The sequence below is a fragment of the Pseudomonas yangonensis genome (genome assembly GCF_009932725.1).
Lineage (GTDB): Bacteria > Pseudomonadota > Gammaproteobacteria > Pseudomonadales > Pseudomonadaceae > Aquipseudomonas > Aquipseudomonas yangonensis.
Genome location: NZ_BLJU01000002.1, coordinates 113,560 through 168,728 on the forward strand (window position 1 = coordinate 113,560; position 55,169 = coordinate 168,728).

Consider the following 55,169-nt stretch of genomic DNA (forward strand, 5'->3'; position numbering starts at 1 on the left):
CTGCAGCAGCTGCAGGAGGCCGCCGCCGAAGTCGGCCGGCTGTTCCCGCTGTCGCTGGGCGCTGAAGGCAGCTGCACGGTTGGTGGCAATCTGGCGACCAATGCCGGCGGCACCGCGGTGCTGCGCTACGGCAACATGCGTGACCTGACGCTGGGGCTGGAAGTGGTGCTGCCCGACGGGCGCATCTGGGACGGCTTGCGTGGGTTGCGCAAGGACAATACCGGCTACGATCTCAAGCATCTGTTCATCGGCAGCGAAGGCACCCTGGGCATCATTACCGCTGCCGTGCTCAAGCTGTTCCCGGCCGTGCGCAGCCTGACCACCGCCTGGGTGGCGCTGCCCAGCCCGCAGGCGGCCGTCGAGATGATCGGGCAGATGCGCGGGCTGTGCGGCGACCGCCTGACCGGCTTCGAGCTGATGTCGCGGCAAAGTGTCGAGTTCGTCCTGCGCCATGTCGCCGGTGTCAGCGACCCGTTCGCCGAATCGCATCCCTGGTACGTGCTGATCGAGCTGAGCGACACCCAGCCCAATGCGCCCCTGAACGAACTGCTCGAGCAGGGCCTCGGCGCCGCCTTGGAGCTGGGCGTGGCGCTGGATGCCGTGGTCGCCGCCAGCGACGCGCAGGTGCGCGCCTTGTGGGCGCTGCGCGAAGGCATCTCGGAGGCGCAGAACCACGAGGGGCCGAGCCTCAAGCACGACATCAGCGTGCCGGTCAGCCGTATCCCCGACTTCATCGAACGTACCGATGCCGCACTGCAGCAAGCCTTCCCCGGTGTGCGCATCGTCACCTACGGCCACGTTGGCGACGGCAACCTGCATTACAACATCAGCAAGCCAGCCGGCGCCGAGGATGGGGCGTTCAAGGCGCAGGCCGAAGCGATCATGCGCGTGATCTACGACCAGACTCTGCGCTATGCCGGCAGCATCAGCGCCGAACATGGCCTCGGCCAGTCCAAGCGCCTGGCCGCGCAGCATTACAAGGCGCCACTGGAGCTGGAGTTGATGACCCGCGTCAAGCAGGCGCTGGATCCGGCCGGACTGATGAATCCGGGCAAATTGCTGTAAATCGCATGTTTGAGACAGGAGGTTCCATGAGCAAACCCAAGGTGTTGCAGGTCGGCCCGCTGAGCGAGCGCTTCAACCGCGAGCTGGCCGAGCAATACGAGGTCAGCGCGCTATGGCAACAGGCCGAGCCGCTGGCTTTCCTGCGTGAGCACGGCGAGCAGTTCATCTACATGGTGTCCTCGGCGCGGTTCGGCTGTACGGCCGACCAGCTTGCGCTGCTGCCGAACCTGCGCGCCATCTGCAGTTTCGGTGTCGGCTACGATCCCTATCCGCTGGATCTGCTGCGCGATCGCGGCATCGTGCTCAGCACCACGCCGGACGTGCTCAACGATTGCGTCGCCGACCTGGCCATGGGCCTGATGATCGACAGCGCGCGGCGCCTGTCCGAGGCCGATCGATTCGTGCGCAGCGGTGCCTGGAGCAGCACCACGGGGTTCCCGCTGGCGCGCCGGGTCAGCGGCAAGCGCCTGGGTATCGTTGGTCTCGGGCGCATCGGCGAGGCGGTGGCACTGCGTGCCTCGGGTTTCTCCATGCCGGTGCGTTACCACAATCGCCGTGCGGTCGAGGGCAGTCCTTACCAGCATGAGCCGGATCTGCTGGCGCTGGCGCGCTGGGCGGACTTCCTGGTGCTGACCTGCCCGGGCGGCAAGGCCACCCACCACCTGATCAACGCCGAGGTGCTCGAAGCGCTGGGCCCGGATGGTTTTCTGATCAACGTGGCACGTGGCTCGGTGGTCGATGAGGCCGCGCTGATCTCGGCGTTGCAGCAGAAGGTGATTGGCGGCGCCGGGCTGGACGTCTTCGAGCGCGAACCCCAGGTGCCGACGGTGCTGCGCGAACTGGACAACGTGGTGCTGTTGCCGCATGTCGGCAGCGCCAGTGTCGAGACGCGCCAGCAGATGGCCGATCTGGTGCTGGACAACCTGCGCGCCTTCATCGCTACCGGCAAGCTGCTGACCCCATTGTAGAGCGGGGCAACCCACCAACCCTAGGGCGGTTTACACCCGCCCTAGGGTTCTGTTCACCACTGAATATGTCGGGTAGCACGCGCTGTCTGGCCTATCGTTACATCGCCACAAGCGCTGTAATCGTTCCCAACTCACCTGCAGCATCCCCGGCGCACCACAAGTGCGCCGTTTTTTTCTCTCATGCGCTGATGTCGGTGCCTGTAAACTGTGGTGTTTTCCGCAGGCAAGGGGCCATCCACCGTGCAGTCGGTCATTTCCATTTCGCAATTGAACAAGATCTATGCGTCCGGGCATCCGGCCCTGCAAGGCATCGATCTGGATATTCGCCAGGGCGAGATCTTCGCCTTGCTCGGGCCCAACGGCGCCGGCAAGACCACCCTGATCAGCATCATCTGCGGCATCGTCAATCCGGGCGAGGGCAGGGTACTGGTCGGCGGCAAGGACATCGTCCGTGACTACCGCGCTGCCCGCTCGCAGATCGGCCTGGTGCCGCAGGAGCTGGTCAGCGACGTGTTCGAAACCGTCTGGGCGACGGTCAAGTTCAGCCGTGGCCTGTTCGGCAAGAAGCCCGATCCGGCCTACCTCGAGCAACTGCTCAAGGACCTGTCGCTGTGGGACAAACGCAACGCCAAGATCATGGAGCTGTCCGGCGGCATGAAGCGCCGGGTGATGATCGCCAAGGCGCTGTCGCACGAGCCGCAGATTCTCTTCCTCGACGAACCCACAGCCGGTGTCGACGTGGAGCTGCGCCGCGACATGTGGAACATGGTCCGGCGCCTGCGTGAGCGTGGCGTGACCATCATCCTCACCACCCACTACATCGAAGAGGCCGAGGAAATGGCCGATCGCATCGGGGTGATCAGCAAGGGGCGGATCATTCTGGTGGAAGACAAGCAGGTGCTGATGCACAAGCTGGGCAAGAAGCAGTTGACCCTGCAGTTGCAGCAGCCGCTGTCCTGCGTGCCGGCCGAGCTGGCGCGCTATGGCCTGGAGCTGGCCGATCAGGGCCATGCCCTGGTGTTCACCTTCGATGCCCAGCACGAGAACACCGGCATCGCCGAACTGCTGCGTGATCTGGCTCAACACGGCATCGACTTCAAGGATTTGCAGTCGAGCCAGAGTTCGCTGGAGGAGATTTTCGTGTCACTGCTGGAGGAGTCGCGCGCATGAACCTGTACGCCATCAAGGCCATCTACCTGTTCGAGCTGGCGCGCACCTGGCGCACCCTGCTGCAGAGCATCGCCACCCCCGTGATCAGCACCTCGCTGTACTTCGTGGTGTTCGGTTCGGCCATCGGTTCGAGCATGACCCAGGTGCAGGGCGTGAGCTACGGCGCTTTCATCATCCCGGGCCTGATCATGCTGGCGCTGCTGACCGAGAGCATTTCCAACGCCTCGTTCGGCATCTACATGCCCAAATACTCGGGAAGCATCTACGAGATCCTCTCGGCGCCGGTTTCCTATCTGGAGATTCTGATCGGTTATGTCGGCGCGGCAGCGACCAAGTCGGTGATTCTTGGCGTTGTCATTCTGCTCACGGCAAGGCTGTTCGTCGATTTCGAAATCCAGCATCCCATCTGGATGGCGGCGTTTCTGGTGCTGACGGCGCTGACCTTCAGCCTGTTCGGCTTCATCATCGGCGTCTGGGCCGATGGCTGGGAAAAGCTGCAGATCGTCCCGGCGCTGATCGTCACGCCGCTGACCTTCCTCGGCGGCGCCTTCTACTCGATCAGCATGCTGCCGCCCGCCTGGCAGACGGTGACCCTGTTCAATCCGGTGGTGTACCTGATCAGCGCCTTCCGCTGGAGCTTCTATGGGGTATCCGACGTCAATGTCGGCTTCAGCCTGGCCATGGTGTTGGGCTTTCTGCTGCTGTGCATCGCGCTGGTGGGCTGGATCTTCAAGACCGGTTACCGCCTCAAGAGCTGAGCCTCCGCATAGCAGCATTCGCGGCTGAAGCCGCTCCTACATTGGTCGCGTATGCCTCTGACTGTAGGAGCGGCTTCAGCCGCGAAGCGCGTGAGCGAAGGGGCGCATGAGCGCCCCTTGTTCGTTTACAGCCTGTAGAGCAGGTGCAAACCGCCAATGAATAGGTGGTGGCACGGAACCGTGGGAGGCGCTTCAGCGGCGATTGATGTCGAGCCGTCGCGGCTAAAGCCCCTCCCACAGAATCAGCCTTCGTCACTTCACCCGCAATTCACAGTCGAAGGTTTCCGCCGGCGGCACGTTTGGCTCCCACGGCTGCTGGTAGGTCAGCAGCAGGCGGCCCTCGCCGGCTTCGCGAGCGGTGAAGCGCCAGGTTGAAATACCGCCAGCGCCCACCACACCGGCGTCTTCCGGGTTGCTGTAGACCTCGGGGCCGAGGCTTTGCAGCACGTTCGCCGCGCCATCACGGACCTCCCAGCGAAAGCCGGTGGTGGGGTTGCTGGGCAGGCTGAGGATCAGCTGCTGACCCTTGTTCAGCGTCAGCGGGCATTGCCGATCCTTCTTCAGCTCCAGCGTGCCGGATTGATGAGCACAAGCCGTGAGCAAGGCCAGGGCGGGCAGGGTAAGCAGGCGCAAGGTGGCGTACATGACGAACTCCAGTCGACGAAACCTGGCCCAGCATAGCCGCATCGGCTTGTCGGTGGCGACCGTCGAGGCGCGCGGTTTGCTGTAGGAGCGAGCTTTGCTCGCGAAGCGTTCAGGTTCGCCGACATTCGCGAGCAGAGCTCGCTCCTACATTGGGCCTGTTTAGTCGAACAGCACTTTCGCCACATCGCCATAGCGCTTGGCGAAGTGCACGGTCAGGCCTTCCTTGAGATAGTCCGGCAACTCCTCGTAACTGCCGCGGTTGGCCTCCGGCAGGATCAGCTCGAAGATCTTCTGCCGGCGCGCCGCGATCACCTTCTCGCGCACGCCGCCGATGGGCAGCACCTGGCCGGTGAGGGTCAGCTCGCCGGTCATGGCTACGCCCTTCTTCGGCGCCTGGTTGCGTGCGAGCGAAAGCAGGGCGCTGGCCATGGTGATGCCGGCGCTGGGGCCGTCCTTGGGCGTGGCGCCTTCCGGCACGTGCAGGTGGACGAAGGCCTGGTCGAAGAAGCTCGGGTCGCCGCCGAACTGCTTGAGGTGCGAGCTGACGTAGCTGTAGGCGATCTCCGCCGACTCCTTCATCACCTCACCGAGCTGGCCGGTAAGCTTGAAACCGCGGTTGAGCGTGTGGATGCGCGTCGCCTCGATCGGCAGGGTGGCGCCGCCCATGCTGGTCCAGGCCAGGCCGGTGATGACGCCGACGCCGGCCAGCACCCGCTCGTTGCGGAACACCGGCATGCCGAGGGTTTCTTCCAGATCCTTGGTGCCGATGCGGATTTTCGCTTCGGGATCTTCCAGCAATTTGACCACCGACTTGCGCACCAGCTTGCCCAGCTGCTTCTCCAGCTGGCGTACGCCGGCCTCGCGGGCATAGCCTTCGATCACCGCGCGCAGCGCCGCATCGCTGATGGACAGGCGCGCCTTAGGCACGCCGGCCTTTTCCAGCTGCTTGGGCCACAGATGACGCTTGGCGATGGCCAGCTTTTCCTCAGTGATGTAGCCGGAAAGGCGGATCACTTCCATGCGGTCGAGCAGCGGGCCGGGGATGGAGTCGAGCGTGTTGGCGGTGCAGACGAACAGCACTTTGGACAGGTCCAGGCGCAAGTCCAGATAATGGTCGAGGAATTCGACGTTCTGCTCCGGATCGAGGGTTTCCAGCAGCGCCGAGGCCGGGTCGCCCTGGTAGCTGGTGCCCATCTTGTCGATCTCGTCGAGCATGATCACCGGGTTCATCACCTCGGCTTCCTTCAGTGCCTGCACCAGCTTGCCGGGCATGGCGCCAATGTAGGTACGGCGGTGACCCTTGATTTCCGCCTCGTCACGCATGCCGCCGACCGAGAAGCGATAGAACGGCCGGCCGAGGGATTCGGCGATGGACTTGCCGATGCTGGTCTTGCCCACCCCGGGCGGGCCGACCAGCAGCACGATGGAGCCGGCGATCTCGCCCTTGAAGGCGCCAACGGCCAAGAACTCGGTGATGCGCTGCTTGATGTCGTCCATGCCGGCGTGGTGCTTGTCCAGCACCTTGCGCGCGCGGCCGAGGTCGAGCTTGTCCTGGCCGTGAATGCCCCAGGGCAGGGCGGTAGCCCAGTCCAGGTAGTTGCGCGTGACGGCGTACTCCGGCGAGCCGGTCTCGAGGATCGACAGCTTGTTCAGCTCCTCGTCGATGCGCTTTTGCGCAGGCGCAGATAGGGTTTTGCCCTCGAGGCGGGCGAGGAATTCCTCGCGGTCGGCGCTCTTGTCGTCCTTGCTGATGCCCAGCTCCTGCTGGATCAGCTTGAGCTGCTCCTTGAGGAAGAATTCGCGCTGGCGCTCGCCGATCTGCTTGTTCACCTCGGCGGACAGCTCCTTCTGCAGGCGGCCGACTTCGACCTCCTTGCGCAGCAGCGGCAGCACCTTCTCCATGCGCTTGAGCATGGGCACGGTATCGAGCACTTCCTGCAATTCGTGGCCTGGCGCGGTGGTCAGCGCGGCGGCGAAGTCGGTGAGCGGCGACGGATCGTTGGGGCTGAAGCGGTTGAGGTAGTTCTTCAGCTCCTCGCTGTACAGCGGGTTGAGCGGCAGCAGTTCCTTGATCGCATTGATCAGCGCCATGCCGTAGGCCTTGACCTCGTCACGCGGGTCGTTGGGGGCCTGTGGGTATTCGACTTCGGCCAGATACGGGCCGCGGCGGCTTAGCCAGCCACGGATGCGTACGCGGGTCAGACCCTGAGCGACGAACTGCAGCTTGCCGCCTTCCTCGCTGACATGGTGCACGCGCACCAGGGTGCCGTGCTCGGGCAGGCTGTCCAGATCGAACTCGCCGTGCTCGTCCGGCGGGGTGTCGACGAAGAACACCGCCATGCACTTGTGCTCGGTATTGCCGACGCGCGTCAGGGTGCGGCCCCAGGGCTGCTGATTGACGATCACGGGCAACACCTGCGCCGGGAAGAAAGGGCGGTTGTGGATGGGGATGATGTAGAGCTTGTCCGGGAACTGCTGCGCGGGCAGTACCAGGCCAGTACTGCTGGCTTGGACGTGAACTTCGACAGCTTCCGGCGTGTTGTCCTGATCGTTCATGGAGCACCTTTGCGTGTACGTTGGAAGCTACATGGGGCGACCTGGGGATTTTTTCAACGCTTCACACAAGGTGGTTGCGCACTGATATCTCAAGTTGGCTAGGCGACTCGATGGCGGTCAGCTGGGGTTGGATTCAGGTTGCTATAGGTGCAACCGTTTCGCTGATAGGTGGTTGCGGCGTTTTTGTCGGGAAAGGAGTAAAGTGCAACCCTTGTTCCGTGCCGCCAGTTTTTAGCGATGCTGCAAGCCCGTGTGATTCGCCTGGATGAACAGGCTCATGAACATGCCCACGATCATCATCAGTTGGTGATGTCCCTGGTGGGCCGCGCCGAATTCGAGGTCGGCGGTCGCGGTGGGGAGGTCTGCCGGATGCGTGCGTGTCTGGTGCCGGGTGACGCCGCTCACCAGTTCGCCGGCATGGGCGACAACCGCATGCTGATTCTCGATCTGGACGAGCAGGACACCCCCAGCGAAGACCTGGAGCTGCTCCATCGTCTGTTCGAAACGCCGCGTTATCCCGCCCTCGATGTGGATTTCCAGCACCTGCTGACCTATGCCGGCGCCGAGCTGGAGCGCTATGGCAGCGATTCGATACTGGCGCGTTCTCTCGGTGGTGTCCTGCTGCGCGCCCTGCACCTGCGCCTGTTCGGCGAGCAGCGTCGGCAGCCACAGGGCACGCTGGATCTGCAGCGTCTGGACGACTACATCGGCGAGCATCTGGCGCGGCGCATCAGTGTCGCCGAACTGGCGCACGAGATGTGCCTCAGCCCCAGCCACTTCCACGCTCAGTTCAAGGACAGTGTCGGGCTCACGCCGCACCAGTATCTGCTCAAGACCCGCCTAGACCGCGCCGCGCGCATGCTGCGCGAGAGCAACCTGCCATTGGTGCGCATCGCCGAGGAATGCGGCTTTTCCAGCCAGAGCGCCCTGACTACGGCCATGCGCCGCTACATGGGGCTGACCCCGAAGCGCCTGCGCAGCGCCTGAGCGGAAGTCGAGTAGGGTGGGCTTCAGCCCACCAGTCGCGTAGCCCGGATGCAATCCGGGGGCAAAAACTTCCGGATTGCATCCGGGCTACGGTGTTCAGGCGTAGTTCTGCGGGCTCAGTTTGCGTTCGATCAGCTCGATCAGAATGTGCAGGGTCTTGATGTGCAGTTCCTGCACGCGGTCGGCGAAATCGCCGCCGGGGGCGCAGATGCACACGTCGGCCAGGCTTTCCAGCAGCGAGCCGGGCTTGCCGGTCAGGGCGATCACCTTCACGCCCAAGGTCTTGGCGGCTTCGGCGGCCTTGACCACGTTGGGGCTCTTGCCGCTGGTACTGATGGCGATCAGCACGTCACCTTCATGGCCGTGCGACTCGATATAACGCGAGAAGATGAAGTCGTAGCCGAAATCGTTGGCCACGCAGCTGATGTGGCTGGGGTCGCTGATCGATACGGCGGCGATGCCCGGGCGGTTCTTGCGATAGCGTCCGGTCAGTTCCTCGGCGAAGTGCATGGCGTCGCACATCGAGCCGCCGTTGCCGCAGGAAAAGGCCTTGCCCTTGTTCTCGAAGCTCTCGACCAGCAGTTCGGCGGCCTTCTGGATATTGCCCAGGGTCTGTTCGTTGGCGAGAAAGGCCTCCAGCGCGCGCTGGGCCTCCAGCAGGCTGTTGCGGATATGTTCGATCATCGCGTCAGAACCTCAGGGGAGTTCAGGGCTGGAATAGAAAGCCGTCAACACTTTCACCAGGTGATCTAAGTCGTGGCTGCCGGCCAGTTCACGGATCGAGTGCATGGCGAAGGTGGGCAGGCCGATGTCGACCGTCCGCACGCCGAGCTGGCTGGCAGTGATCGGGCCGATGGTGGAGCCGCAGCCCATGTCGCTGCGCACCACGAAGCTCTGCACCGGCACTTCGTTCTCCAGGCACAGGTGGCGGAAGAAGCCGGCGGTTTCGCTGTTGGTGGCGTAGCGCTGGTTGCTGTTGATCTTGATCACCGGGCCGGCGTTGAGCTTGGGTCCGTGGTTGCCGTCGTGCTTGTCGGCATAGTTGGGGTGCACGCCGTGGGCGTTGTCCGCCGAGACCAGCAGCGAGCGCTGGATGGTGCGGACGAAATCGTCGCCACCCGGCAGCACGCGGCGCAGCACCTGCTCGAGGAAGGGCCCGTCGGCACCGCAGGCCGAACAGGAGCCCACTTCTTCATGGTCGGTGCAGACCAGCACACAGGTTTCATCATCGTCCGAGTCGATCAGCGCCTGCAGGCCGGCGTAGCAGGACAGCAGGTTATCCAGGCGCGCGCTGGCGATGAAGTCCTGATTGAGGCCGACGATGGCGGCGCTCTGGGTGTCGTAGAAGCTCAGCTCGTAATCCAGTACCGCGTCCGGGTTGAAGTCGTGCTCCATGGCCAACTGCTCGGCGAGCAGGGCGCGGAAGTCGGCGGTTTCGCTGCTGGCGAGCTGGGCCAGGATCGGCGGCAGTTCGTTCTGCGGGTTGATCGCCCAACCCTGATTGGCCTCACGGTTGAGGTGGATGGCCAGGCTGGGGATCACGGCGATGGGTTGGTAGAAGTCGATCAGCTGGCTCTCGACCTTGCCGTCGCGGCGATAGGTCACGCGGCCGGCCAGCGACAGGTCACGGTCGAACCAGGGCGCGAGCAGGGCGCCGCCATAGACTTCCACGCCGAGCTGGAAATAGCCCTGGCGCTGCAGTTCGGGGCTGGGTTTGACGCGCAGGCACGGGCTGTCGGTATGCGCGCCGACCAGGCGAATGCCCCCCTCTACCGCGGGGCGCTTGCCCAGCTTGAAGGCGATGATCGAGGAGTCGTTGCGGGTTACGTAGTAGCGACCGCCGGCCTCAACGTGCCAGGGCGCGCGTTCGTCGAGGTGACGATAACCGGCGGCTTCCAGGCGCATGGCCAGGCTGGTGGTAGCGTGGAAAGGGGTCGGCGAGGCGTTGAGAAAATCGAGCAGGCCTTGGATCAGTTCTTCGCGCATAGGGACTCCGGGCAACGATGGCGCGAGTGTAACCAATTTGCATCGCCCTGTGCCGGCCGTGCACTCGTTTGGGGCGATAGTTGCAGGCTATCTAGCGCGGAGTTCAAGCTTGTTATCGTTGCGCTACCACTGAGAACAGATGCCAGTGCTTGGTATGGCCGCGAGCCGTGCTCCCCTGGCGGTCAATTTCCTCAAAGTGGATCAGCTCCCAACCGGCAAAGAGGTTTTCTACGGATTGTCTGTCGAAAATGCTTAAGTCGCCGCTCGCCCAGTCGTCGTTAGGGCCGAAGAAATTGCCAGAGAAAAGCCCGTCACGCTTCAGGGCGCAGCATATGCGTTGCCAGACGCGGGGAAACTCCTCAGGAAGACAGAATGGTAAGGCGAAGGCACTGTTGATCAGGTCAGCTGGTGGTAATTCGCAGTCTTCGAATTGTTCGCAGAGCGTCGTCAGTCTTGATGCCTGATCCACTTGTATCTGCTGGTACAGGCGAGCAATAGCTTGTTCTTCGCGATCAATGGCAAGTACCTCCCAGCCTCGACGCAGCAGCTCCAAAGTATCGCGTCCGGCTCCGCAGCCTAGATCTATGGCAAATCCCGCTGTGTTACGGCTTTTCTCCAAAGCCATCAGAAGCATTGGCCAGGCAGGAGCACCTTGCGTGCGATCGTAGTACAGCTTGTCAGTCATCTCTTGGGCTCAAAACGGCGCCGGGCACTCGAAGCGCATGCGTTCGCCTGTTTGCGGGTGGGTGAGGGCGAGCATGCTGGCGTGCAGGCACAAGCGCTCATGGGCGGCCAGCGCCTGCTTGTGGGCGTAGAGACGGTCGCCCAGCAGCGGGTGGCCGATGGACAGCATATGCACGCGCAACTGGTGCGAACGGCCGGTGATGGGGGTGAGCTCGACCCGGCACCAGTCGCCGCAGCGTTCGATGATGCGCCAGTGGGTCAGGGCGTGTTTGCCCAGTTCGTGATCGACCACGTGGCGCGGCTTGGTCGGCGGGTCGTAGCGCAGCGGTAGGTCGATGCTGCCGCTGTCTGCCTCGGGCTGGCCCCAGCACAGCGCGGTGTAGGCCTTCTCGGTCTCACGGTCGTGGAACTGGCGGGACAGCTCGCGGTGGCTGTCGGCATCGCGGGCCAGGACAATGATGCCGGAGGTTTCCCAGTCCAGCCGATGCACGATGCGCGCCTCGGGGTAGCCGTTTTCCTGCAGGCGGGTGACCAGGCAGTCCTTGTTGTCATCGGCGCGGCCAGGCACCGAGAGCAGCAGGGTGGGCTTGTTGATCACCAGCAGGGCGACGTCCTGGTGGAGAATTTCGATCTGGCTTAGCGGCATGGGGCGTTCGCAACGGTCTGGTAGGAGCGAGCTCTGCTCGCGAAAAATGCAGGTTACCGATATTCGCGAGCAGAGCTCGCTCCTACAGGCTATCGGTGACTACAAACGAACACGGCGGCCGAAGCCGCCGTGCGTGTGGCCAGAATCGATCAGCGATCCGGCAGGGTAATGTTCAGCTCCAGGATCGAGCAGCTGCCCTGGTTCTCCAGCGCGACCTGAACCTGATCCGATTCGATGGCCACGTACTTGCGGATCACTTCCACCAGCTCCTGCTGCAGGGCAGGCAGGTAGTCCGGCTGGCTGCGCTGGCCACGTTCGTGGGCAACGATGATCTGCAGGCGCTCTTTGGCGATGGATGCGGTGGTTTCCTTCTTGCGCGAACGCAAGAAGTCAAAAATATTCATTCTCGACCTCCAAATAGGCGCTGCAGGAAGCCCTGCTTCTTCACATCCAGGAAGCGATGCGGCACGTCCTTGCCGAGCAGACGGTCGACTGCGTCGCTATAGGCCTGGCCGGCGTCGCTCTGGTCATCGAGGATGACCGGGATGCCCTGGTTGGACGCCTTGAGCACGGCCTGGGATTCGGGGATCACGCCGAGCAGGCGGATGGCGAGGATTTCCTCGACGTCTTCGACGCCGAGCATCTCGCCCTTGGTAACGCGCTCGGGGTTGTAGCGGGTCAGCAGCAGGTGCTCCTTGATCGGCTCCTCGCCTTTCTCGGCGCGGCGCGATTTGCTCGCCAGCAGGCCGAGCATGCGGTCGGAGTCACGTACCGAGGACACTTCCGGGTTGGTCACGACGATGGCTTCGTCGGCGAAGTACATCGCCAGGTGAGCACCTTTTTCGATACCGGCTGGCGAGTCGCAGACCACGTATTCGAAATTCTGCGACAGCTCGTTGATGACCTTCTCGACGCCTTCGAGGGTCAGCGCGTCCTTGTCACGGGTCTGGCTGGCGGCCAGCACGTAGAGGTTTTCGAGACGCTTGTCCTTGATCAGGGCCTGGGTCAGGGTGGCTTCGCCATTGACCACGTTGACGAAGTCGTACACCACGCGGCGTTCGCAGCCCATGATCAGGTCGAGGTTACGCAGGCCGACGTCGAAGTCGACGATGACGGTCTTGTGTCCGCGCAAGGCGAGGCCGGTACCGATGGCAGCGCTGGTGGTGGTTTTACCGACGCCACCCTTGCCGGAAGTGACTACGAGGATCTTGGCCAAGGTGATTCACCCCAAAAAATGAATAAAACGCGGGAATCCGTCAGCCATTCGAGGCTTCCAGATGCCTTTTTTGTGTCCGTAAAAAGTGGCCGCAGTATCCGTTAAAGGCGGGTGATGTTCAACACGTCACCCGACAGGCTGACGTGCACCGCATCGCCCCAGAGCGGGTCGCGGCGCAGGTCTTCGGCGACCTTGTAATGGCCGGCGATCGACAACATTTCGGCGCCCATTTGCTGACAGAAAATCCGTGCCTTGGTGTTGCCCTTGATCCCGGCCAGGGCGCGGCCACGCATGGGCGCGTAAACATGGATGTTGCCATCGGCGAGAAGTTCCGCCCCGGCACTGACCGGTGCCAGCACGATCAGATCGCCGCCCTGGGCGTAGACCTGTTGGCCGCCGCGTACCGGGGTGGTGACGATACGGCTGGGTTTGTGCTCGGGTTCGGCCGGCTTTTCCTCGACCTTCTTCGGCGCCGGGTCGATGGGGCGCTCGCGAGCGCCGGAGGGTGGCAGTACCGGCAGATCCATGGCTTCGGCGGCGGCGATGTCGCCCTCGCGCGAGGCGCGAATGGCCAGCGTGCGCAGACCGTGGCGGCGGCAGACCGCCATCAGCTCGGCCAGGTCCAGTTCGCCTTCGCCTTCCGGCAGTTTGTCCAGGGCCAGTACCAGCGGCGTATTGCTGAAAAAGGCGGGGGCCTGGGCAACTTTTTCCGTCAGTTGCGCGTCGAGGCGTTCCAGGTCGTTGTGCGCCAGTTCCATCACGGTGATGGCGAGCATGCTGCCCTTGAGCTGGAACACGGGATCTTGGGCGAGGAGGTCGGCTTGGCTCATGGTGATGCGATGGGCCTTCTGGCGAGTCGAAAGATGCCCGGACTTATAACGACATAGCCCGCATGCCGCAAGCCGCCTGAGCAGACGCGGCCGACCGGAGGCGATGCAGCGGTCGGCACGGGTTGGCCGTCGCGACCTGCACCGCGCGCAGTGAAGCCGCCGAGTGGCCGGGAAAACTGCGTTAGAATGCGCGGCTTTGTATGTGATCGGAAACGCCTCATGGATCGCCCCCGCTTTCGCGCCTATTTCCTTCATCCGCGCTTCTGGCCGCTGTGGCTGGGGTTCGGGCTGCTGTGGCTGGTGGTGCAGCTGCCTTATAGCCTGCAATTGAAGTTGGGGAGGGCGCTGGGCTGGCTGATGTATCGCAGCGCGAGCTCGCGCCGGCAGATTGCCGCACGCAATCTGGAGCTGTGCTTCCCCGGCAAGAGCGTTGCCGAGCGCGAGCGTCTGCTCAAGGAGAACTTCGCTTCCACCGGCATCGCCTTCTTCGAGATGGCCATGAGCTGGTGGTGGCCCAAGGCGCGCCTGGCAAAGCTGGCGCATGTCGAAGGCCTCGAACATCTGCAGCAGGCGCAGGCCGAAGGGCAGGGCGTGATCCTCATGGCGGTGCACTTCACCACCCTGGAGATCGGCGCGGCGCTGCTCGGTCAGTTGCACACCATCGACGGCATGTACCGCGAGCACGACAACCCGTTGTTCGACTACATCCAGCGACGTGGCCGCGAGCGCCACAACCTCGACGCCACCGCCATCGAGCGTGAGGACATTCGCGCCATGCTCAAGGTGCTGCGTGCCGGTCGCGCCATCTGGTACGCGCCGGACCAGGACTATGGCCGCAAGCAGAGCATCTTCGTGCCCTTGTTCGGCATCCAGGCGGCGACGGTCACCGCCACCACCAAGTTCGCTCGTCTGGGCAAGGCGCGCGTGGTGCCTTTCACCCAGCAGCGTCTGGCCGACGGCAACGGTTATCGTCTGGTGATCCATGCGCCGCTCGAAGGCTTCCCCGGCGAGAGCGAAGAAGCCGATTGCCTGCGCATCAACCAGTGGATCGAGCGGGTCGTCAGCGCCTGCCCGGAGCAGTACCTGTGGGCGCATCGGCGTTTCAAGACGCGTCCCGAGGGGGAGCCGAAGCTGTACGGTAAGCGCAAGTAGCGCATCTATACTGCAACGAAAAACAGGACCATTCGATGACAGTGATTGCCCGCCCCGATGCGCCCGTTACCGGGCTGATCCTCTCTGGTGGCGGGGCACGGGCGGCCTATCAGGTCGGTGTGCTGGCGGCCATCGCCGATCTGTTGCCGGACACCTCGCACAATCCCTTTCCGGTGATAGTCGGCACCTCGGCCGGGGCGATCAATGCCGTTGGCCTGGCCTGTGGCGCGCTGCAGTTCGGCGAGGCGGTGCGGCGCCTGACCTCGGTCTGGCAGGGTTTTCACACGCACATGGTGTACCGCAGCGACTGGCCGGGCGTGCTGCGTCAGGCGGCGCGTTTCATCGGGCACAGTTTGCTCGGCCTGGGCCGTGACGTTCCGGTGGCCCTGCTCGACAGCTCGCCGTTGCGCGAGCTGCTGGAGCGCGAGCTGGATTTTTCCGGCATCGCGGCGGCGGTCCGACATCGTCAACTACGGGCTGTCGCGGTGACGGCCTTCGGCTACGAAAGCGGGCAGGCCGTGACCTTCTACCAGGGCCGCGCCACCATCGATCCCTGGTTTCGTCATCGCCGTGTGGGCGTGCCGACACGTCTGCAGCTTCACCATCTGCTCGCCAGCGCCTCGATTCCGCTGATCTTCCCGCCGGTGAAGATCAACCGCGAATACTTCGGTGACGGCGCGGTGCGCCAGGCGGCGCCGATCAGCCCGGCGCTGCATCTGGGCGCCAGCCGCGTGCTGGTGATAGGCGTGAGCGGCAATGCCCAGCTCGAAGCCAATGCCGCGCTGCCGCGCGTGGCGAGTACGCGGCCGCCGAGTCTGGCGCAGATCGGCGGACACATGCTCAACAGCACTTTTATCGACAATCTGGAAACGGATATCGAACTGCTCGAGCGCCTCAATCAGATGAGTGCGCTGGTGCCACCGGATCGCCGTCCGCGTGGCCTGGGGCTCAATCCGGTGGAGGTGCTGGTGATCGCGCCGAGCCAGCCGCTGGATCAGATCGCCGCCCGCCATCAGCGTGAGTTGCCCAGGGCGCTGCGTCTGTTCCTGCGTGGTCCGGGAGCGACCAAGGCCGGTGGTGCCGGCGTGCTCAGCTATCTGCTGTTCGAGCCCGGTTACTGCAGCGAGCTGATCGAGCTGGGGTATCAGGATGCGATGACGCGCAAGGCCGACCTCTGTCGTTTTCTCGGCTTGACCGAGGTCGTCCAGCACGCCTGATTCAGCTCAGGCCAGTACGCCATCGCGAAAATCACGCAGGGCCTGCTCGATTTCCTCGCGACTGTTCATCACGAACGGCCCGTACTGCACGATGGGCTCGTTCAGCGGGGTACCGGCGATCAGCAGCGCTCGCGCGCCATGACTGCTGGCCAGGTGCAGTTCGCCTTGATCCGACAGTCGCACCAGGCGTCCGGCACTGACGGGTTGTGCACCGACCTCGGGCAGTTCGAGCAGGCCTTCGTAGACATAGAGCATGACCCGCTGACCGTCGGCCAGGCGCGGCGCCACCTGGCTGCCTGCCGGCAGATGCAGGTCGAACAGTTGCGGCTCGGTATGCGGGCGCTGCACGGCGCCGGCCTGACGAATTTGGCCATCGTCGAACTCGCCGGCGATCACCATCACCTCGACGCCGGACGCCGTATTGATGCGTGGAATGTCGGTGGCGGGGATATCGCGGTAACCCGCTTCGCCCAGCTTGTCCTTGGCCGGCAGGTTGAGCCAGAGCTGGAAGCCGCGCATGGCGCCGGACTCCTGCTCGGGCATCTCGCTGTGGATGATGCCGCGCGCGGCGGTCATCCACTGCACGCCGCCGCTGCCGAGCAGGCCGACATTGCCCAGATGATCCTCATGACGCATGCGCCCTTCGAGCATGTAGGTGATGGTCTCGAAGCCGCGATGCGGATGCGGCGGGAAGCCGGCGATGTAATCGTCGGGGTTGTCGGTGGAAAACTCGTCGAGCATCAGGAAAGGGTCGAAACGCTCCAGCCCTGGCCCGCCGATCACGCGGTTGAGGCGCACGCCGGCGCCGTCGGAGGCAGGTTGGCCAGGCTGAATGCTGATGACGCGGCGATGTGAAGTCATGACGGGCTCCTTGATAGCGAGGAATGACGCCATGCTAGACGCATCGAATCGATGTTTTGGTGGAAAATTCTCGCGCCATGCATCGAATTATTCGATGCATGGCGCATCTCAGTCGGCGATCCGCAGCTTGCGCGACTCCGTGTAGAAGTAGCGCAGTTTCTCGTACTCGAAGGGCGAGTTGAGTTGGCCGTAGCGAAAGCCCGTGTTGGCGCGGGTATCGATGATTCTCAGGGTGGTGATACCCGGGTTGCTGCGCCCGACCTCGGCTACGTCGAGGTAGTTGACGGCGTTCTCCAGGCTGAAGTCGGCCACCAGCCCGCCCGTGTCGCGCAGGTTCGATGGGCCGAGCAGCGGCAGCATCAGATAGGGGCCGGCAGGCACGCCGTAGTAGCCCAGTGTCTGGCCGAAGTCTTCGTTGAATCTTGGCAGGCCCATTTTCGTCGCCGGGTCCCAGATACCACCGACACCGAGAATGGTGTTGAACAGCAAGCGCGCCGTGGTGTTCATCGCCCGCTTGCCCTTGAGCTGCAGCACGCTGTTGGCCAGCGTGGGGATTTCACCAAGGTTGTTGAAAAAGTTGTGCACGCCGGTCTGCACCAGGTCGGGCGTGACATAGCGGTAGCCGTCGACCACCGGCAGGAACACCCACTGATCGAAACGGTAGTTGAAGTGGTAGACGCGGCGGTTCCACGACTCCAGCGGGTCATAGACCTGCAGGGCGTCGCTGGAGGCGCGCTCGAACTCCTGCTGATCCAGCCCCGGGTTGAACTGCAGGTTCTGCAGCGGGTTGGTGAAGCCGTCAGGGTCGACCTGGTTCTCGGCCAGTGCCTGCCCGCTGGTCAGCAGCAGGGCGATGATCAGAGTACTGTGCTTAACCACGGAAGAACTCCAGCATGGCGTCGGCATTGACGCGATAGTTGAGGTTGCCGCAGTGCCCGCCGCGCGGGTAGAGGGTCAGGCGGTCGCCAAAGGTGCGGCGCAGGAAGCCGATATCGCCCTGGCCGAGAATCAGGTCATCGGCGTTGTGCATCACCGCGACCTTGTCGCTGCCCCTGAGGTAGTCCTCCAGTGCATACAGGCTGCTCTTGTCGATCAGCTGGTTGAGGCTGCCGCCGTCATAGCGCGCGCGCCACATGGGCATCAGTTGCTCGGCGATGTAGCAATCGAAGTCGCAACGCAGAGCCATCTGGAAGAAGGGCGTGAGGCTGGTGCTCTCGGTGATCCGATAATCGCGCGGGGTGATCAGGCCGCGGCGGTTGAGCAGGTCCGAGGTGAAGACGATGTCGGCGGAGGAGAAGCGGAACGAGGTGCCGATGAGCATGGCCATCTGTTCGTCCGAGAGGCGCTCGGTGGATTGCTGGAAGTCGTAGAGCATCGCCTCGTTGATATCCAGATAGCCCTTGTCGTTGAAGTAACGCGTCAGCTTGCCCAGCACCAGGTCGTAGAAGTTGGTGCTGTTGTCGATGCCCTGCACCTTGGTCTGCACCAGCTTGTCCAGGTTGCTGACGGAGGTGTAGAGGTTGACCGGCGGGTTGAGCAGCAGTACGCGCTTGAAATCGAAGGCGCGGCGGGTCTCGTCGATCTGGCTGACGAAGGCGGCATGCAGCGCGCCGAGGCTGTAACCGGTGAGCAGGAATTCGCTGACTTCCAGCCTTGGATGCTGCGCCCGCACCGCCTGCATGACGCGGTACAGGTCGTCGGCATCATCCGGACTATAGCCAGGCGTGGCGAAGCGTGAGGCGGCAGCCATGAAGTCGTAGCTGGTCGGCGAGGACAGCTGCACGACATGGAAACCGGCGCCGTAGAACAGCTTCTTCAGGTATTCGTTGGTGCCGTTTGCGTAGTGCGCGCCTGTACCGGCGATGATGAAGATCAGCGGCGCACGGCCTTTCTGTTCGGCCAGGCGGTAGCGCAGCTTGGTCACTGGCCAGAAATTGTCCAGCAATTCGAATTCGCGGTCAGGACGCAGGCGTACCGAGTAGTCGCGCTGCCTGATATCGCCATCAGCCGGCAGCTCCGGGCGCAGCTCGGGCGGCGTGGTCGCGATGGTCGCCTCGAACGGGTTGGCCAGCGGATAGCCGTAGCTTTCGGCATCCACATCGGCGGCCCCCGCCGAGGCACAGAAGACCAGGCCGCCGAGCAAGGCGGCGAGACGGGCAAGGCTGGGCATGTGCTAAGTCCCTTTGAATCAGAGAGCGTCTGGATTGAACAGCTGGCTTATGACAGCAGCAAGAGGGGCAAAGTGCCAGACTATCCTGACTTATCGTGGGGAACTTGAGTAGCAGAGCTATGTGGCCAGGCGTATCGGCCGCGGCGCTGGCTGTTCAGTCAGGCCTGATGGTGCAGCCAGGCGTGCTTGGGTCGCTCCGGTGCAGGCTGACGATTACGTTCGAAACGCTGCCAGATCTTCTCGTGGAAGTAGAAACCCACCGAGTTGCACAGCGGCTCGATAGCCGCCACCAGGCTGCTGGCTGCAACGCTGCCGGTCAGCACGTAAGTGACACCGAAGGCAATGCAGAAGTGCATGATAGTGAAGGTCAGGGTCTTGAGCATGATGCACCTCGTTGAGAATCATTTCGTCTTGCGTGAAAGGCTAGTCCTGTTCGTTCGGCTCGGGAAATGTGGCGTTTGCATGGCTTCGATAGGCATGTCTAATTAACTTTATTTTCATATAAGCTTTTTTCTATGTTTGTTCGGGAAGGACATCAATGATTTGGCGCACGGCTGCCGATGCACTGGTGCTGGTACATCTGGGCTTCATTCTGTTTGTACTGTTCGGCGGCTTGCTGTTGCTGCGCTGGCCGCGGTTGCTCTGGCTGCACGTGCCGGCGGTGGCCTGGGGCATCGCGGTGGAATGTTTGCACCTGGGGTGCCCGCTGACACCCTGGGAAAATCAGTTGCGCCGCGCGGCGGGGCAGGCGGGCTACGAAGGCGGCTTCATCGAGCATTACCTGATACCGCTGATCTACCCGGCCGGGCTCACGCCGCAGATTCAACTCTGGCTGGGCGCCATCGTTGTGCTGGTCAATCTCACCGTCTATGCCTGGCTAATCTGGCGTTGGCGCGCTGTGGCACGGGCATGATTTGCCTTGCCTATTCATAAGCCTGATGAAGGCTCGGTCGCTTTATTTCCTTCGCTACACTGCCGCCAATGCAACCAAACACTGAAGGCAGGCTGCTATGCAAAACCGCATGATGATCACTGGCGCGGGCTCCGGCCTGGGACGCGAAATTGCCCTGCGTTGGGCGCGCGAAGGCTGGCGCCTGGCACTGGCCGATGTCAACGAAGCCGGCCTGGCAGAAACCCTGAAAATGGTGCGCGAGGCGGGTGGTGACGGGTTCACCCGGCGCTGCGACGTGCGCGACTACAGCCAGCTGACCGCCCTGGCGCAGGCCTGTGAAGAGCAGTTCGACGGTATCGATGTCATCGTCAACAATGCCGGCGTCGCCTCCGGTGGTTTTTTCAGCGAACTGTCGCTGGAGGACTGGGACTGGCAGATCTCGATCAATCTGATGGGGGTGGTCAAGGGCTGCAAGGCATTCCTGCCGCTGCTGGAAAAGAGCAAGGGCAAGATCGTCAATATCGCCTCCATGGCCGCGTTGATGCAGGGCCCGGGCATGAGCAACTACAACGTGGCCAAGGCCGGCGTAGTGGCCTTGTCGGAAAGCCTGCTGGGGGAGCTGCGCCAACTGGAGATCGGCGTGCATGTGGTCTGTCCGTCCTTCTTCCAGACCAACCTGCTGGATTCCTTCCGTGGTCCGACCCCGGCGATGAAGGCCCAGGTGGGCAAATTGCTGGAAAGCTCGCCGATCAGCGCGGCGGACATCGCCGACTATATCCATGATGAAATGGCCAAGGGCAGCTTCATGATCCTGCCGCACGAAATGGGCCGCATGGCCTGGGCGATCAAGCAGAAGAACCCGCAGGCGCTGTACGACGAGATGGCCAGCATGGCCGAGAAAATGCGCGGCAAGGCAAAATCCGCCAGCTGACCGATAGGTCAGTTATTCATGTCTGCAGGCTTGCCTGGCGTGGCCTGCAGGGGTAGGGTGGCCGCCCCGGCCTGCCTGCCGTCATGACCATGGAATATCTGTGAAACCAGTCCCTCGGGCCCTGCTACTAGTGGCCCTGGTGCTGGCGGCGATCAATTTGCGCCCCGGCATCACTTCCCTCGCGCCTTTGATCGAACGCATCGCTGCGGAGTTGTCCCTGAGCCGCAGTTTCATCAGCCTGACCACCGCCCTGCCGGTACTGTGCATGGGGCTGTTGGCGCCATTGGCGCCGCGCCTGGCCGTGCGCTGGGGGCTCGAACGCACCATCGTGCTCTGCCTCGGGCTGATCGGCCTGGCGCTGCTGGCGCGTCTGGCCGCGCATCAGAGTGCAGTGCTGATCGGTAGCGCCATTGCGCTGGGCGCCGCGATTGCCGTAGCCGGCCCTTTGCTGTCGGGCTTCATCAAACGCCATTTCGCCAGCCAGATGGGGCGCGTGGTCGGCTGGTACTCCCTGGGCATGGCCATCGGCGGTGCCGGCGGTGCGGTGCTCACGGCGCCGGCCACCGCACTGTTCGGCGATGCCTGGCACCTGGGCCTGGCGGTGTGGGCCGCGCCAGCGTTGCTCGGCGTGATGCTCTGGTTGTGGTTGCCCAATCAGGTGGGCGCTGCCGAGGCGCAGGAGCGCGCCGGCCTGCCCTGGCGGCAGCCACGCGCCTGGCTGATCAGTTGCTTCTTCGCCATTCAGGCGGGGCTGTTCTATGCCATCGCGACCTGGGCCGTGGCGCGCTACCACGAAGCCGGGCTGAGTGTGCTGCGCAGTAACTCGCTGCTCAGCCTGGCCATGCTGATGGGGCTGCCCAGCTCCTTCCTGCTGCCCTGGCTGGCGCAGCGCTACAACGCCCGTTACCCGCTGCTGCTGGCTTGCGGCGCGGTTACCTGCGGTTGTCTGGCGCTGGTCACCTTCATGCCGCGTTTCGTTCCGGAGCTCTGGGCGCTGATCCTGGGCTTTTCGCTGGGCGGCTCCTTCGCCCTGTCGCTGGTATTGCCGCTGTACGAAGCCGGCTCGCCGATGGCGGTCAGCCGCTGGACGGCGATGATGCTCTTCACCGGGTACTGCCTCGGCTGCCTGACGCCGATTCTGACCGGCCTGGCGCGCGACCTGTCCGGCAGCTATCGCCTGCCGTTCGCGGTACTGACAGGGTTGGCATTGCTAATGACGCTGGTGGCCTGGATGCTGGGGCGCAGCCGACGGCAGACGCGTTGAGGAATTCGCACCAGTTCCTTTCTTGCCCGGGTGTGCTGTGTTAGAAGGCTTTCTGCTTTTTCAGGAGTGCCGGTGTGGAATCCGAATCCATCGTCTATGGCTGCATTCGCGACTGGCCCTCGGATGATCCCGAGCTGCGTCGTCTGCGCCGTGAAACCAACCGTGGCGTATTGGCCGAATTGCCGTCGGGAGATCTCTGGCCCTTTCTTGGGCGCGAGATGTTCTCGTTCTGCGAGTTGCCGGGGGCGGGGCTTTACCAGACCCAGGTCATCCACTTCGGTGCCAGCTACGGCGCAGTGGAGTATGAATGGAACCTGTGGATCGAAGCATTCGAGGCGCTACTCAAGCGCCTTTACTGGGCCAGTGCCGTGGTTCATCTGGAAACCGAACTCAATGGCATGCATACCTTTCGCTGGGAATCCGATAACGGCTTTCACAGCCCGCAGGAAGGCGCGCTGCGTGTGCGCTGCGCCTGGGAGCGAGAGGGTGCCCTGCGTGTTTAGGCAGCCGTGATGCTCAGCTACCTGTGGTTTCTGCTGGCGGCGCTGTTCGAGATCGCTGGCTGTTACGCGTTCTGGATGTGGTTGCGGCTGGATCGCAGCGCCTGGTGGATAGCGCCTGGGCTGCTGAGTCTCGCGCTCTTCGCCCTGATCCTCACCCGGGTCGAGGCCTCCTTTGCCGGGCGCGCCTATGCCGCCTACGGTGGCGTATACATCGTCGCTTCGCTGGCCTGGCTGGCACTGATCGAAAAGACCCGACCGATGCTCAGCGACTGGCTGGGTGCTGCACTGTGCCTGGCAGGTGCAGCGGTCGTCCTGCTGGGGCCTCGGCTACATTCCTCCTGAATGGCTTATAAGCAGTAGAAGTAAAAAGTTCCGCTGTCATCAAATCTTTATATATCAGCAACTGCGCTGAAATAACCCCTCGCCAAGATTCCCCCAGCACGAACGAGCCCAGCTCGGGTGTTTTCAACACTAAAAGTCCAACAGGGGAATTTCTCGATGATCCGTAAGCACTTCGCCGGTTTCGTAGCCAGCGCCCTGGCTCTGGCCGTCTCCGCCCAGGCTTTCGCCGGTACCGTCACCACTGACGGCGCCGATATCGTGATCAAGACCAAAGGTGGTCTGGAAGTCGGTACTACTGACAAGCAGTTCGGTTTCAAAATCGGTGGCCGTCTGCAGGCGGATTACAGCACTTTCGACGGCATCTACACCGTCAACGGTGATAACGCCGACGCTGCCTACTTCCGCCGCGCCTTCCTGGAGCTGTCGGGCTATGTCTACAAGGATTGGGCTTACACCTTCAGCTACGATTTCTCTCACAACGCCGGCAGCTCCGATGATGGCTACTTCGACGAAGCTTCCATCGCCTATAACGGTTTCGCGCCGGTTTCCATCAAGGTAGGTCGCTTCGACCCCGAGTTTGGTTTGGAAAAAGCTACCAGCTCCAAGTGGGTTACCGCTCAGGAGCGTACCGCTGCCTATGATCTGGTCGATTGGGCCAACGCCCACCAGAACGGCCTGGGCATCCAGGTTTCCGGCACCGCGGGTGATTCCCTGTACGGCTCCTTTGGCTTGAGCGCCAAGGACCAGAACGACGTCGACGGTGAGAACACCAAGCAGTTCAACGTACGTGGCGTTTTCGCTCCGATGCACGAAGCCGGCAATGTCCTGCACCTGGGCGTGAACTATGCCCGACGTGATCTTTCCGATACCGCTTTCGACGGTCGTATCCGCAGCCGTCTGGGCATGCGTGGCGTGAGCACCGCTGGTGGTAACGATGCCGGTACCAACGGTAACCGCCTGGTTCTGGGGGGCATCAACGTCTCGCCGGCTGGTTCCTACGATAACGACAGCGCCTTCGGTGTCGAGGCCGCGTTCGCTATGGGTCCGTTCTCGGTTCAGGGCGAATACATCAAGCGCGACATGGAAGCTGATAGCGCTGCCTTCGACGATATCAAAGGTAAGGGTTACTACGCTCAAGTGGCTTACACCCTGACCGGTGAAGCGCGTGGCTACAAACTCGGCAAGTTCGACAGCATCAAGCCCAACAACAAGCAAGTTGGTGCCTGGGAGCTGTTCTACCGCTATGACAATCTGTCGGTAGACGACGACAACGGTGCTCGCGCCGCTATCAGCGACATCGAAGCCAAGGTTCACAACCTGGGTGTCAACTGGTACGTCAACGACGCCGTCAAGATCAGCGGTGTCTACGTCAAGGCCAAGGTCGACAACTCCACCAACGCCAATGGCGACGACGACGGCGACGGCATGGTATTCCGTGCTCAGTACGCGTTCTAAGTTATACCTGATAGCTCCTTTTGAACCCCGCCTTGTGCGGGGTTTTTTTCTGCCTGATGGCTGTGCCCGGAAGTCTGAAGGGGCTGCCCCGTTTCGCTGGATATGCTGTTGATCAGGAGGCCCCGGTGGTTCGGGGCCTGAAGCGAGTAACAGTCAAGGCTGCTTCTGGAAACGCTGCATGGCCTCTTCAATCAGCTTGCGGGCCTCGGCGGCGTTGCCATAACCCCCCAACTCGACCTTTTTGCGGCCTTCCGGGAGTTGCTTGTAGACGCGGAAGAATGCCTCGATACGTTGGCGCTCGATCAGCGGCAGATCCTCGACATCGCGAATCTTGTCGTAGGTCGGGTCGACATCGCTGCTGGGGACGCCGATGATCTTTTCATCCGCCTCGCCACTGTCGATCATTCTCAGCACTGCGACAGGGCGGAACTTGATCAGAACCCCCGGGTGCAGCGCTTCGCGGGTAAGTACCAGCGCATCGAGCGGGTCATTGTCGCCACCCAAGGTGCGTGGCAGCGAACCGTAGTTGGCAGGGTAGGCTACCGGCATCGACTGGAAGCGGTCGACGAAGACCAAGCCCTCCTCGTTTATCTCGTATTTGGTGATACTGCCGGCGGGAATTTCCACCGCCATGTGTACTTCGTTCGGCGCGTCCTTGGGCTGTGCGGCATGGAAGGGATGGACGATGCCCGGGGCGGCGAACGAGCAGGGGGCCGCGAGGCCGATAGCGATGCCGAGGGCGAGCAGGGATTTACGCATGATGACTCCGTTGGGTTGATGGTTGATAAACCGGCAGTCATCTTGCTGAGGCCGTGTTAGAGATATATTGCAGTCTGGCTTCTGGGATTCAGTTCATGCCCGTCACCATCATCGACTCGCTTCATTCATTGCAGGCAGACGTCTGGGACGCTCTGCTGGTGCAGGCGCAACCATTCTTGCGTCATGCCTTTCTCAGCGCACTGGAAGACAGCGGCAGCGTCGGCGACCGCACTGGCTGGCTGCCTTCGCACCGACTCTGGTGCGATGAGCAGGGACAGGTGCAGGCGGCATTGCCGGCTTATGTGAAGCAGCACTCCTACGGAGAATACGTATTCGATCACGCTTGGGCCGATGCCTGCCGCCGCGCGGGTATTGCCTATTACCCCAAGCTGCTGGGCGCCGTGCCGTTCTCTCCGGTGAGTGGGGCACGTTTGCTTGGTGATGCCGCGGCGGCTGCCAAGCTGCTCGACACGCTGGCAGCTGAATTGAGCGGGGAGGGCCTGTCCAGCCTGCATATCAATTTCACCAGTCCGGCCTGCGATGCCGTGATGGCGCAGCGGCAGGGCTGGTTGGAGCGCCTTGGTTGTCAGTTTCACTGGCACAACCGCGGTTATCGGGACTTTCAGGATTTTCTCGATGCGCTCAGCTCACGCAAACGCAAGCAGATGCGCAAGGAACGAGAACAGGTCGCGGGGCAGGGCATCGAATTCTCCTGGCACCCTGGCCACGAGTTGAGCGAGGTGGACTGGGATTTCGTCTACCACTGCTACGCCAATACCTACCATGTGCGCGGCCAGGCGCCCTACCTGACGCGGGAGTTCTTCAGCCTGCTGGCCGAGCGCATGCCGGAAATGATCCGCGTGGTATTCGCCCGGCAGCATGGGCGGCCGCTGGCCATGGCCTTCAGCCTGGTCGATGGCGATACCTTTTACGGTCGCTACTGGGGCTGCCTGGCCGAGTTCGACCGCCTGCATTTCGAAACCTGCTTCTATCAGGGTATGGAATTGGCCATCGCCGAAGGTCTTGGACGCTTCGACGCCGGGGCCCAGGGTGAGCACAAACTGATCCGCGGTTTCGAGCCGGTGATTACTCGTTCATGGCATTATCTCTGCCACCCGGGGCTGCATGCCGCGGTCGTCGAGTTTCTCGAGCAGGAGCGCTCTGGCGTGCGAGGCTATGCTGAGCAGGCGCGCAGCTATCTGCCTTTTCGCCAGTCTGGCGAAGCCTGATCGAACGATCAGATTACCGACCGCGAGCCGAAACGGTTGTTTGCCGGAAGTTCCCTGTGTCGGAGATTTCTGTAAAAACTCCAGAGCTTTCAGCAAGAAGCCCGTTCACCTCTGCCACTAAATTCCGCCCTTCACTTTCGTTACGACCTTTTTGTCTGCGCCGATTGCTCAGGCCAGCGTTGCTGGGCTGGACCGATCACCGCGGTTCCTGCAATGGAAGTAGGGTGGTAACGCGATTCGGTGGCCGCAGGCGCAAGCCAGGGAGGTCAGGGAAGGTGCTCACGCACATGCCGATGCGATGACGAAGTGGTGAAGGTTTCATTGCACCGGTATCTGTCCCTGATCGTGCTCGCCAGGCATCGGCGTGACGAGAAAGAGAAACCGGAGCCCCGCATCCGCAAACACGGGTGCACTTTGCCAAGCTGGGCACGGTGCCCGAGAACAACAAACGAGAGGGGAGCCCCCCAAAAATGACAGCTAGTACTCCAATGCTCGTCACCTTCGTGGTGTACATCGCAGCCATGGTGCTGATCGGCTTGATCGCCTATCTGCGCACCAAGAACCTTTCCGACTACATTCTCGGTGGCCGTAGCCTCGGTAGCTTCGTTACCGCGCTGTCCGCCGGTGCTTCCGACATGAGTGGCTGGCTGCTGATGGGCCTGCCGGGCGCAATCTTCGTCGCCGGCATCTCCGAAAGCTGGATTGCCATCGGTCTGGTGGCTGGTGCCTACCTCAACTGGTTGTTCGTCGCCGGCCGCCTGCGCGTGCAGACCGAGCACAATGGCAACGCCCTGACCCTGCCTGACTACTTCACCAATCGCTTCGAAGACAACAGCCGCATCCTGCGCATCTTCTCGGCCTTGGTGATCCTGGTGTTCTTCACCATCTACTGCGCGTCCGGCGTGGTGGCCGGTGCCCGTCTGTTCGAGAGCACCTTCGGCATGTCCTATGAGACCGCGCTGTGGGCCGGCGCCGCTGCGACCATCGCCTATACCTTCATCGGTGGCTTCCTGGCTGTGAGCTGGACCGACACCGTGCAGGCCACGTTGATGATCTTCGCGCTGATTCTGACTCCGGTCGTGGTGATGACCGCCACCGGCGGTTTCGATCCGGCCATGGCTGCCATCGAAGCGGTCGATGCCACCAACTTCGATATGCTCAAGGGCGCTACCTTCATCGGCGTGATCTCGCTGATGGCGTGGGGCCTGGGTTATTTCGGCCAGCCGCACATTCTGGCGCGCTTCATGGCTGCCGATTCGGTCAAGTCGATCCCGGCGGCTCGCCGCATCTCCATGACCTGGATGATTCTGACCCTGGCCGGCGCGGTGGCCGTGGGCTTCTTCGGCATCGCCTACTTTTCGGCTCATCCGGAAGTCGCCGGCCCGGTCGGCGAGAACCCGGAGCGTGTGTTCATCGAACTGGCCAAGCTGCTGTTCAACCCCTGGATCGCCGGTATTCTGCTGTCGGCCATCCTGGCCGCGGTGATGAGCACCCTGAGCTGCCAACTGCTGGTGTGCTCCAGTGCGCTGACCGAGGACTTCTACAAGGCCTTCCTGCGCAAGGGTGCTTCGCAGACCGAGCTGGTCTGGGTCGGCCGCGCCATGGTGCTGCTGGTCGCACTCATCGCCATCGCCCTGGCGGCCAATCCGGACAATCGCGTACTTGGCCTGGTGTCTTACGCCTGGGCCGGTTTCGGCGCCGCTTTCGGTCCGGTGGTCATCCTGTCCCTGCTGTGGAAGGGGATGACCCGCAACGGCGCGCTGGCCGGCATGCTGGTTGGTGCGGCCACCGTGATCGTATGGAAGAACTGGATCGGTCTGGGCCTGTACGAGATCATTCCTGGCTTCATCCTCGCCACCCTGGCCATCGTGATCTTCAGCCGTATCGGTCAGGCACCCAGCCAGTCGATGCTCAATCGTTTCGACAAGGCCGAGAGCGAATACAAGTCGGTGTAACCCTGTCGGCTTGACCAAAAAAGGCGGTGACTGCTCGGCAGTCATCGCCTTTTTTTCGTTTACGGCTCTAAGATATGCTCACCTTTTTCGACGGATGCATACATGACCAGCAATGACCCGCTTCACGGCCTGACCCTGCAGGCGATACTTACCGCTCTGGTCGAACGCATCGGTTGGGAGGGACTGGCCCGTCAGGTCGATGTGGGCTGTTTCAAGCATGAGCCGAGCATCAAGTCGAGCCTGACCTTTCTGCGCAAGACCCCTTGGGCGCGGGCCAAGGTCGAGCAACTCTACCTGCAGCAATTCAAGTCCTGATCGCGCGGATCAGTTGATCTCCAGCCCCAGTGCCTGCAAGGCCTGCCGGTAGCTGTTGCCGGCCATGCGCAGGCCGTTGTTATGGTTGGCGCCGTCGATCAGCAGCAGCTGCTTGGGTTCGCTGGCCGCCTCGAACAGTGCTTCGCTGAAGCGTGAGGGCACATAGCGGTCGTCACGCCCATGAGCGATCAATACCGGAATCCCGACCTCGCCGATCTTGCTCAGCGAATCGAACTCCTGCGACAACAGCCAGCGTACCGGCAGCGAGGTGTTGGTCACCGCCGCGGCCACATCGCCCAGATTGGTGAAGCTGGATTCGACGATCAGGCCTGCTGCCTGTGCTCGATCTTCGTCAGCCAGTTCGTGCGCCAGGTTGACCGCCACCGCGCCGCCGAGCGAATGACCGTAGATGAAGCGTTTGTCGGCTTCGGGCTGCAGACGAGCCAGATGCTCCCAGGCAATCAGCGCATCCTGATAGACGCTGCGCTCGGAGGGCAGGGTCCCACGGCTCTGGCCAAAGCCGCGGTAGTCCACCGCCAGGACCGAAAAGCCCATGGCGTGCAACTGTTCGATGCGAAACAGCTGGCCGGTCAGATTCCAGCGTGAACCATGCAGATAGAGCAGTGCCGGGGCGTCCTGGCGTGCCGCCGGCCACCACCAGGCATGCAGGCTTTCATCGGCGCTCAGCTCCGGCGATTGCAGTTGCACGTCCTCGATGCCGGTGGGCAGGCCACTGAACCAGCGGGCGGTGCCGGGCTCGATGCGGAACACCAGTTCGCGCTCGGTCTGCTCCAGCTTGGCGCAGCCGATCGGCAGCAATACCGCCAGGCATACCAGGAACAGCAGGCTCAGGCGACGACGGCGTAGCAGGGCGAACCAGGAGGAGCGCATCGGCAGTACTCATGAACGACAATTAATGATGCTGCCATGGACTGCATATCCGATGCAGGGTTTCCCCAGGCGCTGGCCGCTGTGGTTACCGGGTATTACCGCCTGCTGATCTGCACCGGACTGAGCGCTGTATCGCAGAGCGTGGCGCTACCCGGTTCGAGATAGGGCGCCAGTATCGGCGCCATGCCCTTGAGCACCTGTACCGGCAATGCCGAGGTGAAGGTGAAACGCTCGGCATCACGCCCCGGCACGAATGCGGTGAGGGTGCCGTAGTGCCGCGGGCCGAGGAAGAATACGAATGTGGCCGTGCGGTTCATCGCCCTGGAGCTGATCACCCGCCCCCCCGCGCCCACGCTTTCGATGCGGTTGTCACCGGTACCGGTCTTGCCGCCGAGCGTCAGGCTTTGGCCGTCCTGCAGCTGGAAGGTACCTTGCAGGCGCCGGGCGGTGCCGCCTTCGACGACCTGGGAAAGGGCATTGCGCAGCGCCGCGGCGACCTCGGACTGCATCACCCGTTTGCCCCCATGAATATCGCGCTCGACCCGTGTTTCGTAAGGCGTGCCGGCGGCGAAATGCAGTTCGTCGATGCGCAGTACCGGCTGCCGGATGCCGTCGTTCTGGATGATGCCCATCAGTTCGGCCAGCGCTGCCGGCCGGTCACCGGAGCTGCCCAGCGCGGTAGCCAATGAGGGAACCAGATGCTGGAAGGGATAGCCGAGGTTCTTCCAGCGGCGGTGGATGTCGGAGAAGGCCTCGACCTCCAGCATGATGCGGATGCGGCTGTCACGAGCGCTCTTGTGTCGGCTACGGAACAGCCAGCCGTAGACTTCCTGGCGTTCGTCGATGCTGGCGGCCACGGCGTCGCTGAAACTCGCCTGCGGGTTGTCGATCAGGTAACCCAGCAGCCACAGCTCCAGCGGATGCACGCGTGCGATATAGCCCTGATCCGGCAGGCTGTAGGCGCCGGGGCCGTAATTCTTGTACAGGCGGGCGATCCGCTTGTCGGTGAGCTTTTCCTGCGGCAGTTGCGCCCGCAGGAACGCGGCGAAGGTGGCCTCGTCGGCCTGCGGCAGCAGGTAGCGGTGCACGGCGCCCAGGCGTACCGGCGTCTGACGCAGGCCGCTGATGAAGGTCTCCAGACGCTGCTGCTCTGCCTGACCCTGATACTTGCGCCAGAAACGCAGCAGGAAGGTGCGCCCCTCGCGGTCAGCGAAGCGCTGCAGGTACTCCTGGCGGCGCGGGTCCTTGTCGTCCTTGAGCAGTTCGGCGCTGCTTTGGTAGGTGCTGTAGCGCACCAGGTCGCGCATCAGGCGGACGAAGGGCAGATTGATCGATTCGCGCAACGACTCGCGCAGGGTCGGGTTGCGGCCGTTGTCCTCGCGACGGAAGTTGCCGAAGGTGTGCAATCCGCCGCCGGTGAAGAAACGCTCATTCGGGCTGGCGGAGTAGCGCCGCTCCAGTGCGTCTTCCAGCATGCTGGCCAGGTCGGCTTCGGGGTTGGCTTGCAGGTAGCCCACGGCCCAGCGGCTGAGGTAGTCCTGCTCGGCGATGTCCACCTGGCGCAGCTCGGCCGGGCTTTTGCCGGCATGGCGCTGATGCAACTCGGCGATGATTTCCAGATAGGTGGCCAGCACCCGCAGTTTGGCGGTGGAACCGAGCTCCAGCTTGCTGCCCTCGTTGATGTCGAAAGGCTGGTCGGTGCTGTCGGTCTGTACGCGCACCCGGCTGCCGGTCGGGGTGCGCTCGAACAGGGTGAAGCTGTAGCGCACCTCCGCGGTTTTCTCGGGCGATAGCAGGCGCTCGCCGAACAGACCGATCTTGCCGGCGAAGTCCGGATCGGCCAGGTTCTGCAGATAAGTGCTGGTCTGTTGCTGCAGGTCGCGCTGCAGCGTGCTGCGTGCGGAGAGGTCGAGACGATCCAGGTCGTAAAGTGGCATGCCCAGCAGATTGGACAGGCGTGAGCGTGCCACGCTGATGCCTTTGTCGCTCTCCACCGCGCGCAGGTTGGGTTCCTGCTGCCAGTCGCGGTATTGCAGTTTCTGCGCGAGAGCCGCATCGCGCAGGTCGGCATCGATCAGGCCTCCGCTGGCGAGCAGGCGGATATGGCTTTCGGTCAGGGCCTCCATGTCGTGCCGCCCTTGCGCGAGGTAATAGGAGGGACGGCGCTGGGCGATCATCAATGACAACATCTGTCGCAGTGCCAGGCCGCGCTCGGCGAGGCTGGCATCCGGCGAACGGCGTGGATCGAGCAGGGCATTGCTGCGCTCGAAGTCCGCGCCATACCAGATGCGCAGACCGTCGGCCAGACCGTGAACCTCGCCATGGCCGGGTGCGGCGGACAGCGGCACGCTGTTGAGGTAGTCGCGCACGATGCGCTGGCGTGCTTCTAGCGTCTGTGGCCCTTGCTGGTAGGCGCGGACACTGGCGGAGATCATCTGCCGCAGCTTTTCTCCGGCAGACAGGGTCAGCCCGTCAGGAGAGTGGCGGTATTTCTCCAGCTGAGTAGCGAGGGTGCTGCCGCCAGCGGACTGATCCTGCACGTCGAGCATCTTGCCAAGTTGCGACAGCGCTGCCATGGCGAAGCGTGGCCAGTCCACGGCCGGGTTGGCCAAAGGTTGCGACGGGTCGAGCAGATGCCGGTTCTCGATGAACAGCAGGCTGTTGACCACCAGTGGCGGGATGCTGGCAAAGTCGGCGTAGCCTTGCTGAGGGTAGCGAAACTCGTAGAAGGGTGTTCCACGGCAGTCGCTGATGCTCAGACCGCTCTGGCTCTTCTCGGTAAAGGGTGGAAACAGCCCGCGGCGGCTGTAGGCCATCAGCTCGTCGGAGAAGCGCGACTGCTCGGTAATCTGGTAATCGCGTTGCTGCAGGCGCTCCAGCATCAGCGGCAGGTAGGCGTAGCCCTGGCGCTTGTCGAAGGGCCCGTCGGTCGGGTAGATGATTCGTTCGCTGGGGCCGGGTTCGACCTGGTAGGTGAGGCTCGCGGCATAGCGGCTCAGTTCGCGCGACTGAAAATGTGCGCTGCGCGATTCGAACACCGCCAGCGCGGTGGCAGCCAGTACCAGCGATACCAGCAGCAGATACAGGGTAAGGCGCCAGTGACGGCCTGCCGAAGCCGGCTTTCGCTGAGCCCTGGCATCGACCGAGGCGGCCAGCTCACGCTGCTGCGTATTCACTTGCCATGATGCGCCCATAAATCACCGGCCTGGTCTGTCAGCATCATATAAGCCGCGAGATTGCCTCTTGCCGGATGCTGACCCTCGGTCGGCCGGGCTGCGGTCGTCTCGTCTGTCTCATTACCAGCTTAGACGCTGGCGCGGTGTCTGGCTGGCGGTTTTTGCGGGTTGTACCGGGTTTACCTCGATTGAGGTCAGGCCTGCTAGACTCGCGGGATGCATCGATACAGGTGATCAGCATGCAGCGCGACCATCGTGAACAGCTTCAGCAAAGCTGGCAGGCCAACGCCGACGCCTGGGCTGCCGCTGTGCGCGAACAGCGCATCGAAAGCCGGCGGTTGGTCACCGATGCCGCCATCCTTCAGGCCGTACTGGCGCTGCAACCCAAGCGCGTGCTGGATATCGGTTGTGGTGAGGGCTGGCTGTGCCGTGGTCTGGCCGAACATGGCATAGAGCCGGTCGGGGTGGATGCCTCCGCACCCCTGATCGAAGCGGCTCGAGCAGCGTGCGATGGGCGTAGCCAGTATCGCGTCTGTGGCTATGCCGAGCTGGAAGAGCACGCCGAGCAACTTGGGCGTTTCGAGGTGCTGGTGTGCAATTTCGCGCTACTCGAAGAGCCGCTGCAGCCGGTTTTGCGTAGCTTGCACACCTTGCTGGCGCCTGGTGGCAGTCTGCTGATCCAGACCCTCCACCCCTGGCGCGCCAGCCACGGCGAGCCCTATCAGGACGGTTGGCGGGTCGAGGATTTCGTCGGTTTCGGCGAGGGCTTTCAGGCGCCGATGCCGTGGTTCTTCCGTACCCTGCAATCCTGGCTCACGCTGATAGGTGAAACCGGCTGGCGGCTCGAATGGCTGCAGGAACCGCTGCATCCCGAGAGCGTTCAACCGGTTTCCCTTCTACTGCTGCTCAAACCGGTCTGACCATGCAGCTGCTGCTCAACCTCGACGTTCCCGATCTTCCGGCTGCGGTGACCTTTTATCAGCAGGCATTTGGGCTGACAGTCGGGCGTGAGCTGTTCGACGGTACGGTCGTCGAGATGCTCGGTGCAGCCGTACCGCTCTATCTGCTGCACAAAGCAGCCGCCACCCGTCCTTGTCCACAGGCAGACCTGCAGCGTCACTACGGCCGGCACTGGATGCCGCTGCACCTGGACCTGGTGGTCGCTGATCTGGATCTGGCGCTGGCTCGGGCGCTCGGTGCGGGGGCGCAGCAGGAAGGTGAAATCCGTGAATATGACTGGGGGCGCCTGGTCACGCTGAGTGATCCCTTTGGCCACGGGCTGTGTCTGGTGCAGTGGCGTGGCGAGGGATATGACCTGGTCGCAACCCATGGGAGAGCTATCGATGCGCAGAATTGAATTGGCCGGTAGAGAGGTACCGGTGATCGGCCAGGGAACCTGGCGCATGGGCGAGGACGGTCGCCAGCGCTCACGAGAGGTCGCGGCGCTACGTGAGGGCCTGGACCTGGGGCTGAGCCTGATCGACACCGCCGAGATGTATGGTGAGGGCGGGGCAGAGCAGGTGGTGGGCGAGGCCATCGCCGGGCGCCGGGACGAGGTGTTTCTGGTCAGCAAGGTGTATCCGCACAACGCCAGTCTGGACGGGGTCCAGGCGGCCTGTGAGCGCAGCCTCAAGCGCATGGGTTGCGAGCGTATCGACCTGTACCTGTTGCACTGGCGCGGCCGCTACCCGCTGGCGGAGACCGTCGAAGGCTTCGAGCGACTGCGCGAGCAAGGCAAGATCGCCGCCTGGGGCGTCTCCAACTTCGATCTGGACGATCTGCTGGAACTGGACCAGCCGGCATGCCAGACCAATCAGGTGCTGTACAACCTGGAGGCACGAGGCATCGAGTATGACCTGCTACCCTGGCAGCAGCGCGCCGGCATGCCGCTGATGGCCTACTGCCCACTGAGCCAGGCGGGGGCCTTGCTGCATGAGCCGGCGCTGCGGCAGGTGGCTGAGCGGCATGGGGCTACGCCAGCGCAGATCGCGCTGGCCTGGACGCTCAGGCAGGACGGCGTGATTGCCATTCCCAAAGCCGTAAGCAGTACGCATTTGCGCGACAACGCTGCAGCGGCTGCCATCGCGTTGAATGTGGATGATCTGGCCCTGCTGGATGAGGCCTTTGCGCCGCCACGTGGCAAGCGACCGCTGGAGATGGTCTGAAAGGGCGTGACTGACCGCGTACAGTGACAGGGTCGTGGTGCTTAATCAGTTGGCCGGATCGGCGGCCAGGCGTCCGGCGTCCTTGAGCAGCGCCTTGAGAAAGGCGTCCTGCAATTCGGGATCGTTGCGCGTCAACTCGATCAGGCTCTGCTCCAACTCGCTGGCTTCCTCTTCCAGGCCGAGGTCGGACAGGCGCTTGACCCGGTGCACCCACTGCGCCACGTCGTCCCCTTCGAGGTCGTCGAAGATCAGGTCATGCGCCTCACGCAGCTTGCCGCGAAGGGTGTGGCTGACCATCAGAGTCGTTTCGGCGCGGGCAACGTCATCGCCAAGGCGATCCTCCACGCTCAGCTGCAGCATGTTCAGACGAGTGATGTCCTGCTCGGTGAAAGGGCTGTCCAGCAGATTGAGGCGCAGGACCCCGGTGCTGTCGGTGAGCATCTCGAACTGCTGATCGCCCGCCCTGACCTGAACCGGGCGTTCGGCCCAGGGCAGGTTGGTATATTCCATGCGGCGATCGCGCTGTACCTCGTCGATGCTGGCCAGATTCTGCTCGGCACGACCATTGGACTCGACGTTCATGAACGGGTTGAGGCCGGCCATGCCGTAGCTGATCCAGTCGCGGGTCGTGGTTTCCGGCAAGCTGCCGAGCAGCACGACGTTGAGGATGTTGGCGCCGACACCGGCTACTACCGCGACCGCCCCCATCGGCACTTCATAGATCTCGCGCCAGGCCTGATAGGGGGTATAGCGGTCGTAACGGCGAGTCACCTCGAACGCTGTGACTTCGAAGCTCTTCTGGTCATGCACACGCACCCGGCGTTGTGGCAGCTCCAACACCTTGGGTTCGCCGGCATCGATCTGCAGCTGGTGATCCAGCAGTTTGCGTTCGACGCGCTCCTCATGCTCGCTACGTTGCGGCAGCTGGTTGGCGCAGCCGCTGAGGAAGAGGGCGCCGCACAGGGCGGCGCCGATGAGGCGAAGGTTGCTGCTCGTGTACATGATGTCTCGGTAGGGCGTGATCAGCGTTTGATGCGGGCTTGCAGGAACGACAGAATCTCGGTCAGCGGTACGGCTTGCGCTTCGGTTTCTGCGCGGCTCTTGTACTCGAGATTGCCCTCGGCCAGGCCACGGTCACTGACCACGACGCGGTGCGGGATACCGATCAGCTCCATGTCGGCGAACTTGATGCCGGGGCTGGTCTTCTTGTCGCGGTCATCCAGCAGCACTTCGAAGCCTGCCGCGGTGAGTTCGGCGTACAGCTTGTCGGTGGCCTCGCGGACCTGCTCGGTTTCATAGCGCAGCGGCACGAGAGCAATGTGGAACGGGGCCAGGGCATCGTTCCAGCGAATGCCACGTTCGTCGAAGTTCTGCTCGATGGCCGCGGCAACCACACGGGAAACACCGATGCCGTAACAGCCCATGGTCAGGGTTACCGGCTTGCCGCTTTCGCCCAGTACCTGGCAATTCAGCGCTTCGCTGTACTTGGTGCCGAGCTGGAAGATATGACCGACTTCGATACCGCGCTTGATCACCAGAGTGCCCTGACCATCCGGGCTCGGGTCGCCTTCGACGACATTGCGCAGATCAGCCACGGTCGGAACCGGCAGGTCGCGCTCCCAGTTGACGCCGAAGTAGTGCTTGTCGTCGATGTTGGCACCGATGACGAAGTCGCTCATCAGCTCTACGGAGCGGTCGATAATGACCGGCAACGGCAGATTCAGCGGGCCGAGAGAGCCAGCGCCGGCACCGATGGCTGCACGTAGCTCGGCGTCGGTAGCCATGGTCAGCGGGTTGGCGACCTGCTCCAGATTGGCGGCCTTGATCTCGTTGAGCTCATGGTCGCCACGCACCACCAGCGCGATCAGCTTGCCTTCCTCGGCTGCGTGAACGATCAGGGTCTTGATGGTCTTCTCGATCGGCAGGTTGAAGCCTTCGACCAGAGCCGCGATGGTTTTCGCATCAGGCGTATCGACCAGGCGCAGCTCTTCGGTCGGCGCCGGACGGCTCTTCTCGCGCGGCAGGGCTTCGGCCTTCTCGATGTTGGCGGCGTAATCAGAGGTGTCGCTGAAGGCGATATCGTCTTCGCCGGAGTCGGCCAGCACGTGGAATTCATGCGAGCCGGTACCGCCGATGGAGCCGGTATCGGCCTGCACCGGACGAAAATTCAGGCCCAGGCGGGTGAACACGTTGCAGTATGCCTGATGCATGCGGTCGTAGGTTTCCTGCAGGGAAGCCTGGTCGGCATGGAAGGAATAGGCATCCTTCATGATGAACTCGCGGCCACGCATCAGGCCGAAGCGCGGACGGATCTCATCACGGAACTTGGTCTGGATCTGGTAGAAGTTGATCGGCAGCTGCTTGTAGCTGTTCAGCTCGTTGCGGGCCAGGTCGGTGATGACCTCCTCATGGGTCGGGCCGACACAGAACTCGCGGTCATGGCGATCTTTGATGCGCAGCAGTTCGGGGCCGTACTGCACCCAGCGTCCGGACTCCTGCCACAGCTCGGCCGGCTGGATGGCCGGCATCAGCACTTCCAGAGCACCAGCGGCATTCATTTCCTCGCGCACCACATTCTCGACCTTGCGCAGCACACGCAGGCCCATCGGCAGCCAGGTATACAGGCCGGAGGCCAGCTTGCGGATCATGCCGGCACGCAGCATCAGCTGGTGGCTGATCACCACGGCATCGGAAGGGGTTTCTTTCAGGGTCGAGAGCAGGAACTGACTGGTACGCATGTTTGGCCGTTCTGTCGGTTGCTAGGGCTTGGAGTAGGCCGGCATTGTACGGTGCCTATACAGTGGCGTACAGGACGGGCGCAGGGCTACGAGTGCTGCTGCGTTCACCAGGAGGAATAATAGTGGGGCTGACTGCACTTGAGGTTCAAACCCTGATTCGGGATGGGCTGCCGATGGCCGAAGATATCGACCTGCGAATAGACCGTCTGGATGAGCAGGGCGTGCTGGCGCGCGTGCCCTTTCATGCCAAATTGGTGCGTCCCGGCGGCACGCTGTCCGGCCCTACCATCATGGCTCTGGGGGACGCGGCGATGTATGCGGTGGTGCTCGGGCGTCTCGGTCGAGTGGAGATGGCGGTGACGTCCAATCTCAATATCAACTTTCTGATCAAACCCAAGCCGGTCGACTTGCTGGCCGAGGCGCGCATATTGCGCTTGAGTCGACGTCAGGCGGTCTGCGAAGTTTCGTTGTATTCGGCGGGTAATGAGGATGAGTTGGTTGCGCATGTGACGGGGACGTATGCGCTGCCTCTTTAAATCGCCCGCGCAGAAATAAAGAAACCCGGCCGAGGCCGGGTTTCTTTTTTACCGCTATCGAGTAGCGCTGAGGTTACAGAACGCTCAGCGGGTATTCGACGATCAGGCGGAAGTCGTTGACGTCGCCTTCGAACGAGTTGCGGTAGAACGCTTGACGAACGCGGAAGGACAGGTCCTTAGCGGCGCCGTCCTGGATCACGTATTTAGCTTCAACGTTGATTTCGCGCTCTTTCTCGTCGCTACCAGTACCGACATCCATATCCGTACCGCGGATGTAACGGGTCATGAAGCTCAGACCAGGTACGCCGTACTCGGCCATGTTGATGTCGTAGCGAGCTTGCCAGGACTTCTCGTCTTTGGCGTTGAAGTCGGAGTACTGAACCGAGTTGCTCAGCCAGATGGTGCCGCCGCCGTCTACGCCGTAGTAGTAGCCGCTATCGCCGCTGGCACGCTGGTGCGCGACGGTGAACGTGTGCGCGCCGAGGCTGTAGGCCGCTGCAAGGCTCCAGATCTTGTTGTCGACTTCGCCAGCCAGCTCCTGACCATCACCTTTGGTCTTGTACCCGTTGAAATCGAAGTTCAGCGCCTGATCTTCGGCCAGCGGCAGATTGTAATTCAGGTTGACGTAGGTCTTCTTGAAGAAGTCCTCAACGTCCGAGTGGTGCAGGCCAGCACTCAGGTTGTCGGTGAAACTGTAGTTTGCACCGAAAATGTTAGCCGATTTGATGGTGTTGCCATCTTCGGTGAGGGTATCGCGGCCGGTAGCGGTCTGGCTGCTCATGGCCGTGAAGCGGCCTGCGCTCAGCTCCAGACCTTCGATTTCGTTACTGACCAGGTAAGTACCGGTTGCCACCTCAGGAAGGATACGGCTGTCATCGGTGGAGAATACCGGGCTTGCCACGAACTGGCTGCCGTACTTCAGAACGGTGTCGGATACGCGGAATTTGATAGCCCCGCCAACTTCGGTCTGAGTGTCGTCGCCACGACCGTCGTCGGTCTGAGCGAACTGGCCGGTGCCGTAACGACCGCGACCGCTGTCGATCTTGATGCTGCTCAGGGAGTGTGCGTCGAAGCCTACGCCTACGGTGCCTTGGGTGAAGCCGGATTCGTACAGCAGGCGAATGCCCAGGCCGGTTTCTTCACGATAACCCTTGTCGCCTGTGCCTGCAGTGTTCGGGCCGTTACGGAAATCGCGGTTCATGTACAGAACGCGGTTGAAGATGTTGAAGCTGCTGTCTTCGATAAAGCCATTCGACTCGGACTGGCTGGATGCCACGGCCATCTGGCTGGTGCCCGCGGCTACTGCCAGGGCGATTACGCTCCACTTCATCACTTGCATCGTGATTGCTCCTTGGGTTTAGAAGAGTTGCGCTACCCACTGATTTTTATATGGGTGGCTCTTTCTTTTTGTGTCGGCGCTAACTTATAGCACGCAGCCAATGTTGGCGATAGTTGTAGTCTATTCATTGCGGCTTCGATCATGCTGGTGTCGCATCGCGTGAGGGAGAATGTCGCAAATCTATAGTTCTGCACTTGCGTTTCGTTGCGCCAACGTTTTTCGCGGTTCTTCAAGTGCCTGGGACCGCTGTCCTCGGTCTGCTGCACGGTTTACCGGGCATTGGTTTTACAGGTAGCAAAAGTCATGCTCAAAACCTGGTCTTCATCTTAAAACCTTGATTTTTCGGGTGCTCATTACGGCGCTCGCGCCGCAGGCAATGCGCGTGGCGCGGTTTTGCAAGGCGGTGGGACGATGCTCGGGTTCGGTTACCAGCACAGGATGTCAGGTGCCTGCCGGGCATCTCGTCGGTAACGCTTGGCACCGCCTATTACGGGAGGAAACAAAATGGTGCGCACCTGTGGTGCATATCTGCTTGGTCTGCGTTAGCGTGGTGCGCGATCGCCGGGTGAATTGTCCGATGGGCGCGCGTATGCTGCGCGCCATCGCGTTGGGCCTCAGGGCGCTACGCTTGATTGATCTGTATTGAATGAAGGAGGAGAGCCTGATGTTCACCCTGGATTCCCGGCTGCAGCAGGATTGCCTGCTGATCGGGGACTTTCCCCTCTGCCATCTGCTGCTGATGAACGATGCCAGCTATCCCTGGTTCATCCTCGTGCCCCGGCGTGACGAGGTCAGCGAACTGTTCCAGCTCGACGCGACCGACCAGCGCCAGCTCTGGCACGAAACCACATTGCTGGCCGAAATCCTCAAGGACACCTTTGCCGCCGACAAGATGAATGTGGCCACACTTGGCAATGTGGTCAGTCAGCTGCATATGCATGTGATCGTGCGCCGCCGTGATGACGCCGCCTGGCCCGCGCCGGTCTGGGGGCGGCACCCTGCGCAGCCATATGGCGAGCAGCAGGTGGTGCAGATCATCGACAAGCTGCGTTTGGTACTGACCGAGGATTTCCAATTCGCCGGAGCGTTCGCATGAGTCTAGAGTCACGGGTCACGGAATTGGAGAGCCGCCTGGCTTTTCAGGATGACACCATCCAGGCGTTGAGCGATGAGCTGGTCGAACAGAATCGCCGCATCGAGCGGATGCAGTTGCAACTGACCGCTCTGGCGCGGCGCCAGGAAGAATTGAACGGGCTCGCGGGAATCGCCGAAGACGAAGCGCCGCCACCGCACTATTGATACGAAAAAGCCCGGTTTCCCGGGCTTTTCTCTGTGTGCCGCTCAGCGCCGCGAAGGCGCAGCTGCGATCACATCTTCCGCCTGCAGGCCTTTGTCACGCTGCATGACCGAGAACTCCACGCGTTGGCCCTCGATCAGCACGCGATGACCTTCGCCGCGAATGGCGCGAAAGTGCACGAAGATGTCTTCGCCCGAGTCACGGGAAATGAAGCCGAACCCCTTGGAGGTGTTGAACCACTTGACCGTCCCGGTCTCGCGATCTTCCTGAGATGTGCTGGAACTGGTTTGCGCAAAAGGCTGCTGCTCTTTGGACTGCGGTTGTGCGCGCAGCTGGGCGGCAAGGCTCAGTACCACTGCGGCGACCGAGGTCAGCAGCGGTAGCCAGATGGCCGGTTGGCCGCCGATGCTGGGTAGTGGTGCGAGCAGAATCAGGCTCTGGACCACGGCGGCCAGGATCAGCAGTGCGGACGACAGCCCCAGCAACTGCTGGCGTGCCGCTGGTGCATTTTGCTGTTGCGCTGCAGCAAGCAGGTTTAGCAGGCCGGTCATAGCCAGGTAGATGGCATCCGGGGTGGTCAGGAACGAAGTGGAAATACCGGGGACGGCGGACAGCAGCAGGGCGGCGAACCCTGTCACGAGATGGGCAATCTTCAACATCTTCGACGAACTCACTGATTGAATGATGACTCAAGGTGTCGCGGAGGGAGCGCGCTTCACGGGTGGCCAGCTGAACGGCCATGGCGCGCGCCGGTATACAGGGTCGGCGACGCCGCGGGATGGTAACGCGGCGCGCGAACCTATTTAACAGCAAAGGAGTGGGCTTCTCAAATCAAGCGGTTAGCATCTTTTCGCTGGCAACAGGGTGGACCTGATTGCGGCCGGCGCGCTTGGCTTGATAAAGCGCATCATCGGCGCGGGTCAGCAGCGATTCGAAGGTGTCGTCTTGTTCGGCCATGGCGCAGCCGAAGGATGCCGTGATGCTGTCCAGAACCTGGTCGGTACGGCGCACCTTGACTCTCAGCGACTGGATCTTGTGGCGCAATTGTTCGGCGAAGTCGAGCGCCCGGTTAAGGTCGATGCAGTTGCGCAGCACCACGCAGAACTCTTCGCCTCCGTAGCGTGCAGCGAAGGCTTCCGGCGGCAGCAGGTCGCGCAAGAGCTGCCCGACGTGTTGCAGTACGCGATCACCCAGCGGGTGGCCGTACTGGTCGTTGAACTGCTTGAAGTGGTCGATATCCAAAATCACCAGGGCCAGACCCTGTTGCGATTCCTGCAGGGCGCGCTCCAGCAGCCGAGTAAAGGCATGGCGGTTGAACACGCGGGTCAGACTGTCCAGCGTCGCTGCCAGGTGCGCACGCTCCAGTTGGCTGCGCAGATGGGTGATCTCCTGTTGCGCGGCGCGCAGGCGATAAAGAAATTTTTCCTGCTGGTCCTGCATGAGCTGGGTGCTTTCCTGCAGTTCGCTGAGGACGCTAGGCAGGTCATCGATAATCGGTTCCTGCAGGGCGCTGAGGCCTTGCGTGAGGCTCTGCTGGTAGTGCTGGCTGCCGATCACGCTGCGTGAAACGTCGCTTTCGATATCGTCGACCAGTTCGATGACCTGTTGCTGGCCGGCGCGTGCCTCGTCCAGTTCGCCGCGGATGATGTAGTCGCGAAACAGCCGGCTGGCGGTCTCAGGAGGAAACAGGTCGAAATCTTCGACCACCTTGTCCATGCGGCGGTTGAGCTCTGGCTCGCTGCCTCGGCTGTAGGTGTACCACAGTGCGTAATGCACGGGATTGGGCGGGATGTCGTGGCGCATCATCAAGGGTACGGCCTGTTTCAGAAGTTCAGCCGCCTTGCGGGTTTCCTCCGGATACAGTTCGATGATGCTGGGCGGTTTGCTAGCTTGGCTCATGGATTTGGGCGACTCGATGGCGAATGGCCAGAGCATAGATCAGAGCACGGTGCCATGCCTAATGAAAAGGCCCGGATAACCGGGCCTCTGAGCGTCTCAAGCAGCAAGCAGGCTGCGCAGCATCCAGGCGGTTTTTTCGTGCACCTGCATGCGTTGGGTCAATAGGTCGGCAGTGGGTTCGTCGCTGACCTTGTCCAGCAGCGGGAAAATGCCCCGAGCGGTACGTACGACGGCCTCCTGGCCCTGCACCAGTTGTTTGATCATCTCATCGGCGCTGGGTACGCCTTCCTCTTCCTTGATCGAGGACAGGCGGGCGTAGGCGGCGTAAGTCCCGGGAGCCGGGAAGCCCAGAGCGCGGATGCGTTCGGCGATTGCGTCAACCGCCAGGGCCAGTTCGGTGTACTGACCTTCGAACATCAGGTGCAGGGTATTGAACATCGGACCGGTAACGTTCCAGTGGAAGTTGTGGGTCTTCAGGTACAGGGTGTAGGTGTCCGCCAGTAGGCGCGACAGGCCTTCGGCGATGGCGGCGCGATCCTGTTCGGCGATTCCGATATTGATTTCCATGGCTTGTCTCCTTTCAGATGGACCCAGGGTTTCTATCCCGCATTGTTGGGCAAAGCCTAACACGCAGGGTGACAGGATGATCTTGGCTTATATCAATCAAAGCGATGTTTAGAGGCTATCGATAACGCGCGGTTCATCCAGTGCGATAAGTAATTGTTTGCGGCGGACAAGCTGCTCGGCTGTGGCGAGGCGAAAGTCTGCGGGCAGATCGTTGGCCGGGTGCTGCGATTGGGTTAGGCGATGGTCTTTCGCCGGTTCAGTAAAGACACCGTATGCCGGGCGGCTGCGTCACGACGATTTACGCTATATAATCCCGCTCTTTATCGAAGCGCGGCGTGCGGCTGGACGTTTGCCGCGGTGTGGCTCCTGCCCAGGGCGTTGGGGGCTGCCTGACCTATCCAAGACCTTAGAGAAGCGAAACACGATCATGATGCGCAGCCACTATTGCGGCCAACTGAACGAGAGCCTGGATGGCCAGGAAATCACCCTTTGCGGCTGGGTTCACCGTCGCCGCGACCATGGCGGGGTGATCTTCCTCGATATTCGTGATCGTGAAGGCCTGGCTCAGGTGGTGTTCGATCCGGATCGCGCCGAGACCTTCGCCAAGGCTGACCGCGTGCGCAGCGAATACGTGGTGAAGATTACCGGCAAGGTGCGCCTGCGCCCTGAAGGCGCGCGCAACGCCAACATGGCGTCCGGCGCCATCGAAGTGCTGGGTTACGAGCTGGACGTGCTCAACGAGGCGGAAACCCCGCCGTTCCCGCTCAATGAGTACACCGATGTCGGCGAGGAAACCCGCCTGCGCTATCGCTTCATCGACCTGCGTCGTCCTGAGATGGCCGAGAAGCTCAAGCTGCGTTCGCGCATCACCTCGAGCATCCGCCGTTACCTGGATGACAACGGCTTTCTCGATGTCGAGACGCCTATCCTGACCCGTGCCACGCCGGAAGGTGCGCGCGACTATCTGGTACCGAGCCGTACCCACGCCGGTAGCTTCTTCGCCCTGCCGCAGTCGCCACAGCTGTTCAAGCAGCTGTTGATGGTGGCCGGCTTCGACCGCTACTACCAGATCGCCAAGTGCTTCCGCGACGAGGACCTGCGTGCCGACCGTCAGCCGGAATTCACCCAGATCGACATCGAGACCAGCTTCCTCGATGAAAAGGACATTATGGACATCACTGAGACCATGGTGCGCAACCTGTTCAAGGAAGTGTTGGGCGTCGAGTTTGGCGCGCTGCCGCACATGACTTTGGCCGAAGCCATGCGCCGCTTCGGTTCGGACAAGCCGGACCTGCGTATTCCGCTGGAGCTGGTGGACGTGGAAGATCAGCTCAAGGACGTCGAATTCAAGGTGTTCGCGGGTCCGGCCAACGATCCGAAATGTCGTGTCACCGCCCTGCGCGTACCGGGCGGGGCGAGCATGCCGCGCAAGCAGATCGACGACTACACCAAGTTCGTCGGCATATACGGCGCCAAGGGCCTGGCCTATATCAAGGTCAACGAGCGCGCGGCCGGTGTCGAAGGTCTGCAGTCGCCGATCGTCAAGAACATTCCGCTGGACAACATCAACGTCATCCTCGACCGCGTTGGTGCGGTCGATGGCGATATCGTGTTCTTCGGTGCCGACAAGGTCAAGATCGTCAGCGAAGCCCTGGGCGCGCTGCGCATCAAGCTGGGTCATGACCTGAATCTGTTCACCTGCGAGTGGGCGCCGCTGTGGGTCGTCGATTTCCCGATGTTCGAGGAGAACGACGACGGCAGCCTGACCGCCATGCACCACCCCTTCACCTCGCCCAAGTGCACCCCCGAGGAGCTGGAGGCCAATCCGGCCGCCGCGCTGTCGCGTGCCTACGACATGGTGCTCAACGGCACCGAGCTGGGTGGCGGCTCGATCCGTATCCACGACAAGGCCATGCAGCAGACCGTGTTCCGTGTGCTGGGCATCAGCGAAGACGAGCAGCAGGAGAAGTTCGGCTTCCTGCTCGACGCACTGAAGTACGGTGCGCCGCCCCATGGTGGCCTGGCCTTCGGCCTGGATCGCCTGGTGATGCTGATGACCGGTGCGCAGTCGATCCGCGAAGTGATCGCCTTCCCGAAAACCCAGAGCGCGGCCTGCGTCATGACCCAGGCGCCGGGTGTGGTCGATGGCAAGTCGCTGCGCGAGCTGCACATTCGCCTGCGCGAGCAGCCCAAGGCCGAATAAGCCTGTACAAGAAGCCTGGTTTTCCAGGCTTCTTCGTTATGGGGCGCTTGTCCGTGCGCCCCTGCAATTCTCAAGTGGAAAAGATGGAGTGAGTTATGGCTGGTCATTCCAAATGGGCCAATATCAAGCACCGCAAGGGGCGTCAGGACGCCAAGCGGGGCAAGATTTTCACCAAGCTGATTCGTGAGCTGACGGTGGCTGCCAAGCACGGCGGCCCGATCCCGGCGGACAACCCGCGTTTGCGCCTGGCCGTGGACAAGGCGCTGACCAACAACATGTCGCGCGAGGTGATCGATCGCGCCATCGCCCGCGGTGCCGGCAACAACGAAGCCGACAACGTCATCGAGTTCAGCTACGAGGGCTACGCGCCAAGCGGGGTGGCCATCATCGTCGAGGTGATGACCGATAACCGCAACCGCACCGCAGCCGAAGTGCGTCATGCCTTTACCAAGTGCGGCGGTAACCTCGGTACCGATGGTTCGGTCGCCTACATGTTCGACCGCAAGGGTCAGATCAGCTTCGCTCCGGGCGTCGATGAGGATGCCCTGATGGAGGCAGCGCTGGAGGCTGGTGCCGATGATGTGGAAATGGGCGAGGATGGCTCGGCCCTGGTCTCGACCAGCTTCACCGAGTTCCATGCCGTCAACGAAGCCCTGAGTGCGGCCGGCTTCAAGGGCGAGGAAGCGGAAATCGCCATGATCCCCTCGATCAACGCGCCGATTACCGATCTGGAGACCGCGCAAAAGGTGTTCAAGCTGATCGATATGCTTGAGGACCTGGACGACGTGCAGAACGTCTATCACAACGCCGAAGTCGCCGACGAGATCATGGAACAGCTCGGCTGAGGCTGTTCCCCGGATTGCATCCGGGCTGCGAGCGAGGAGGCCGGAAGCGCTGTATGGTGCTTCCGGCTTTTTTCGTCTGGCCGAGCGGTGGCGGATGACGTCGTCGAGGGCGCCCCGTATACTCGCTAACTGGATAAATAGACAGTTGCTGATATGACCCTGATCCTAGGCATCGACCCCGGTTCACGCATCACCGGTTATGGCGTGGTGCGCGATACCGGGCGTGGCTGCGAATACGTGGCCTCTGGCTGCATTCGTACCGGCAACGGTTCTTTGGCTGAGCGTCTGCAGATCGTCTTTCGCGGCGTCAGCGAGGTGATTCGTACTCATGGCCCGGTGACCATGGGCATCGAGCAGGTGTTCATGGCGCGCAATGCCGATTCGGCGCTCAAGCTCGGGCAGGCCCGTGGCGCCGCTATAGTCGCTGCGGTGGAGGCAGGGCTCGAGGTGAGCGAGTACACCGCCACCCAGGTCAAGCAAGCCGTGGTCGGCAGCGGGGCGGCGGACAAGCAGCAGGTGCAGATGATGGTCATGCATCTGCTGGGGCTGGTGCAGAAACCACAGATCGACGCCTCCGATGCGCTGGGTATCGCCCTGTGCCACGCCCACCATCGGCAGAGTCTTATTCCTCATGGACTGGCCGGCGCCAAGCGGCGTGGCGGCCGTCTTCGTTTGTAATCGGATCAAAGGAAAACAGCGGTGATCGGACGTTTGCGCGGCACTCTGGCGGAAAAGCAGCCGCCGCATTTGCTTCTGGATGTGAATGGCGTCGGTTATGAGCTGGAAGTGCCGATGACGACCCTATATCGTCTGCCTGCCGTGGGTGAGCCGGTAACCCTGCACACTCACCTGGTGGTGCGTGAGGATGCGCATCTGCTCTACGGTTTTTTCGAGAAGCGCGAGCGCGAGCTGTTCCGCGAGCTGATCCGCCTCAATGGGGTCGGCCCCAAGCTGGCGCTGGCCCTGATGTCCGGGCTCGAAGTCGATGAGCTGGTGCGTTGCGTGCAGGCACAGGACGCGGGTGCGCTGGTCAAGGTGCCGGGTGTGGGCAAGAAAACCGCCGAGCGCCTGCTGGTCGAGCTCAAGGACCGCTTCAAGGCCTGGGAATCGATACCGTCCATTGCGCCGTTGGTGGTTGAACCTCAACTGGCGCAGGCAGTCTCAAGCGCGGAGAACGACGCCGTCAGTGCATTGATCTCCCTCGGGTACAAGCCGCAGGAGGCCAGCCGAGCCGTTGCCGCCGTCAAGGAGGATGGTATGAGCAGTGAAGATTTAATTCGTCGCGCGTTGCGCGGCATGGCGTGACAGGGTGTTGAATAACTACCTGCGTTGCCGATGAGTTGTTAAAAACAGGCTCAAAATGCTCATTTACACTCGTAAACTCCGCTTTCTCGCCTGTTTTTGCCTAGCCTCGGCTGCCTCGCTGACGTTTTTCAACACCTTGTCGATGGAAGTATTGCGATGATCGAAGCCGATCGCCTGATTACCGCCAGTCCACGTGAGCGCGAAGAGCAGCAGGATCGTGCCATTCGCCCGTTACGTCTGGCCGACTATATCGGTCAGCCCGTGGTGCGTGAGCAGATGGCGCTGTTCATCCAGGCTGCGCGGGGCAGGGCCGAAGCGCTCGACCATACGCTGATCTTCGGGCCACCGGGCCTGGGCAAGACCACCCTGGCCAATATCATCGCCGAGGAAATGGGCAGCTCGATCAAGAGCACGTCCGGTCCGGTGCTCGAGCGTCCGGGAGATCTGGCTGCGCTGCTGACCAACCTGGAAAGTGGCGATGTGCTGTTCATCGACGAAATTCATCGTCTTTCTCCGGTGGTCGAGGAAGTGCTGTACCCGGCCATGGAGGATTTTCAGCTCGACATCATGATCGGCGAGGGGCCAGCGGCGCGCTCGATCAAGCTGGATCTGCCGCCCTTCACTCTGGTCGGCGCCACTACCCGTGCCGGCATGCTGACCAATCCGCTGCGCGACCGTTTCGGTATCGTTCAGCGCCTCGAGTTCTACGGTATCGAGGATCTCGCCACCATCGTCTCGCGCTCGGCCGGAATTCTCGGTTTGCCGATCGAGGCCAAGGGCGCCTATGAAATCGCGCGTCGCGCGCGCGGTACGCCGCGTATCGCCAACCGCCTGCTGCGCCGCGTGCGCGATTTCGCCGAGGTGCGCGGCACAGGCCATATCTCCCAGGCCATCGCCGACCAGGCGCTGAACCTGCTGGATGTCGACGAGCGAGGCTTCGATCATTCCGACCGACGTCTGCTGCTGGTCATGATCGAGAAGTTCGACGGCGGGCCGGTGGGGCTCGATAGCCTGGCTGCGGCCATCGGCGAGGAGCGCCATACCATCGAGGACGTGCTCGAGCCGTACCTTATTCAGCAGGGCTACATGATGCGCACTCCACGTGGGCGTGTGGTCACCCGGCATGCCTATCTGCACTTCGGGCTGAACATCCCCAAGCGCTCGGGTGATTCGCCCAGCGGCGATCTTTTCAGTACGGGTGACGAATGACGAAAAAATTGTTACCAGGCCGGATTGGCAAGCAGCAGGCCGGGGACTAGAGTATGCGCGCGCAAAACGGAGTCCAGCCGTTCAGCCACCATTGCCGGGTCTATTACGAAGATACCGATGCGGGCGGCATCGTCTACTACGTCAACTACCTCAAATTCATGGAGCGGGCTCGCACCGAGCGCCTGCGTGAGCTGGGTTATGCCCAGTCGACGCTTGCCGGTGAGGGCCTGTTGTTCGTCGTGCATTCGGCCGAGGCGCGTTATCACGCGCCGGCACGTCTGGATGACGAGCTGGTGATCAGCGCCGATGTAATCGAATTGAACCGTGCCAGCCTGCGCTTTCGTCAACAGGTCAGGCGGGCTGCGGATGATGTGCTGCTCTGCGAAGGGCAGTTTCTGGTGGCCTGTGTGCGCGCCGACAACTTGAAACCCCGGGCTATTCCCGAATCTCTGCGACACGCGTTCGCCGGGACGCAGGCGCCGGGTCCAATTGCAGCAGGAGAGTAAGCGTGGAAGCTAACGCCGTTGACCATATGTCGATGTGGAGTCTGATCAGTAACGCCAGTCTGTTGGTTCAGCTGGTGATGCTGACCCTGGTGGCCGCGTCGGTCATTTCCTGGGTGATGATCTTTCAGCGTAGTAATGCCATCCGCGCCGCCAAGCGTGCTCTGGATAACTTCGAGGATCGTTTCTGGTCCGGTATCGACCTGTCCAAGCTGTATCGCCAGGCCGGCAGCAACCCTGATCCGGATTCCGGTCTGGAGCAGATCTTCCGCGCCGGCTTCAAGGAGTTCTCCCGCCTGCGTCAGCAGCAGGGCGTCGACCCGGACGCGGTGATGGACGGTGTTGCGCGCGCCATGCGCGTAGCCATCTCCCGCGAAGAAGAGAAGCTGGAAACCGCGCTGCCGTTCCTCGCTACCGTAGGTTCCACCAGCCCCTACATCGGCCTGTTCGGTACCGTATGGGGCATCATGAACTCCTTCCGCGGCCTGGCTCAGGTGCAGCAGGCCACCCTGGCCACCGTCGCTCCGGGTATCGCCGAAGCGCTGATCGCCACCGCCATCGGTCTGTTCGCCGCGATTCCGGCGGTCATCGCCTACAACCGCTTCTCCGCCCGCGGCGAAATGCTGATCGGCCGCTACTACACCTTCGCCGACGAGTTCCAGGCCATCCTGCACCGCAAGGTGCATACCTCGGAAGACTAAGACGCGCGCACAGGATAGGTTCTAGCCATGGCGAGAATTCGCAACAGACGCAAACCGGTCGCCGAGATGAACGTGGTGCCCTACATCGACGTGATGCTGGTGCTGCTGGTCATCTTCATGGTCACCGCGCCCATGCTCAACCAGGGCGTCAAGGTCGACCTGCCCAAGGTCAGCAGCGAAGCGCTGCCGCAGGACAACGACGCGCAGGTGCTGACCATTTCCATCAAGGCCGACAAGACCTACTACTGGAACATGGGCAGCGAGGTCGACATCGACACCGAGCAGGAGCGCGCCTCCACCCTTGAGCAGATGACTCAGGCCGTTTCGGCGATCATTGCCGAGAACCGTCGCCAGGGTAAGCAGGTGCAGGTGTTCGTGCGCGGTGATCGCACCGTCGATTACGGCACCGTGATGGCGGCCATGGGCGGCCTGCAGCAGGCCGACGTGGGCAACGTCGGATTGATTACCGAGGCGCCCTGATGCAGCAGACCGAGCGTTCGCAGTCGGAAAGCTACTTCTGGCCCGTCGTCTGGGCCGTGGGTCTGCATGTCCTGATGTTCGCCATGCTGTTCGTCAGCTTCGCCTTCACGCCGGAGCTGCCACCGGCGCGTCCGGTGGTTCAGGCTACGCTGTACCAGTTGCAGTCGCAGAGCCAGGCCACCACCCAGACCACGCAGAAGGTGGCAGGCGAGGCGCAGAAGACCTCGGCGCCGCAGTTCGAGACCGAACGACTGGAACAGAAGAAAGCCGAAGAGCAGAAGCAGGCCCAGGCCGAGGCGCAGAAGGTAGCCGCAGCGAAGAAAGCCGAGGAACAAAAGAAGGCGGAAGAGGCTCGAAAGGCCGAACAGGCCAAAGCCGAAGCTGCGAAGAAGGCCGAAGCCGAAAAGGCTGCCGAGCAGAAGCGCCAGGCGGACATCGCCAAGAAGCGCGCCGAGGAAGAGGCGAAGAAGAAAGCCGCTGAAGAGGCCAAGAAAAAGGCCGCTGCAGAAGAGGCGAAAAAGAAGGCGGCAGCCGCCGAGGCCGCGAAGAAAAAGGCTGCCGAGGATGCCAAGCGCAAGGCCGAAGAGGCTCGACGCAAGGCGGCCGAGGATCAGAAGGCAGCAGCGCTGGCCGAGCTGCTTTCGGACAACGTGCAGAACCAGCAGGCGCTGGCGGAAACCCATGGTGACCAGGTCGCGGGTAACCTCGACGATCTGATCATCAAGCTGATCACCGAGAACTGGCAGCGACCGATGTCGGCGCGCCGTGGCATGAGCGTCGAGCTGCTGATTCAGATGCTGCCCGACGGCACCGTGACCAATGCCAGCGTATCGCGCTCCAGTGGCGATGCGCCGTTCGACAACTCGGCCGTTGCCGCTGTACGTAACGTCGGGCGTATTCCCGAGATGCAACAATTGGATCGCGCTACCTTCGACCGTATGTACAGGCAGCGCCGCGTGATTTTCAAACCGGAGGATTGAGCTCTGTGAACAACCTGATTCGTATCGCCCTGCTGGGGCTGGTCATGCTGGTCGGCAGCGTCCAGGCGGCCGATCCGCTGGTGATTTCCCAAGGCGCCGACCGCGCCACCCCTATCGCCGTGGTGCCCTTCGGCTGGCAGGGCGGCTCGGTACTGCCCGAAGACATGTCGCAAATCATTGGCAATGACCTGCGCAATTCCGGCTATTTCGAACCCATCCCGCGGCAGAACATGATCAGCCTGCCGACCCAGGCCAGCGAAGTCATCTACCGTGACTGGAAAGCCCTCGGCGCGCAGTATGTGCTGGTCGGCAATATCGTGCCCAATGGTGGCCGGTTGCAGATCCAGTACGCATTGTTCAACGTCAACACCGAGCAGCAGGTAATGACCGGCAATGTAGGTGGCGGCACCGACCAACTGCGCGACATGGCCCACCATATCGCCGACCAGTCGTTCGAGAAGCTCACCGGCGTCAAGGGCGCGTTCTCCACTCGCCTGCTATATGTCACCGCCGAGCGCATGGGCGCCAACAACACCCGTTACACCCTGCAGCGTTCCGACTATGACGGCGCTCGTGCCGTGACGCTGCTGCAGTCGCGCGAGCCAATCCTGTCGCCGTCCTTCGCACCCGATGGCCGCCGCATCGCTTACGTGTCGTTCGAGCAGCGTCGCCCGCGCATCTTCGTGCAGCACATCGACACCGGCCGTCGCGAGCAGATCACCAATTTCGAAGGCCTCAACGGCGCGCCTGCCTGGTCGCCGGACGGCTCGCGCCTGGCTTTCGTATTGTCCAAGGATGGCAATCCGGAAATCTACGTGATGGACATGGGCAGTCGGCAGATGCGCCGCATCACCAACCACTACGCCATCGATACCGAACCCTTCTGGGGCAAGGATGGTCAGACCCTTTACTTCACGTCGGATCGTGCGGGCCGTCCGCAGATCTACAAGACCAACATCAATAGCGGGGCAGTGGAGCGTGTGACCTTCGTCGGTAACTACAACGCCAACCCGAAATTGTCGGCAGATGAAAAGACCCTGGTGATGATTCATCGTCAGGATGGTTTTACCGTGTTCAAGGTGGCCGCACAGGACCTGGAAACCAACCGTTTGCGCATACTTTCAGACACAAGTTTGGATGAGTCGCCCACTGTTGCGCCCAATGGCACCATGCTAATCTACGCCACCCGCCAGCAGGGCCGGGGAGTCTTGATGTTAGCGTCCACCAACGGACGTGTGAGGCTCCCTCTTCCTACCGCTCAAGGCGAAGTTCGAGAGCCTTCTTGGTCCCCTTACCTGAACTGATGCGGCGTTACACCTATATTGCTTAACACAACTGGGGTTCATTAGGAGTTACATGATGGAAATGCTGAAATTCGGTAAGTTCGCTGCACTGTCCCTGGCTCTCGCCGTTGCCGTAGGTTGCTCCTCCAAAGGCGGCGACGCTGCTGGCGAAGGCGCTGTCGACCCGAACGCTGGCTACGGTGCCAACACTGGCGCTGTTGATGGCAGCCTGAGCGAAGAAGCGGCTCTGCGCGCTATCACCACCTTCTACTTCGAGTACGACAGCTCCGACCTGAAAGCCGAAGCCATGCGCGCTCTGGACGTACACGCCAAGGACCTGAAAGGCAACGGCGCTCGCGTCGTTCTGGAAGGCCACGCTGACGAGCGCGGTACCCGTGAGTACAACATGGCTCTGGGCGAGCGTCGTGCCAAGGCCGTTCAGCGCTACCTGGTTCTGCAGGGCGTTTCCCCGGCTCAGCTGGAACTGGTTTCCTACGGCGAAGAGCGTCCGGTTGCCACTGGCAACGACGAGCAGTCCTGGGCCCAGAACCGTCGCGTAGAGCTGCGTAAGTAAGCTGCCATGCGAGATTGCCGCCGTATCCTGACCCTTCTGACACTCGCCTTGCCGCTCGCGGCGATGGCGGAGGTTCCCGTACTGGAAAGCAGCTCCATGCAACAGGGCAGCAGCTATCCACCGGCGGGTTATGGTACGGCCGGCGCCTCCGCCGGAGCGGGTGCGCAAGCGCCCGCTTCTGCGCAGGGTATGCTGTTCAACCAGCTCGAGCAGATGCAGCAGGAAATTGCGCAACTGCGTGGTATGGTCGAAGAGCAGCAGAACGAAATTCAGCGCCTCAAGCAGGAAGGCCTGGAGCGTTACCAGGATCTGGATCAACGTATTTCCTCCGGTGCCGCTGCCGGTGGAGCTCCCGCACAGAATTCAGCTGATGGCGCGGTAAACGCCAACGGCACGCCAACGCCACCTGCCGCACAGCAGCAGGCCAGCGCCGAGCCGGGTGATCCGGCCAAGGAAAAGCTCTATTACGATGCCGCCTTCGACCTGATCAAGGCCAAGGACTTCGACAAGGCGTCGCAGGCATTCGCTGCCTTTCTCAATCGTTATCCCAACAGTCAGTACGCCGGTAACGCTCAGTACTGGCTGGGCGAAGTGAATCTGGCCAAGGGTGATCTGCAGGCAGCCGGTCAGGCCTTTGCCAAGGTCAGTCAGGCCTATCCAAGCCATGCCAAGGTGCCGGATTCGCTGTTCAAGCTTGCCGACGTCGAGCGTCGTTTGGGGCACAACGACAAGGCACGCGGTATCCTGCAGCAGGTGATCGCTCAGTATCCGGGCAGCTCGGCCGCCCAACTGGCCCAGCGCGACCTGCAGCGGCTGTAAGTCAAGAATCGAGAACGAACCCGCGCTTGACGCGGGTTTTTCTTGTGGCATGCCATCCCGGGCGGCCACCTTACGGGCCGTGGCGGAGCGCCGTGAGAATCAGTTCCGATGATTTTCTATCTGCCATTCGGCCACTTCCATTAGAATGCGCGCTCGCTTGGCTCGCGGGGTTTCAGCTCGGCTGATGTCCCTGTCGCCATGCATCGTCGAATGTCTGCTGCTGCCGACGTTCCTGTCTTTTCACGCAACGGAGGCGGATGACCTGTTTCGTCATCACGCCCGTGGCTACCATGCAAGAAACCCTGCGCATTACCGAGATTTTCTACTCGTTGCAGGGGGAGACGCGTACCGCCGGCCTGCCGACGGTGTTCGTGCGCCTGACCGGCTGCCCCCTGCGCTGTCAGTACTGTGACACCGCCTACGCCTTCAGCGGCGGCGAGATCATTGCGCTGGACAGTATCCTCGACCAGGTGGCCGCCTATCGGCCGCGTTACGTCTGCGTCACCGGCGGCGAGCCGCTGGCCCAGCCCAATTGCATCCCCTTGCTCTCGCGTTTGTGCGACGCCGGTTACGAGGTGTCGCTGGAAACCAGTGGCGCGCTCGACGTCTCGGCCGTGGATTCACGGGTGAGCAAGGTGCTCGACCTGAAGACGCCCGGTTCGGCCGAGGTGCAGCGCAACCGTTACGAGAACATCGAGTGGCTCACCACCAATGATCAGGTCAAGTTCGTCATCTGCTCGCGCGAGGATTATGACTGGGCCGTATCCAGGCTGATCCAGTACGACCTGGCGGCCCGGGCCGGCGAGGTGCTGTTCTCGCCCAGCCATAAACAGGTGGATGCGCGGGCGTTGGCCGACTGGATCGTGGCGGACAACCTGCCGGTGCGCCTGCAACTGCAACTGCACAAGATTCTCTGGAACGACGAGCCGGGACATTGATCATGAACGACAAGAAAGCGGTCATTCTCCTTTCCGGCGGCCTGGATTCGGCCACCGTGGTGGCCATGGCCAGAGCCGAGGGCTACGCCTGCTACAGCATGAGCTTCGATTACGGGCAGCGTCATCGCGCCGAACTGCAGGCGGCCGAGCGCGTTGCCCGGCAAC

At 62.2% G+C, this 55,169-nt stretch carries 57 protein-coding genes and 2 pseudogenes (2 of these 59 only partly in view); 36 read left to right on the forward strand and 23 right to left on the reverse strand.

The annotated features are described in order from the left end of the window. From GYB81_RS02080 to GYB81_RS02095, 4 genes are all read left to right on the forward strand, one after another. A protein-coding gene (locus GYB81_RS02080) for an FAD-binding oxidoreductase (RefSeq protein ID WP_161864578.1) crosses the window boundary here: on the forward strand, positions 1–1,065 show its 3' portion. Its footprint begins 354 nt before the window's first position; the window shows 1,065 of its 1,419 coding nt (coding positions 355–1,419); the start codon falls outside the window, past its left edge; the stop codon is at positions 1,063–1,065. Positions 1,066–1,091: 26 nt separating this feature from the next. Beyond that, the gene (locus GYB81_RS02085; RefSeq protein ID WP_161864577.1) at positions 1,092–2,033 is read left to right on the forward strand and encodes a 2-hydroxyacid dehydrogenase; all 942 of its coding nucleotides are present in this window, start codon (positions 1,092–1,094) and stop codon (positions 2,031–2,033) included. A 240-nt stretch (positions 2,034–2,273) separates the two neighbouring features. Then, positions 2,274–3,203 carry an ABC transporter ATP-binding protein gene (locus GYB81_RS02090; protein ID WP_161864576.1) on the forward strand — a complete coding sequence of 310 codons (930 nt, stop codon included), beginning with the start codon at positions 2,274–2,276 and terminating at the stop codon, positions 3,201–3,203. After that, positions 3,200–3,961, forward strand: coding sequence for an ABC transporter permease (locus GYB81_RS02095; RefSeq protein ID WP_161864575.1), 762 nt, complete (start codon positions 3,200–3,202; stop codon positions 3,959–3,961). Before GYB81_RS02090 ends, GYB81_RS02095 begins: the two co-directional genes overlap by 4 nt. Before the next feature lie 252 nt (positions 3,962–4,213). On the opposite strand, the gene GYB81_RS02100 is transcribed toward GYB81_RS02095, so the two are convergent. Beyond that, positions 4,214–4,606, reverse strand: coding sequence for a protease inhibitor I42 family protein (locus GYB81_RS02100; protein ID WP_161864574.1), 393 nt, complete (start codon positions 4,604–4,606; stop codon positions 4,214–4,216). 159 nt (positions 4,607–4,765) lie between these two features. Further along, positions 4,766–7,162 (reverse strand): endopeptidase La, encoded by a 2,397-nt coding sequence (lon, locus tag GYB81_RS02105; RefSeq protein WP_161864573.1) that lies wholly within the window; start codon positions 7,160–7,162, stop codon positions 4,766–4,768. Positions 7,163–7,399: 237 nt separating this feature from the next. On the opposite strand from lon, the gene GYB81_RS02110 reads away from it, so the two are divergent. Continuing rightward, positions 7,400–8,149, forward strand: coding sequence for a helix-turn-helix domain-containing protein (locus tag GYB81_RS02110; RefSeq protein ID WP_161864572.1), 750 nt, complete (start codon positions 7,400–7,402; stop codon positions 8,147–8,149). A 96-nt stretch (positions 8,150–8,245) separates the two neighbouring features. On the opposite strand, the gene lpcA is transcribed toward GYB81_RS02110, so the two are convergent. From lpcA to minC, 7 genes are all read right to left on the reverse strand, one after another. Next, positions 8,246–8,833, reverse strand: coding sequence for a D-sedoheptulose 7-phosphate isomerase (lpcA, locus tag GYB81_RS02115; RefSeq protein WP_161864571.1), 588 nt, complete (start codon positions 8,831–8,833; stop codon positions 8,246–8,248). A gap of 12 nt (positions 8,834–8,845) precedes the next feature. Then, entirely contained in the window at positions 8,846–10,135 is a 1,290-nt protein-coding gene (locus GYB81_RS02120; protein ID WP_024307229.1) for a M18 family aminopeptidase, read from the reverse strand. Between the two features lie 112 nt (positions 10,136–10,247). Continuing rightward, positions 10,248–10,820: a class I SAM-dependent methyltransferase gene (locus GYB81_RS02125; RefSeq protein WP_161864570.1), complete on the reverse strand. Its 573-nt coding sequence runs from the start codon at positions 10,818–10,820 to the stop codon at positions 10,248–10,250. Between the two features lie 9 nt (positions 10,821–10,829). Continuing rightward, entirely contained in the window at positions 10,830–11,465 is a 636-nt protein-coding gene (locus tag GYB81_RS02130; RefSeq protein WP_161864569.1) for an RluA family pseudouridine synthase, read from the reverse strand. A 149-nt stretch (positions 11,466–11,614) separates the two neighbouring features. After that, positions 11,615–11,869 carry a cell division topological specificity factor MinE gene (gene minE / locus GYB81_RS02135; RefSeq protein ID WP_013714405.1) on the reverse strand — a complete coding sequence of 85 codons (255 nt, stop codon included), beginning with the start codon at positions 11,867–11,869 and terminating at the stop codon, positions 11,615–11,617. Next, positions 11,866–12,681, reverse strand: a complete 816-nt coding sequence (minD, locus tag GYB81_RS02140; RefSeq protein WP_161864568.1) for a septum site-determining protein MinD — start codon at positions 12,679–12,681, stop codon at positions 11,866–11,868. Before minD ends, minE begins: the two co-directional genes overlap by 4 nt. Before the next feature lie 101 nt (positions 12,682–12,782). Further along, positions 12,783–13,511, reverse strand: coding sequence for a septum site-determining protein MinC (gene minC, locus GYB81_RS02145; protein WP_161864567.1), 729 nt, complete (start codon positions 13,509–13,511; stop codon positions 12,783–12,785). 219 nt (positions 13,512–13,730) lie between these two features. On the opposite strand from minC, the gene GYB81_RS02150 reads away from it, so the two are divergent. Both GYB81_RS02150 and GYB81_RS02155 read left to right on the forward strand, forming a co-directional pair. Further along, the gene (locus GYB81_RS02150) at positions 13,731–14,663 is read left to right on the forward strand and encodes a lipid A biosynthesis lauroyl acyltransferase (protein WP_161864566.1); all 933 of its coding nucleotides are present in this window, start codon (positions 13,731–13,733) and stop codon (positions 14,661–14,663) included. A gap of 35 nt (positions 14,664–14,698) precedes the next feature. Continuing rightward, positions 14,699–15,880 (forward strand): patatin-like phospholipase family protein, encoded by a 1,182-nt coding sequence (locus GYB81_RS02155; protein WP_161864565.1) that lies wholly within the window; start codon positions 14,699–14,701, stop codon positions 15,878–15,880. Positions 15,881–15,886: 6 nt separating this feature from the next. Here the strand turns inward: GYB81_RS02155 and GYB81_RS02160 are convergent, their stop codons facing one another. The 4 genes from GYB81_RS02160 to GYB81_RS02175 form a co-directional block, all read right to left on the reverse strand. After that, positions 15,887–16,741 carry a pirin family protein gene (locus GYB81_RS02160; RefSeq protein ID WP_161864564.1) on the reverse strand — a complete coding sequence of 285 codons (855 nt, stop codon included), beginning with the start codon at positions 16,739–16,741 and terminating at the stop codon, positions 15,887–15,889. 108 nt (positions 16,742–16,849) lie between these two features. Next, the gene (locus GYB81_RS02165; RefSeq protein WP_161864563.1) at positions 16,850–17,620 is read right to left on the reverse strand and encodes an MlaA family lipoprotein; all 771 of its coding nucleotides are present in this window, start codon (positions 17,618–17,620) and stop codon (positions 16,850–16,852) included. Next, positions 17,613–18,911: a serine/threonine protein kinase gene (locus GYB81_RS02170; RefSeq protein ID WP_161864562.1), complete on the reverse strand. Its 1,299-nt coding sequence runs from the start codon at positions 18,909–18,911 to the stop codon at positions 17,613–17,615. The genes GYB81_RS02165 and GYB81_RS02170 overlap by 8 nt, the downstream gene beginning before the upstream one ends. A 158-nt stretch (positions 18,912–19,069) precedes the next feature. After that, on the reverse strand, positions 19,070–19,294 hold the full coding sequence (locus tag GYB81_RS02175; protein ID WP_024307236.1) for a DUF2061 domain-containing protein: 225 nt from the start codon (positions 19,292–19,294) through the stop codon (positions 19,070–19,072). Positions 19,295–19,449: 155 nt separating this feature from the next. Between GYB81_RS02175 and GYB81_RS02180 the strand changes: the two genes are divergently transcribed. From GYB81_RS02180 to GYB81_RS02205, 6 genes are all read left to right on the forward strand, one after another. Beyond that, positions 19,450–19,824 (forward strand): DUF2784 domain-containing protein, encoded by a 375-nt coding sequence (locus tag GYB81_RS02180; protein ID WP_161864561.1) that lies wholly within the window; start codon positions 19,450–19,452, stop codon positions 19,822–19,824. 97 nt (positions 19,825–19,921) lie between these two features. Continuing rightward, the gene (locus GYB81_RS02185; RefSeq protein ID WP_161864560.1) at positions 19,922–20,734 is read left to right on the forward strand and encodes an SDR family oxidoreductase; all 813 of its coding nucleotides are present in this window, start codon (positions 19,922–19,924) and stop codon (positions 20,732–20,734) included. A gap of 100 nt (positions 20,735–20,834) precedes the next feature. Beyond that, on the forward strand, positions 20,835–21,998 hold the full coding sequence (locus GYB81_RS02190; protein WP_161864559.1) for an MFS transporter: 1,164 nt from the start codon (positions 20,835–20,837) through the stop codon (positions 21,996–21,998). Positions 21,999–22,072: 74 nt separating this feature from the next. Continuing rightward, the gene (locus GYB81_RS02195; RefSeq protein ID WP_161864558.1) at positions 22,073–22,501 is read left to right on the forward strand and encodes a hypothetical protein; all 429 of its coding nucleotides are present in this window, start codon (positions 22,073–22,075) and stop codon (positions 22,499–22,501) included. A 9-nt stretch (positions 22,502–22,510) separates the two neighbouring features. Then, on the forward strand, positions 22,511–22,843 hold the full coding sequence (locus GYB81_RS02200) for a YnfA family protein (RefSeq protein WP_161864557.1): 333 nt from the start codon (positions 22,511–22,513) through the stop codon (positions 22,841–22,843). Positions 22,844–22,999: 156 nt separating this feature from the next. Continuing rightward, positions 23,000–24,298, forward strand: a complete 1,299-nt coding sequence (locus tag GYB81_RS02205) for an OprO/OprP family phosphate-selective porin (RefSeq protein ID WP_161864556.1) — start codon at positions 23,000–23,002, stop codon at positions 24,296–24,298. 153 nt (positions 24,299–24,451) lie between these two features. On the opposite strand, the gene GYB81_RS02210 is transcribed toward GYB81_RS02205, so the two are convergent. After that, positions 24,452–25,057: an inorganic diphosphatase gene (locus GYB81_RS02210; RefSeq protein WP_161864555.1), complete on the reverse strand. Its 606-nt coding sequence runs from the start codon at positions 25,055–25,057 to the stop codon at positions 24,452–24,454. A gap of 95 nt (positions 25,058–25,152) precedes the next feature. On the opposite strand from GYB81_RS02210, the gene GYB81_RS02215 reads away from it, so the two are divergent. The 3 genes from GYB81_RS02215 (at position 25,153) to GYB81_RS02225 (ending at position 28,556) form a co-directional block, all read left to right on the forward strand. Then, a complete protein-coding gene (locus GYB81_RS02215; protein WP_161864554.1) occupies positions 25,153–26,286 on the forward strand; it encodes a GNAT family N-acetyltransferase in 1,134 nt (377 codons plus the stop codon). Between the two features lie 470 nt (positions 26,287–26,756). Beyond that, complete coding sequence (putP, locus tag GYB81_RS02220; RefSeq protein WP_161864553.1) at positions 26,757–28,241, forward strand: sodium/proline symporter PutP; 1,485 nt, start codon at positions 26,757–26,759, stop codon at positions 28,239–28,241. A 102-nt stretch (positions 28,242–28,343) separates the two neighbouring features. Further along, a complete protein-coding gene (locus GYB81_RS02225) occupies positions 28,344–28,556 on the forward strand; it encodes a VF530 family protein (protein WP_161864552.1) in 213 nt (70 codons plus the stop codon). Between the two features lie 9 nt (positions 28,557–28,565). Here GYB81_RS02225 and GYB81_RS02230 read toward each other — a convergent pair whose 3' ends face one another. After that, complete coding sequence (locus GYB81_RS02230; protein ID WP_161864551.1) at positions 28,566–29,447, reverse strand: alpha/beta hydrolase; 882 nt, start codon at positions 29,445–29,447, stop codon at positions 28,566–28,568. Positions 29,448–29,542: 95 nt separating this feature from the next. Then, positions 29,543–32,641 (reverse strand): transglycosylase domain-containing protein, encoded by a 3,099-nt coding sequence (locus GYB81_RS02235; protein ID WP_161864550.1) that lies wholly within the window; start codon positions 32,639–32,641, stop codon positions 29,543–29,545. A gap of 221 nt (positions 32,642–32,862) precedes the next feature. On the opposite strand from GYB81_RS02235, the gene GYB81_RS02240 reads away from it, so the two are divergent. The 3 genes from GYB81_RS02240 to GYB81_RS02250 are packed head-to-tail and all read left to right on the forward strand — an operon-like array spanning position 32,863 to position 34,788. Further along, positions 32,863–33,543: a class I SAM-dependent methyltransferase gene (locus tag GYB81_RS02240; RefSeq protein ID WP_161864549.1), complete on the forward strand. Its 681-nt coding sequence runs from the start codon at positions 32,863–32,865 to the stop codon at positions 33,541–33,543. Positions 33,544–33,545: 2 nt separating this feature from the next. Then, positions 33,546–33,980: a VOC family protein gene (locus tag GYB81_RS02245; protein ID WP_161897708.1), complete on the forward strand. Its 435-nt coding sequence runs from the start codon at positions 33,546–33,548 to the stop codon at positions 33,978–33,980. Then, the gene (locus GYB81_RS02250; protein WP_161864547.1) at positions 33,967–34,788 is read left to right on the forward strand and encodes an aldo/keto reductase; all 822 of its coding nucleotides are present in this window, start codon (positions 33,967–33,969) and stop codon (positions 34,786–34,788) included. The genes GYB81_RS02245 and GYB81_RS02250 overlap by 14 nt, the downstream gene beginning before the upstream one ends. Before the next feature lie 45 nt (positions 34,789–34,833). Here the strand turns inward: GYB81_RS02250 and GYB81_RS02255 are convergent, their stop codons facing one another. Together GYB81_RS02255 and GYB81_RS02260 are read right to left on the reverse strand one after the other, a co-directional pair. Further along, on the reverse strand, positions 34,834–35,790 hold the full coding sequence (locus tag GYB81_RS02255) for a hypothetical protein (RefSeq protein WP_161897709.1): 957 nt from the start codon (positions 35,788–35,790) through the stop codon (positions 34,834–34,836). Positions 35,791–35,810: 20 nt separating this feature from the next. Continuing rightward, positions 35,811–37,526, reverse strand: a complete 1,716-nt coding sequence (locus GYB81_RS02260; protein ID WP_161864545.1) for a proline--tRNA ligase — start codon at positions 37,524–37,526, stop codon at positions 35,811–35,813. 128 nt (positions 37,527–37,654) lie between these two features. Between GYB81_RS02260 and GYB81_RS02265 the strand changes: the two genes are divergently transcribed. Continuing rightward, complete coding sequence (locus tag GYB81_RS02265) at positions 37,655–38,062, forward strand: PaaI family thioesterase (protein ID WP_161864622.1); 408 nt, start codon at positions 37,655–37,657, stop codon at positions 38,060–38,062. A 73-nt stretch (positions 38,063–38,135) separates the two neighbouring features. Here GYB81_RS02265 and GYB81_RS02270 read toward each other — a convergent pair whose 3' ends face one another. Continuing rightward, on the reverse strand, positions 38,136–39,401 hold the full coding sequence (locus GYB81_RS02270) for an OprD family porin (RefSeq protein ID WP_161864544.1): 1,266 nt from the start codon (positions 39,399–39,401) through the stop codon (positions 38,136–38,138). 664 nt (positions 39,402–40,065) lie between these two features. Between GYB81_RS02270 and GYB81_RS02275 the strand changes: the two genes are divergently transcribed. Both GYB81_RS02275 and GYB81_RS02280 read left to right on the forward strand, forming a co-directional pair. Next, a complete protein-coding gene (locus GYB81_RS02275) occupies positions 40,066–40,497 on the forward strand; it encodes an HIT family protein (RefSeq protein WP_161897710.1) in 432 nt (143 codons plus the stop codon). Further along, positions 40,494–40,700, forward strand: coding sequence for a SlyX family protein (locus GYB81_RS02280; RefSeq protein WP_161897711.1), 207 nt, complete (start codon positions 40,494–40,496; stop codon positions 40,698–40,700). Before GYB81_RS02275 ends, GYB81_RS02280 begins: the two co-directional genes overlap by 4 nt. Positions 40,701–40,742: 42 nt before the next feature. Here GYB81_RS02280 and GYB81_RS24665 read toward each other — a convergent pair. The 4 genes and pseudogenes from GYB81_RS24665 to GYB81_RS02295 all read right to left on the reverse strand — a co-directional run. After that, positions 40,743–40,961, reverse strand: a pseudogene (locus GYB81_RS24665) (cold-shock protein); the annotation flags it as partial. Between the two features lie 87 nt (positions 40,962–41,048). Next, positions 41,049–41,357: pseudogene (locus tag GYB81_RS24985) on the reverse strand (cold shock domain-containing protein membrane protein); the annotation flags it as partial. A 172-nt stretch (positions 41,358–41,529) separates the two neighbouring features. Beyond that, a complete protein-coding gene (locus GYB81_RS02290; RefSeq protein ID WP_178106592.1) occupies positions 41,530–42,597 on the reverse strand; it encodes a GGDEF domain-containing protein in 1,068 nt (355 codons plus the stop codon). A gap of 96 nt (positions 42,598–42,693) precedes the next feature. Then, on the reverse strand, positions 42,694–43,164 hold the full coding sequence (locus GYB81_RS02295; protein ID WP_024307258.1) for a Dps family protein: 471 nt from the start codon (positions 43,162–43,164) through the stop codon (positions 42,694–42,696). 427 nt (positions 43,165–43,591) lie between these two features. On the opposite strand from GYB81_RS02295, the gene aspS reads away from it, so the two are divergent. The 14 genes from aspS to queC form a co-directional block, all read left to right on the forward strand. Further along, positions 43,592–45,367, forward strand: coding sequence for an aspartate--tRNA ligase (gene aspS, locus GYB81_RS02300; protein ID WP_161897714.1), 1,776 nt, complete (start codon positions 43,592–43,594; stop codon positions 45,365–45,367). A gap of 95 nt (positions 45,368–45,462) precedes the next feature. Beyond that, on the forward strand, positions 45,463–46,212 hold the full coding sequence (locus tag GYB81_RS02305) for a YebC/PmpR family DNA-binding transcriptional regulator (RefSeq protein ID WP_161864538.1): 750 nt from the start codon (positions 45,463–45,465) through the stop codon (positions 46,210–46,212). A gap of 153 nt (positions 46,213–46,365) precedes the next feature. Next, on the forward strand, positions 46,366–46,890 hold the full coding sequence (gene ruvC, locus GYB81_RS02310; protein WP_161897715.1) for a crossover junction endodeoxyribonuclease RuvC: 525 nt from the start codon (positions 46,366–46,368) through the stop codon (positions 46,888–46,890). A gap of 21 nt (positions 46,891–46,911) precedes the next feature. After that, positions 46,912–47,517, forward strand: a complete 606-nt coding sequence (gene ruvA / locus GYB81_RS02315) for a Holliday junction branch migration protein RuvA (RefSeq protein ID WP_161897716.1) — start codon at positions 46,912–46,914, stop codon at positions 47,515–47,517. 156 nt (positions 47,518–47,673) lie between these two features. Further along, positions 47,674–48,726 (forward strand): Holliday junction branch migration DNA helicase RuvB, encoded by a 1,053-nt coding sequence (ruvB, locus tag GYB81_RS02320; RefSeq protein WP_161897717.1) that lies wholly within the window; start codon positions 47,674–47,676, stop codon positions 48,724–48,726. Positions 48,727–48,779: 53 nt separating this feature from the next. Then, positions 48,780–49,232 carry a tol-pal system-associated acyl-CoA thioesterase gene (gene ybgC / locus GYB81_RS02325; RefSeq protein WP_161864534.1) on the forward strand — a complete coding sequence of 151 codons (453 nt, stop codon included), beginning with the start codon at positions 48,780–48,782 and terminating at the stop codon, positions 49,230–49,232. 2 nt (positions 49,233–49,234) lie between these two features. Beyond that, positions 49,235–49,930, forward strand: a complete 696-nt coding sequence (gene tolQ, locus GYB81_RS02330; protein ID WP_012017899.1) for a protein TolQ — start codon at positions 49,235–49,237, stop codon at positions 49,928–49,930. A gap of 27 nt (positions 49,931–49,957) precedes the next feature. After that, positions 49,958–50,410 carry a protein TolR gene (gene tolR / locus GYB81_RS02335; RefSeq protein ID WP_161897718.1) on the forward strand — a complete coding sequence of 151 codons (453 nt, stop codon included), beginning with the start codon at positions 49,958–49,960 and terminating at the stop codon, positions 50,408–50,410. Then, entirely contained in the window at positions 50,407–51,390 is a 984-nt protein-coding gene (gene tolA, locus GYB81_RS02340) for a cell envelope integrity protein TolA (protein WP_161864621.1), read from the forward strand. Before tolR ends, tolA begins: the two co-directional genes overlap by 4 nt. Positions 51,391–51,395: 5 nt before the next feature. Next, on the forward strand, positions 51,396–52,694 hold the full coding sequence (gene tolB, locus GYB81_RS02345; protein ID WP_161864533.1) for a Tol-Pal system beta propeller repeat protein TolB: 1,299 nt from the start codon (positions 51,396–51,398) through the stop codon (positions 52,692–52,694). 55 nt (positions 52,695–52,749) lie between these two features. Then, entirely contained in the window at positions 52,750–53,247 is a 498-nt protein-coding gene (gene pal, locus GYB81_RS02350) for a peptidoglycan-associated lipoprotein Pal (protein WP_003241687.1), read from the forward strand. A gap of 6 nt (positions 53,248–53,253) precedes the next feature. Beyond that, entirely contained in the window at positions 53,254–54,066 is an 813-nt protein-coding gene (gene ybgF, locus GYB81_RS02355; RefSeq protein ID WP_161897719.1) for a tol-pal system protein YbgF, read from the forward strand. Between the two features lie 290 nt (positions 54,067–54,356). Next, complete coding sequence (gene queE / locus GYB81_RS02360) at positions 54,357–55,004, forward strand: 7-carboxy-7-deazaguanine synthase QueE (RefSeq protein WP_161897751.1); 648 nt, start codon at positions 54,357–54,359, stop codon at positions 55,002–55,004. Positions 55,005–55,006: 2 nt separating this feature from the next. After that, positions 55,007–55,169, forward strand: partial view of a 7-cyano-7-deazaguanine synthase QueC gene (gene queC / locus GYB81_RS02365; protein ID WP_161897720.1) — the 5' portion only. 512 nt of this gene lie beyond the right edge of the window; 163 of the gene's 675 nt are visible here — the first part of the coding sequence; the start codon lies at positions 55,007–55,009; the stop codon falls past the right edge of the window.

Bases quoted from the DNA above. Each gene is read 5' to 3' on its own strand.
- GYB81_RS02085 (WP_161864577.1), top strand. From the start codon at position 1,092: ATGAGCAAACCCAAGGTGTTGCAGGTCGGCCCGCTGAGCGAGCGCTTC.
- GYB81_RS02095 (WP_161864575.1), top strand. From the start codon at position 3,200: ATGAACCTGTACGCCATCAAGGCCATCTACCTGTTCGAGCTGGCGCGC.
- GYB81_RS02100 (WP_161864574.1), bottom strand. From the start codon at position 4,606: ATGTACGCCACCTTGCGCCTGCTTACCCTGCCCGCCCTGGCCTTGCTC.
- lon (WP_161864573.1), bottom strand. From the start codon at position 7,162: ATGAACGATCAGGACAACACGCCGGAAGCTGTCGAAGTTCACGTCCAA.
- GYB81_RS02110 (WP_161864572.1), top strand. From the start codon at position 7,400: ATGCTGCAAGCCCGTGTGATTCGCCTGGATGAACAGGCTCATGAACAT.
- lpcA (WP_161864571.1), bottom strand. From the start codon at position 8,833: ATGATCGAACATATCCGCAACAGCCTGCTGGAGGCCCAGCGCGCGCTG.
- GYB81_RS02120 (WP_024307229.1), bottom strand. From the start codon at position 10,135: ATGCGCGAAGAACTGATCCAAGGCCTGCTCGATTTTCTCAACGCCTCG.
- GYB81_RS02125 (WP_161864570.1), bottom strand. From the start codon at position 10,820: ATGACTGACAAGCTGTACTACGATCGCACGCAAGGTGCTCCTGCCTGG.
- GYB81_RS02130 (WP_161864569.1), bottom strand. From the start codon at position 11,465: ATGCCGCTAAGCCAGATCGAAATTCTCCACCAGGACGTCGCCCTGCTG.
- minE (WP_013714405.1), bottom strand. From the start codon at position 11,869: ATGAATATTTTTGACTTCTTGCGTTCGCGCAAGAAGGAAACCACCGCA.
- minC (WP_161864567.1), bottom strand. From the start codon at position 13,511: ATGAGCCAAGCCGACCTCCTCGCCCAAGATCCCGTGTTCCAGCTCAAG.
- GYB81_RS02150 (WP_161864566.1), top strand. From the start codon at position 13,731: ATGGATCGCCCCCGCTTTCGCGCCTATTTCCTTCATCCGCGCTTCTGG.
- GYB81_RS02155 (WP_161864565.1), top strand. From the start codon at position 14,699: ATGACAGTGATTGCCCGCCCCGATGCGCCCGTTACCGGGCTGATCCTC.
- GYB81_RS02160 (WP_161864564.1), bottom strand. From the start codon at position 16,741: ATGACTTCACATCGCCGCGTCATCAGCATTCAGCCTGGCCAACCTGCC.
- GYB81_RS02170 (WP_161864562.1), bottom strand. From the start codon at position 18,911: ATGCCCAGCCTTGCCCGTCTCGCCGCCTTGCTCGGCGGCCTGGTCTTC.
- GYB81_RS02175 (WP_024307236.1), bottom strand. From the start codon at position 19,294: ATGCTCAAGACCCTGACCTTCACTATCATGCACTTCTGCATTGCCTTC.
- GYB81_RS02180 (WP_161864561.1), top strand. From the start codon at position 19,450: ATGATTTGGCGCACGGCTGCCGATGCACTGGTGCTGGTACATCTGGGC.
- GYB81_RS02185 (WP_161864560.1), top strand. From the start codon at position 19,922: ATGCAAAACCGCATGATGATCACTGGCGCGGGCTCCGGCCTGGGACGC.
- GYB81_RS02200 (WP_161864557.1), top strand. From the start codon at position 22,511: ATGCTCAGCTACCTGTGGTTTCTGCTGGCGGCGCTGTTCGAGATCGCT.
- GYB81_RS02205 (WP_161864556.1), top strand. From the start codon at position 23,000: ATGATCCGTAAGCACTTCGCCGGTTTCGTAGCCAGCGCCCTGGCTCTG.
- GYB81_RS02210 (WP_161864555.1), bottom strand. From the start codon at position 25,057: ATGCGTAAATCCCTGCTCGCCCTCGGCATCGCTATCGGCCTCGCGGCC.
- GYB81_RS02215 (WP_161864554.1), top strand. From the start codon at position 25,153: ATGCCCGTCACCATCATCGACTCGCTTCATTCATTGCAGGCAGACGTC.
- putP (WP_161864553.1), top strand. From the start codon at position 26,757: ATGACAGCTAGTACTCCAATGCTCGTCACCTTCGTGGTGTACATCGCA.
- GYB81_RS02225 (WP_161864552.1), top strand. From the start codon at position 28,344: ATGACCAGCAATGACCCGCTTCACGGCCTGACCCTGCAGGCGATACTT.
- GYB81_RS02230 (WP_161864551.1), bottom strand. From the start codon at position 29,447: ATGCGCTCCTCCTGGTTCGCCCTGCTACGCCGTCGTCGCCTGAGCCTG.
- GYB81_RS02235 (WP_161864550.1), bottom strand. From the start codon at position 32,641: ATGGGCGCATCATGGCAAGTGAATACGCAGCAGCGTGAGCTGGCCGCC.
- GYB81_RS02240 (WP_161864549.1), top strand. From the start codon at position 32,863: ATGCAGCGCGACCATCGTGAACAGCTTCAGCAAAGCTGGCAGGCCAAC.
- GYB81_RS02245 (WP_161897708.1), top strand. From the start codon at position 33,546: ATGCAGCTGCTGCTCAACCTCGACGTTCCCGATCTTCCGGCTGCGGTG.
- GYB81_RS02250 (WP_161864547.1), top strand. From the start codon at position 33,967: ATGCGCAGAATTGAATTGGCCGGTAGAGAGGTACCGGTGATCGGCCAG.
- GYB81_RS02255 (WP_161897709.1), bottom strand. From the start codon at position 35,790: ATGTACACGAGCAGCAACCTTCGCCTCATCGGCGCCGCCCTGTGCGGC.
- GYB81_RS02260 (WP_161864545.1), bottom strand. From the start codon at position 37,526: ATGCGTACCAGTCAGTTCCTGCTCTCGACCCTGAAAGAAACCCCTTCC.
- GYB81_RS02270 (WP_161864544.1), bottom strand. From the start codon at position 39,401: ATGCAAGTGATGAAGTGGAGCGTAATCGCCCTGGCAGTAGCCGCGGGC.
- GYB81_RS02275 (WP_161897710.1), top strand. From the start codon at position 40,066: ATGTTCACCCTGGATTCCCGGCTGCAGCAGGATTGCCTGCTGATCGGG.
- GYB81_RS02280 (WP_161897711.1), top strand. From the start codon at position 40,494: ATGAGTCTAGAGTCACGGGTCACGGAATTGGAGAGCCGCCTGGCTTTT.
- GYB81_RS02290 (WP_178106592.1), bottom strand. From the start codon at position 42,597: ATGAGCCAAGCTAGCAAACCGCCCAGCATCATCGAACTGTATCCGGAG.
- GYB81_RS02295 (WP_024307258.1), bottom strand. From the start codon at position 43,164: ATGGAAATCAATATCGGAATCGCCGAACAGGATCGCGCCGCCATCGCC.
- aspS (WP_161897714.1), top strand. From the start codon at position 43,592: ATGATGCGCAGCCACTATTGCGGCCAACTGAACGAGAGCCTGGATGGC.
- GYB81_RS02305 (WP_161864538.1), top strand. From the start codon at position 45,463: ATGGCTGGTCATTCCAAATGGGCCAATATCAAGCACCGCAAGGGGCGT.
- ruvC (WP_161897715.1), top strand. From the start codon at position 46,366: ATGACCCTGATCCTAGGCATCGACCCCGGTTCACGCATCACCGGTTAT.
- ruvB (WP_161897717.1), top strand. From the start codon at position 47,674: ATGATCGAAGCCGATCGCCTGATTACCGCCAGTCCACGTGAGCGCGAA.
- ybgC (WP_161864534.1), top strand. From the start codon at position 48,780: ATGCGCGCGCAAAACGGAGTCCAGCCGTTCAGCCACCATTGCCGGGTC.
- tolR (WP_161897718.1), top strand. From the start codon at position 49,958: ATGGCGAGAATTCGCAACAGACGCAAACCGGTCGCCGAGATGAACGTG.
- pal (WP_003241687.1), top strand. From the start codon at position 52,750: ATGGAAATGCTGAAATTCGGTAAGTTCGCTGCACTGTCCCTGGCTCTC.
- ybgF (WP_161897719.1), top strand. From the start codon at position 53,254: ATGCGAGATTGCCGCCGTATCCTGACCCTTCTGACACTCGCCTTGCCG.
- queE (WP_161897751.1), top strand. From the start codon at position 54,357: ATGCAAGAAACCCTGCGCATTACCGAGATTTTCTACTCGTTGCAGGGG.